At 64.1% G+C, this 57,230-nt stretch carries 52 protein-coding genes (2 of these 52 only partly in view); 23 read left to right on the top strand and 29 right to left on the bottom strand.

The features are described 5' to 3' along the window. Positions 1-112 carry the 3' portion of a hypothetical protein gene (locus tag JLZ96_RS11620; protein ID WP_201010153.1) on the top strand. The gene continues 56 nt to the left of window position 1, outside the view, so the window shows 112 of its 168 coding nt (coding positions 57-168); its start codon lies beyond the left edge, outside the window; its stop codon occupies positions 110-112. A 140-nt stretch (positions 113-252) separates the two neighbouring features. Here JLZ96_RS11620 and JLZ96_RS11615 read toward each other — a convergent pair whose 3' ends face one another. Continuing rightward, complete coding sequence (locus JLZ96_RS11615) at positions 253-1,146, bottom strand: LysR substrate-binding domain-containing protein (RefSeq protein WP_032374774.1); 894 nt, start codon at positions 1,144-1,146, stop codon at positions 253-255. A gap of 173 nt (positions 1,147-1,319) precedes the next feature. Here JLZ96_RS11615 and JLZ96_RS11610 point away from each other — a divergent pair, with 173 nt between their 5' ends. After that, positions 1,320-2,828 carry a SulP family inorganic anion transporter gene (locus JLZ96_RS11610; RefSeq protein ID WP_032367132.1) on the top strand — a complete coding sequence of 503 codons (1,509 nt, stop codon included), beginning with the start codon at positions 1,320-1,322 and terminating at the stop codon, positions 2,826-2,828. A gap of 34 nt (positions 2,829-2,862) precedes the next feature. After that, the gene (locus JLZ96_RS11605; RefSeq protein WP_201010152.1) at positions 2,863-3,267 is read left to right on the top strand and encodes a MerR family transcriptional regulator; all 405 of its coding nucleotides are present in this window, start codon (positions 2,863-2,865) and stop codon (positions 3,265-3,267) included. 26 nt (positions 3,268-3,293) lie between these two features. On the opposite strand, the gene JLZ96_RS11600 is transcribed toward JLZ96_RS11605, so the two are convergent. Then, positions 3,294-5,003 carry a ribonuclease J gene (locus JLZ96_RS11600; RefSeq protein ID WP_045841016.1) on the bottom strand — a complete coding sequence of 570 codons (1,710 nt, stop codon included), beginning with the start codon at positions 5,001-5,003 and terminating at the stop codon, positions 3,294-3,296. A gap of 252 nt (positions 5,004-5,255) precedes the next feature. Here JLZ96_RS11600 and JLZ96_RS11595 point away from each other — a divergent pair, with 252 nt between their 5' ends. Genes JLZ96_RS11595 through JLZ96_RS11580 form a run of 4 tightly spaced genes read left to right on the top strand, consistent with a single transcriptional unit; the run spans position 5,256 to position 9,828 of the window. After that, complete coding sequence (locus tag JLZ96_RS11595) at positions 5,256-6,746, top strand: SulP family inorganic anion transporter (RefSeq protein WP_201010151.1); 1,491 nt, start codon at positions 5,256-5,258, stop codon at positions 6,744-6,746. A 57-nt stretch (positions 6,747-6,803) separates the two neighbouring features. Then, the gene (locus tag JLZ96_RS11590; protein WP_236253904.1) at positions 6,804-8,342 is read left to right on the top strand and encodes an NAD(P)/FAD-dependent oxidoreductase; all 1,539 of its coding nucleotides are present in this window, start codon (positions 6,804-6,806) and stop codon (positions 8,340-8,342) included. Then, the gene (locus JLZ96_RS11585) at positions 8,339-9,184 is read left to right on the top strand and encodes an SDR family NAD(P)-dependent oxidoreductase (protein ID WP_201010150.1); all 846 of its coding nucleotides are present in this window, start codon (positions 8,339-8,341) and stop codon (positions 9,182-9,184) included. The genes JLZ96_RS11590 and JLZ96_RS11585 overlap by 4 nt, the downstream gene beginning before the upstream one ends. Beyond that, positions 9,181-9,828: a TetR/AcrR family transcriptional regulator gene (locus JLZ96_RS11580; protein ID WP_201010149.1), complete on the top strand. Its 648-nt coding sequence runs from the start codon at positions 9,181-9,183 to the stop codon at positions 9,826-9,828. The genes JLZ96_RS11585 and JLZ96_RS11580 overlap by 4 nt, the downstream gene beginning before the upstream one ends. A gap of 7 nt (positions 9,829-9,835) precedes the next feature. On the opposite strand, the gene JLZ96_RS11575 is transcribed toward JLZ96_RS11580, so the two are convergent. From JLZ96_RS11575 to JLZ96_RS11565, 3 genes are read right to left on the bottom strand one after another with little or no spacing between them, the layout of a single operon-like run. After that, positions 9,836-11,104, bottom strand: coding sequence for a glucarate dehydratase family protein (locus JLZ96_RS11575; RefSeq protein ID WP_374758034.1), 1,269 nt, complete (start codon positions 11,102-11,104; stop codon positions 9,836-9,838). After that, complete coding sequence (locus tag JLZ96_RS11570) at positions 11,104-12,030, bottom strand: 5-dehydro-4-deoxyglucarate dehydratase (RefSeq protein ID WP_032374779.1); 927 nt, start codon at positions 12,028-12,030, stop codon at positions 11,104-11,106. Before JLZ96_RS11570 ends, JLZ96_RS11575 begins: the two co-directional genes overlap by 1 nt. A 31-nt stretch (positions 12,031-12,061) precedes the next feature. Then, positions 12,062-13,660 carry an aldehyde dehydrogenase (NADP(+)) gene (locus JLZ96_RS11565; protein WP_201010148.1) on the bottom strand — a complete coding sequence of 533 codons (1,599 nt, stop codon included), beginning with the start codon at positions 13,658-13,660 and terminating at the stop codon, positions 12,062-12,064. A gap of 287 nt (positions 13,661-13,947) precedes the next feature. Between JLZ96_RS11565 and JLZ96_RS11560 the strand changes: the two genes are divergently transcribed. The 3 genes from JLZ96_RS11560 to JLZ96_RS11550 all read left to right on the top strand — a co-directional run bounded on the left by JLZ96_RS11560 (position 13,948) and on the right by JLZ96_RS11550 (position 17,550). Further along, on the top strand, positions 13,948-15,294 hold the full coding sequence (locus JLZ96_RS11560) for an enolase C-terminal domain-like protein (protein ID WP_201010147.1): 1,347 nt from the start codon (positions 13,948-13,950) through the stop codon (positions 15,292-15,294). Positions 15,295-15,323: 29 nt separating this feature from the next. Further along, entirely contained in the window at positions 15,324-16,277 is a 954-nt protein-coding gene (locus tag JLZ96_RS11555) for a 2-hydroxyacid dehydrogenase (protein WP_201010146.1), read from the top strand. 73 nt (positions 16,278-16,350) lie between these two features. Then, positions 16,351-17,550: a mandelate racemase/muconate lactonizing enzyme family protein gene (locus JLZ96_RS11550; protein WP_048317895.1), complete on the top strand. Its 1,200-nt coding sequence runs from the start codon at positions 16,351-16,353 to the stop codon at positions 17,548-17,550. 63 nt (positions 17,551-17,613) lie between these two features. On the opposite strand, the gene JLZ96_RS11545 is transcribed toward JLZ96_RS11550, so the two are convergent. From JLZ96_RS11545 to JLZ96_RS11520, 6 genes are all read right to left on the bottom strand, one after another. After that, the gene (locus JLZ96_RS11545; RefSeq protein ID WP_176456778.1) at positions 17,614-18,411 is read right to left on the bottom strand and encodes an IclR family transcriptional regulator; all 798 of its coding nucleotides are present in this window, start codon (positions 18,409-18,411) and stop codon (positions 17,614-17,616) included. A 62-nt stretch (positions 18,412-18,473) separates the two neighbouring features. After that, entirely contained in the window at positions 18,474-19,634 is a 1,161-nt protein-coding gene (locus JLZ96_RS11540; protein ID WP_048317894.1) for an enolase C-terminal domain-like protein, read from the bottom strand. 13 nt (positions 19,635-19,647) lie between these two features. After that, positions 19,648-20,970 (bottom strand): sugar ABC transporter substrate-binding protein, encoded by a 1,323-nt coding sequence (locus tag JLZ96_RS11535; RefSeq protein ID WP_027495324.1) that lies wholly within the window; start codon positions 20,968-20,970, stop codon positions 19,648-19,650. 26 nt (positions 20,971-20,996) lie between these two features. Further along, on the bottom strand, positions 20,997-21,878 hold the full coding sequence (locus JLZ96_RS11530) for a carbohydrate ABC transporter permease (RefSeq protein ID WP_027495325.1): 882 nt from the start codon (positions 21,876-21,878) through the stop codon (positions 20,997-20,999). 5 nt (positions 21,879-21,883) lie between these two features. Next, positions 21,884-22,834: a carbohydrate ABC transporter permease gene (locus JLZ96_RS11525; RefSeq protein WP_048317892.1), complete on the bottom strand. Its 951-nt coding sequence runs from the start codon at positions 22,832-22,834 to the stop codon at positions 21,884-21,886. Between the two features lie 185 nt (positions 22,835-23,019). Then, positions 23,020-23,940 carry a hypothetical protein gene (locus tag JLZ96_RS11520; RefSeq protein WP_236253901.1) on the bottom strand — a complete coding sequence of 307 codons (921 nt, stop codon included), beginning with the start codon at positions 23,938-23,940 and terminating at the stop codon, positions 23,020-23,022. Positions 23,941-24,089: 149 nt separating this feature from the next. Here JLZ96_RS11520 and JLZ96_RS11515 point away from each other — a divergent pair, with 149 nt between their 5' ends. After that, positions 24,090-25,259 carry a hypothetical protein gene (locus JLZ96_RS11515; RefSeq protein ID WP_230597480.1) on the top strand — a complete coding sequence of 390 codons (1,170 nt, stop codon included), beginning with the start codon at positions 24,090-24,092 and terminating at the stop codon, positions 25,257-25,259. Between the two features lie 81 nt (positions 25,260-25,340). Here JLZ96_RS11515 and JLZ96_RS11510 read toward each other — a convergent pair whose 3' ends face one another. After that, positions 25,341-26,165, bottom strand: coding sequence for an NAD(P)-dependent oxidoreductase (locus tag JLZ96_RS11510; RefSeq protein ID WP_201010145.1), 825 nt, complete (start codon positions 26,163-26,165; stop codon positions 25,341-25,343). 148 nt (positions 26,166-26,313) lie between these two features. Between JLZ96_RS11510 and JLZ96_RS11505 the strand changes: the two genes are divergently transcribed. From JLZ96_RS11505 to JLZ96_RS11495, 3 genes are all read left to right on the top strand, one after another. Beyond that, positions 26,314-27,393 carry an ABC transporter ATP-binding protein gene (locus JLZ96_RS11505; RefSeq protein WP_027495330.1) on the top strand — a complete coding sequence of 360 codons (1,080 nt, stop codon included), beginning with the start codon at positions 26,314-26,316 and terminating at the stop codon, positions 27,391-27,393. 206 nt (positions 27,394-27,599) lie between these two features. Beyond that, positions 27,600-28,913: a TrkH family potassium uptake protein gene (locus tag JLZ96_RS11500; RefSeq protein WP_201010714.1), complete on the top strand. Its 1,314-nt coding sequence runs from the start codon at positions 27,600-27,602 to the stop codon at positions 28,911-28,913. After that, positions 28,906-29,571, top strand: coding sequence for a TrkA family potassium uptake protein (locus tag JLZ96_RS11495; protein WP_201010144.1), 666 nt, complete (start codon positions 28,906-28,908; stop codon positions 29,569-29,571). The genes JLZ96_RS11500 and JLZ96_RS11495 overlap by 8 nt, the downstream gene beginning before the upstream one ends. On the opposite strand, the gene JLZ96_RS11490 is transcribed toward JLZ96_RS11495, so the two are convergent. Continuing rightward, the gene (locus tag JLZ96_RS11490) at positions 29,555-31,030 is read right to left on the bottom strand and encodes a mannitol dehydrogenase family protein (protein ID WP_201010143.1); all 1,476 of its coding nucleotides are present in this window, start codon (positions 31,028-31,030) and stop codon (positions 29,555-29,557) included. The two genes, JLZ96_RS11495 and JLZ96_RS11490, sit on opposite strands and share 17 nt — an antisense overlap. Further along, positions 31,027-32,061, bottom strand: a complete 1,035-nt coding sequence (locus JLZ96_RS11485; protein WP_201010713.1) for an NAD(P)-dependent alcohol dehydrogenase — start codon at positions 32,059-32,061, stop codon at positions 31,027-31,029. The genes JLZ96_RS11490 and JLZ96_RS11485 overlap by 4 nt, the downstream gene beginning before the upstream one ends. A gap of 116 nt (positions 32,062-32,177) precedes the next feature. Between JLZ96_RS11485 and JLZ96_RS11480 the strand changes: the two genes are divergently transcribed. The 5 genes from JLZ96_RS11480 to JLZ96_RS11460 are packed head-to-tail and all read left to right on the top strand — an operon-like array spanning position 32,178 to position 37,483. After that, the gene (locus JLZ96_RS11480) at positions 32,178-33,203 is read left to right on the top strand and encodes a sugar-binding transcriptional regulator (RefSeq protein ID WP_032367122.1); all 1,026 of its coding nucleotides are present in this window, start codon (positions 32,178-32,180) and stop codon (positions 33,201-33,203) included. 14 nt (positions 33,204-33,217) lie between these two features. Next, on the top strand, positions 33,218-34,552 hold the full coding sequence (locus tag JLZ96_RS11475; RefSeq protein ID WP_027495335.1) for a sugar ABC transporter substrate-binding protein: 1,335 nt from the start codon (positions 33,218-33,220) through the stop codon (positions 34,550-34,552). After that, positions 34,549-35,499, top strand: coding sequence for a carbohydrate ABC transporter permease (locus JLZ96_RS11470; protein ID WP_032367121.1), 951 nt, complete (start codon positions 34,549-34,551; stop codon positions 35,497-35,499). The genes JLZ96_RS11475 and JLZ96_RS11470 overlap by 4 nt, the downstream gene beginning before the upstream one ends. After that, on the top strand, positions 35,499-36,365 hold the full coding sequence (locus JLZ96_RS11465) for a carbohydrate ABC transporter permease (RefSeq protein ID WP_201010142.1): 867 nt from the start codon (positions 35,499-35,501) through the stop codon (positions 36,363-36,365). The genes JLZ96_RS11470 and JLZ96_RS11465 overlap by 1 nt, the downstream gene beginning before the upstream one ends. 11 nt (positions 36,366-36,376) lie before the next feature. Further along, complete coding sequence (locus JLZ96_RS11460; RefSeq protein WP_027495338.1) at positions 36,377-37,483, top strand: ABC transporter ATP-binding protein; 1,107 nt, start codon at positions 36,377-36,379, stop codon at positions 37,481-37,483. On the opposite strand, the gene JLZ96_RS11455 is transcribed toward JLZ96_RS11460, so the two are convergent. After that, on the bottom strand, positions 37,480-37,953 hold the full coding sequence (locus JLZ96_RS11455; RefSeq protein WP_201010141.1) for a DUF3995 domain-containing protein: 474 nt from the start codon (positions 37,951-37,953) through the stop codon (positions 37,480-37,482). The genes JLZ96_RS11460 and JLZ96_RS11455 overlap by 4 nt on opposite strands. A gap of 77 nt (positions 37,954-38,030) precedes the next feature. On the opposite strand from JLZ96_RS11455, the gene JLZ96_RS11450 reads away from it, so the two are divergent. Continuing rightward, a complete protein-coding gene (locus JLZ96_RS11450; protein ID WP_374758033.1) occupies positions 38,031-39,746 on the top strand; it encodes an AMP-binding protein in 1,716 nt (571 codons plus the stop codon). Positions 39,747-40,034: 288 nt separating this feature from the next. Here the strand turns inward: JLZ96_RS11450 and JLZ96_RS11445 are convergent, their stop codons facing one another. The 3 genes from JLZ96_RS11445 to JLZ96_RS11435 all read right to left on the bottom strand — a co-directional run bounded on the left by JLZ96_RS11445 (position 40,035) and on the right by JLZ96_RS11435 (position 43,192). Beyond that, positions 40,035-40,820, bottom strand: coding sequence for an alpha/beta fold hydrolase (locus tag JLZ96_RS11445; protein WP_201010140.1), 786 nt, complete (start codon positions 40,818-40,820; stop codon positions 40,035-40,037). A 64-nt stretch (positions 40,821-40,884) separates the two neighbouring features. After that, positions 40,885-42,513 (bottom strand): ABC-F family ATP-binding cassette domain-containing protein, encoded by a 1,629-nt coding sequence (locus JLZ96_RS11440; RefSeq protein ID WP_201010139.1) that lies wholly within the window; start codon positions 42,511-42,513, stop codon positions 40,885-40,887. Positions 42,514-42,646: 133 nt separating this feature from the next. Continuing rightward, positions 42,647-43,192: a hypothetical protein gene (locus JLZ96_RS11435; protein ID WP_032369511.1), complete on the bottom strand. Its 546-nt coding sequence runs from the start codon at positions 43,190-43,192 to the stop codon at positions 42,647-42,649. Between the two features lie 91 nt (positions 43,193-43,283). On the opposite strand from JLZ96_RS11435, the gene JLZ96_RS11430 reads away from it, so the two are divergent. The 3 genes from JLZ96_RS11430 to JLZ96_RS11420 all read left to right on the top strand — a co-directional run bounded on the left by JLZ96_RS11430 (position 43,284) and on the right by JLZ96_RS11420 (position 47,662). Beyond that, positions 43,284-45,113 carry a penicillin-binding transpeptidase domain-containing protein gene (locus JLZ96_RS11430; protein WP_201010138.1) on the top strand — a complete coding sequence of 610 codons (1,830 nt, stop codon included), beginning with the start codon at positions 43,284-43,286 and terminating at the stop codon, positions 45,111-45,113. Positions 45,114-45,220: 107 nt separating this feature from the next. Next, complete coding sequence (locus tag JLZ96_RS11425) at positions 45,221-46,882, top strand: NTF2-like N-terminal transpeptidase domain-containing protein (protein ID WP_201010712.1); 1,662 nt, start codon at positions 45,221-45,223, stop codon at positions 46,880-46,882. Between the two features lie 33 nt (positions 46,883-46,915). Then, positions 46,916-47,662 (top strand): sulfite exporter TauE/SafE family protein, encoded by a 747-nt coding sequence (locus tag JLZ96_RS11420; protein WP_201010137.1) that lies wholly within the window; start codon positions 46,916-46,918, stop codon positions 47,660-47,662. Between the two features lie 3 nt (positions 47,663-47,665). On the opposite strand, the gene JLZ96_RS11415 is transcribed toward JLZ96_RS11420, so the two are convergent. From JLZ96_RS11415 to JLZ96_RS11365, 11 genes are all read right to left on the bottom strand, one after another. Next, entirely contained in the window at positions 47,666-48,985 is a 1,320-nt protein-coding gene (locus JLZ96_RS11415) for an FAD-dependent oxidoreductase (RefSeq protein ID WP_201010136.1), read from the bottom strand. Further along, the gene (locus JLZ96_RS11410; RefSeq protein WP_201010135.1) at positions 48,982-50,037 is read right to left on the bottom strand and encodes an ArsO family NAD(P)H-dependent flavin-containing monooxygenase; all 1,056 of its coding nucleotides are present in this window, start codon (positions 50,035-50,037) and stop codon (positions 48,982-48,984) included. The genes JLZ96_RS11415 and JLZ96_RS11410 overlap by 4 nt, the downstream gene beginning before the upstream one ends. Positions 50,038-50,042: 5 nt before the next feature. Next, entirely contained in the window at positions 50,043-50,459 is a 417-nt protein-coding gene (locus JLZ96_RS11405; protein WP_201010134.1) for a low molecular weight phosphatase family protein, read from the bottom strand. After that, the gene (locus tag JLZ96_RS11400) at positions 50,456-50,878 is read right to left on the bottom strand and encodes an arsenate reductase ArsC (RefSeq protein ID WP_201010133.1); all 423 of its coding nucleotides are present in this window, start codon (positions 50,876-50,878) and stop codon (positions 50,456-50,458) included. Before JLZ96_RS11400 ends, JLZ96_RS11405 begins: the two co-directional genes overlap by 4 nt. Beyond that, entirely contained in the window at positions 50,878-51,966 is a 1,089-nt protein-coding gene (gene arsB / locus JLZ96_RS11395; RefSeq protein WP_201010132.1) for an ACR3 family arsenite efflux transporter, read from the bottom strand. Before arsB ends, JLZ96_RS11400 begins: the two co-directional genes overlap by 1 nt. After that, complete coding sequence (locus tag JLZ96_RS11390; RefSeq protein ID WP_027495352.1) at positions 51,963-52,328, bottom strand: helix-turn-helix transcriptional regulator; 366 nt, start codon at positions 52,326-52,328, stop codon at positions 51,963-51,965. The genes arsB and JLZ96_RS11390 overlap by 4 nt, the downstream gene beginning before the upstream one ends. A gap of 31 nt (positions 52,329-52,359) precedes the next feature. Then, positions 52,360-53,613 (bottom strand): APC family permease, encoded by a 1,254-nt coding sequence (locus tag JLZ96_RS11385; RefSeq protein ID WP_201010131.1) that lies wholly within the window; start codon positions 53,611-53,613, stop codon positions 52,360-52,362. Positions 53,614-53,692: 79 nt separating this feature from the next. Then, positions 53,693-55,009, bottom strand: a complete 1,317-nt coding sequence (nhaA, locus tag JLZ96_RS11380) for a Na+/H+ antiporter NhaA (protein ID WP_374758032.1) — start codon at positions 55,007-55,009, stop codon at positions 53,693-53,695. 134 nt (positions 55,010-55,143) lie between these two features. After that, complete coding sequence (locus tag JLZ96_RS11375; protein ID WP_201010130.1) at positions 55,144-55,518, bottom strand: DUF3054 domain-containing protein; 375 nt, start codon at positions 55,516-55,518, stop codon at positions 55,144-55,146. A gap of 220 nt (positions 55,519-55,738) precedes the next feature. Further along, positions 55,739-56,290: a YceI family protein gene (locus tag JLZ96_RS11370; protein ID WP_027495356.1), complete on the bottom strand. Its 552-nt coding sequence runs from the start codon at positions 56,288-56,290 to the stop codon at positions 55,739-55,741. A gap of 112 nt (positions 56,291-56,402) precedes the next feature. Further along, positions 56,403-57,230 carry the 3' portion of a TIGR00374 family protein gene (locus JLZ96_RS11365; protein WP_057474411.1) on the bottom strand. Its footprint extends 306 nt past the window's final position, so 828 of the gene's 1,134 nt are visible here — the last part of the coding sequence; its start codon lies off the right edge, out of view; it ends in the stop codon at positions 56,403-56,405.

Genomic DNA, 57,230 nt, shown 5'->3' with positions numbered 1-57,230 from the left:
CGCAGCAGCCGCAGGAACGTCCATCAAACTCCGCGAGTACGACAACAAGCCGGTCCCGCAATGGCTCCGCGACGTCGCCGCTGGCAAAGACGCCAATCCGCCCAAAGACTGAGCACCCACGAACCCGACAAGGCCCGCTCCCAACCAGGTGCGGGCCTTCGTCGGCTTTCGAGGCGCGCCGTATTCACACGAGTACTCGACCGAGACCGGCTTCGGGCACTGTCGAACCACGGCTCGATCAGCAGGAAAAAATCACGACCACTCACGCGTCGGCAGCACGTCGGTCATGAAGCGGTGCAGTGCCGGGTTGTCGTTGTCGACGCGCCAGGCAGCGTCGAGTTCGACGGGGCGTTCCTTTACGGTCCGAACCGGCCGGAACACAACGCCTTCCGGCCGCATGGTCGACGCCGACTCGGGTACCAGCGCCAGTCCGATTCCCGAGCGAACGAGCACCAGCATCGTGTGCACCTGGGTCACGTACTGCACGTAGCGCGGCGAGACCCCGACGATGGTGAAGGTGCTGATCAGCAGTTCGTGGAAGTACCGCGCATCGACGGGCGAGTACATGATGATCGGCTGCTCGTCGAAGTCCTCTACCGACAGCTCGTCCTTCGCGGCCAGTGGGTGTTCTTCGGGCATCGCCGCGATCAACGACTCGTGCAGCACCGGCCGGGACGCGATGCCCGGTCGCTTGAGCGGGGGTCTGGCCAACCCGAGATCCAGATCGCCGATGGCCAGAGACTCCATCTGTACCGCCGAGACCATTTCGCGTAGAACGATTTTCACGTCCGGTAGCTTCTCGCGCGCAGCGTCGAGCAGCTGCGGGAGCACCGCATGCGCCGATGCCCCGGTGAATCCCACGATTACGGTCCCCAAGTCTCCGGTGGGAACGCGTCGCACCGTCAGCAGTGCGCCCTCGGCGAGGTCGAGGATGCGTCGGGCCTCGGGTAGGAAGGCCAATCCCGCGGCCGTCAGGGTCACCGACCGGCTCGTGCGGTCGATCAGCTGCACGCCGACTTCGCTCTCGAGTTGTTGGATCTGCCTGCTGAGCGGCGGCTGCGTCATGTGCAGACGTTCGGCGGCGCGGCCGAAGTGCAATTCCTCGGCGACGGCGATGAAGCAGGACAGCCTGTTGAGCGAGAACATCGATTCATTCCTTGCATCGCGCTGGGAGTTCCGGCGTGCCTTTTCGTATAAATCTAGCGCACGTGGTCCACGCTTCGATGATTAGTAACCTTCCCTCCGGTAAGAGTAGAGTTGCTCGCGGAGTGGACGCCCATCCCGGTTGTCGTCCCTCGTAACCATCGAACGGAGTCGTCGTGTCTCGAGCTGCCCAGGTGCCCGGCACCGCCGTCGAAGACGTCTCGGTGCTGGGTGCGTTGCGCTCACCGAGGCGACTGAAGACCGAGGTTCTTGCCGGGCTGGTGGTGGCGCTGGCGTTGATCCCGGAAGCGATTTCGTTCTCGATCATCGCCGGTGTCGATCCCCGCGTCGGCCTGTTCGCGTCGTTCACGATGGCGGTCACCATCTCCATCGTCGGGGGTCGACCGGCGATGATCTCCGCGGCCACCGGAGCCATCGCCCTGGTGGTCGCCCCCCTGGCTCGCGAGTACGGCCTCGACTACCTCATTGCCGCGGTTATCCTCGGCGGAGTCCTGCAGATCGTGTTGAGCGTCCTCGGTGTCGCCAAGTTGATGCGATTCATCCCGCGCAGCGTCATGGTCGGATTCGTCAATGCGCTGGCGATCCTGATCTTCACCTCACAGGTGCCGTACCTGATCGGGGTGCCGTGGTTGGTCTACCCGATGGTCGCCGTCGGACTGCTCATCATGTTCTTCCTGCCGAAGCTCACCACTGTCGTGCCTGCACCTCTGATCGCCATCGTGATCCTCACCGCCGTCACGCTCGTCTTCGCGCTGGCCGTCCCGGACGTGGGCGACGAGGGTGAACTGCCGTCCTCGCTGCCGTCGTTCCTGATCCCGGACGTACCGTTCACGTTCGACACCCTGTCGATCATCGCGCCGTTCGCTCTGGCCATTGCCCTGGTCGGTCTGCTCGAATCACTGATGACGGCCAAGCTCGTCGACGACATCACCGACTCGCACTCCAACAAGACTCGTGAGGGCTGGGGTCAGGGCGTGGCGAATCTGGTCACCGGATTCACCGGCGGTATGGGCGGCTGCGCGATGATCGGCCAGACCATGATCAACGTGAAGGTCTCCGGTGCCCGCACCCGAATCTCCACGTTCCTCGCCGGCACCTTCCTGCTGATCCTGGTGGTCGGTCTCGGCGATATCGTCGCGCTCATTCCGATGGCCGCATTGGTCGCCGTGATGATCATGGTGTCGGTCGGCACCTTCGACTGGCACAGCATTCACCCGAAGACGTTGCGCCGCATGCCCAAGAGCGAAACTCTCGTCATGGTGGCCACCGTCGCTGTCACCGTGGTCACCCACAACCTCGCGTACGGCGTCGTCGTCGGAGTGATCACCGCGATGGTCTTGTTCGCCAGGCGGGTTGCGCACCTGACCGAGGTTGTCGACGTCGCACATCCCGACGACGACACCCGCGTCTACGCCGTCAAGGGCGAGTTGTTCTTCGCGTCGAGTAACGATCTGATCTACCAGTTCGACTACGTCGGAGATCCGAAGAACGTCGTCATCGATATGTCCGAGTCGCACATCTGGGACGCGTCGACCGTTGCGACCCTCGACGCCATCACCACCAAGTACGCCGCCAAGGGCAAGACGGTGGAGATCGTGGGCCTGAACGCGCCGTCGACCGAGCGGCACGATCGTCTCAGTGGAAACCTGGGTGGCGAGCACTGACTAGGGTGGTTGGTCGGGCGAAGAGAGGCGGCACATGACAGACGACGGCGTACACATGCAGATCGGGCAGGTAGCTCAGCGAACCGAGCTGTCGATTCGCACGGTTCGTCACTACGACGATGTCGGTCTGGTCACGCCCTCTGCTCGGACCGTCGGCGGCTTCCGGCTCTACACCGAGTCCGACGTCGAACGCCTGCTCGTGATTCGCCGGATGAAGCCACTCGACTTCACGTTGGCCGAAATGAAACAGCTACTCGAATCCCTCGACATTCTCGGCGACGAGAACGCGACCGACGACGCAAGGTCGTCGGCCGCGGCCTTCGTTCGTGATTGCCACACCAAGGCCGAGGAAAGCTGCCGCACGTTGCGGCGGCAGCTCGCCTACGCCGAGGAGCTGACCGAGGTGCTGTCGACTCGCGGCGCAGCGGCCCAAATCTGACCGGCCCAGATCTGACCGGACCGGCTCTAGCCGTCCACGACCACCGGGACTATGAGGGGCTGGCGGCCCAAGGTCTGCTTGGCCCAGCGGGCCGATTCCTGCACGATGCGCTTCTCGATGTTCTCGCGGGAGGCAACCTTGACGTCGCTCTCGCGTGTGAGGGTCTTGCCGATCGCCTTGGCCAACGAGTCGAAAGCGTTTGCCTCATGGGCGAATCCGCGTCCGATGAAGTCGACGTCGTCGACCAGCAGCCCGGTGTCGGGATCGACGATGGCGATGACGGTCAGCACGCCCTCGTTCGCGAGGAGGCGACGCTCGGCCAGTGAATCCTCCGTCACGCCACCGACGGCGCTGCCGTCGACGTAGATCAGTTCGATGGGGACGGAGCCGGTGATCTGCGCGACGCCGTCGTACAGGTCGATGACGCTTCCGTTCTCGGCGATGATGACGCGATCGCGAGGAACACCGGTCCTGATTGCGAGATCGGCATTGGCACGCAGGTGCCGCGATTCACCGTGTACGGGAAGCACATTGGCGGGTTCGAGGATATTGTAGCAGTAGACGAGCTCGCCGGCGCTGGCGTGACCGGAGACGTGCACCTTTGCATTTCCCTTGTGCACCACGCGTGCACCCTTGTCGACGAGGCCGTTGATGACGCGGTAGATCGCGTTCTCGTTGCCGGGGATCAGGCTGCTCGCCATCAGCACGGTGTCGCCGTCGCCGACCTTGATCTGATGCTCACCCGACGCCATCCGCGACAGCGCCGCGAGGGGCTCGCCCTGGGAGCCGGTGCAGATCAGGGTGATCTTGTTGGCCGGGAGCCGGTTGAGCTTCGGGAGGTCCACGACGAGGCCGTCGGGAACGTCGAGGTAGCTCAGGTCGGTCGCGATCTTCATGTTGCGCACCATCGATCGGCCGACGAACGCCACCTTGCGGCCCTGCGCGTGTGCGGCGTCGAGTACCTGTTGAATGCGGTGCACGTGACTGGCGAAGCTCGACACGATCACGCGTCCCGTTGTTTCGCGGAACACCTTCTCGATGGCCGGGACCAGGTCGCGTTCGGAGACCATGAACCCGGGCACTTCGGCGTTGGTGGAGTCGACGAGGAGGAGATCGAGCCCTTCCTCGCCGAGGCGTGCGAAGCTCCGGAGGTCGGTGATCCGACCGTCCAGCGGGAACTGGTCCATCTTGAAGTCACCGGTGTGCAGCACCAGCCCGGCGTCGGTACGAATGGCGATGGCCAGACCGTCGGGAATCGAGTGGTTGACGGCAATGAACTCGAGCTCGAACGGGCCTTCCTGCCGGGTTTGCCCCGCCTCGACCTCGATCAGCGTCGTCGAGACCTTGAACTCCTCGAACTTGGCAGCCAGGAAATGCAGCGTCAGTCGCGACGAGATGACGGGAATGTCGCCACGCTCGCGCAGCAGATACGGAACGCCGCCGATGTGGTCCTCGTGTCCGTGCGTCAGAACGATGGCGACGACGTCGTCGAGGCGATCCCGGATGCAACTCCAGTCGGGGAGGATGACGTCGACGCCGGGCTGATGCTCCTCGGGAAACAGCACGCCGCAGTCGACGATGAGCAGCTTTCCGTCGAATTCGAAGACGGTCATGTTCCGGCCGATCTCGCCGAGACCGCCCGTCGCGATCACGCGAAGGTGCCCTGCCGACAGCGCTGAGGAGGATCGCTTTCGAGGTGCGGCGGGGGATCTGCGTTGGCGTGGTGATCTAGACATGACCTCAACGCTACGGGGGACTGCCGACCTGGCGTTCACCCCGGTCCGTAGATCGCGGATTTGCGTCAACTCTACTATTGCGTAAGAGTAGAGATCAGTTCCTGTCTGTACTTCCCCGCCGATGTGTGTGGGACGCGCGAGATGCCCATCGGGCTCCGCGAAGTAAGCCTTCGGGCGCCGCGATGCGCCCACCCGTGGATGAGACCGGCCGTTCGTCGGCACGTCCCATCCATCGATCACGAATGGAGAGATATGAGCGACTCCGCCGAGCGGATTCCGACCGTCATGGGTGCCTTGCGGTCCCCCCGAATGCTGAAGACCGAGGTGCTGGCCGGCCTCGTCGTCGCACTGGCGCTGATTCCCGAAGCCATTGCTTTCTCGATCATTGCCGGCGTCGATCCGCGAGTCGGGCTGTTCGCGTCGTTCACGATGGCCGTCTCCATCGCCTTCCTCGGCGGTCGCCCCGCGATGATCTCGGCCGCCACCGGTGCCATTGCGCTGGTCATCGCTCCGGTCGCCAAGCAGTACGGCCTCGACTACTTCATCGCCACCGTCATCCTCGCCGGCCTCGTGCAAGTGGTTTTCGGCGTCCTCGGTGTCGCCAAGTTGATGCGCTTCATTCCGCGCAGCGTCATGGTCGGCTTCGTCAACGCACTGGGAATACTGATCTTCACCTCGCAGTTCCCGTCACTCATCGGGGTGCCGTGGCTGGTCTACCCGCTGGTGGCGGTCGGTCTGCTGATCATGTTCCTGCTGCCCAAGATCACCTCCGTCGTTCCCGCGCCGCTAGTGGCCATCGTCCTGCTGACGGTCGCCACGGTCGTATTCGCGCTCAATGTCCCGAACGTCGGCGACGAAGGTGAGCTGCCGTCGAGCCTTCCCGAACTGCTGATCCCCGACGTGCCGCTGAACTTCGAGACGCTGAGCATCATCGCGCCCTACGCGATCGCGATGGCCATCGTCGGTTTGCTCGAGTCCCTGCTCACCGCCAAGCTCGTCGACGACGTCACCGACACGCACTCGAACAAGACCCGCGAGAGTTGGGGCCAGGGCGCAGCCAACGTCATCACCGGCTTCTTCGGTGGCATGGGTGGTTGCGCGATGGTCGGCCAGACGATGATCAACGTCAAGGCCTCAGGTGCCCGGACGCGCATCTCCACGTTCCTGGCCGGGGTGTTCCTGCTGATTCTGGTGGTCGGTCTCGGCGACATCGTGGCGCTGATCCCGATGGCCGCACTCGCCGCCGTCATGATCATGGTTGCGATCGGCACGATGGATTGGCACAGCATTCACCCGAAGACGTTGCGGCGCATGCCCAAGAGTGAAACAGCAGTCATGCTGGCAACCGTGGTCGTCACCGTCGCCACCCACAATCTTGCGTACGGCGTCATCGTCGGCGTCGTCACTGCGATGGTGCTGTTCGCTCGGCGGGTGGCGCACCTGACCGAGGTCGTCGACGTAGCGCATCCGGACGAGGACACCCGCGTGTACGCGGTGAGGGGCGAGCTGTTCTTCGCGTCCAGCAACGATCTGATCTACCAGTTCGACTACTCGGGCGATCCCGAGAACGTCATCATCGATCTCAGCGATGCCCACATCTGGGACGCGTCCACGGTCGCGACCCTCGATGCCATCACGACGAAGTACGAGGCGAAGGGCAAACGCGCCACGATCATCGGGCTGAACGCGCCCTCGGCCGAACGGCACGGTCGATTGAGCGGACAGCTGTCGAGCGGGCATTGACTCACGAGACTGCAATCGCGGAACCATTGCGGAATCGAGCGTCATCACTTTAATGTGATGACACGCAACATCGGATTGCGTCTTGTGCTGGAGGGGTTCGTCGACATGCGTATTCACACCGTGGTGATCATCGGTAGCGGCTTCGGAGGTCAATGCGCCGCCAAAGCCCTGCTCGACCGCGGTATCGACGACCTCGTCATTCTCGAGCGAAGGCCCTTTCTCGGTGGAACCTGGAAGCAGAATCGCTACCCGGGCGCGGCAGTCGACGTGCAGAGTCCCCTGTACTCCATTGCCTCCGAGCCGTTCGAGTGGTCGCGCATGTTCGCCGAGCGGGAGGAACTGGAGCGCTACACCCAGCACGTGCTCGAGTCCAACGGGCTGCCGCAACGCACACATGCCGACACCGACGTTCGGAAGATCCAGTGGGTCGGCGATCACTGGCTGATCACCACGTCTCGCGGTGACTACGCAGCGAAGTTCGTCGTCAATGCATCCGGCCCGCTCAGCACCCCGGTGATCCCACCGTTCTCGGGTCGAGAGAAGTTCCGCGGCAAGCAGTTCCACACCAACGACTGGGACACTTCCTACGATCACGCCGGAAAACGGGTAGCCATCGTCGGTAGCGGTGCCAGCGCCGCACAGGTGATCCCCGCGATCCAGCCCGACGTCGAAGCGTTGCACGTCTTCCAGCGCACGCCACACTGGGTGATGCCGCGTCACGATCGCGAATTCACGCCGCTGCAACGAAAGTTGCTGCGATTCGAGCCCATTCGTCGGCTGGTGCGAGCCGGCATCTACTGGAGCCTCGAGACCCGCATCATCGGATTCAAGTACTCGCGGCGGATGCTGAAAGCCGTGGCCCAGCGGACTGCCCTGAAGCACATCGAGTCTCAGGTTCCGGACTCCCAGCTTCGGGCGAAAGTCACCCCCGACTACACCATCGGGTGCAAGCGGGTGCTGCTGTCCAACACGCTGTATCCCGCACTGGGAGAAGCGAACGTGACCCTGCACGACAAGAACGACGGCATCGCCGAGATCACCGAAACCGGGATCGTGACCACCTCGGGGGAACACGTCGACGTCGACCTGCTGGTGTGGTCGACCGGATACGACGCCACCGACGGGGTCATCTCGTATCCGGTGATCGGGCGGGACGGCCGGGCGCTGTCCGAGGTCTGGGATCCCTACCCCCGCGCTTACCTCGGCACCACGATTCCCGGTTTCCCCAACCTGTTCGTGGTCACCGGGCCGAACACCGGAATCGGGCACACCTCCGCCATCTTCCTCATCGAGGCGCAGATGGAATACATCGTTCGAGCCGTCGACGCAGTTCAGCGCTCGGGTGCAACCGCCATCGAGGTCACTGCCGCCGCCGAGCAGGAGTACACCGACACGATTCACCGCGAGATGGACGGCACCGTCTGGAAGGACGGCGGCTGCCACAGCTGGTACCAGTCGAAATCCGGGCATGTTGTCGCAATGTTCCCCGGCTTCAGCTTCACGTTCCGACGGTGGGCCAAGCGTTTTCGGCCGGAAGCCCATCACATCCATCGGTCGTCCACCGACGTGACGACGAAGGACGAGGTATCGGCATGAAGAATCATTCGGGCCAGGTAGCGCTGATCACCGGTGCGGCAGGCGGTATCGGCTCTGCTGTGGCGGCAGCACTGCATCGGCGCGGTGCCTCGATCGTCCTGGTCGACATGGCGTCGACCGATCTCGAGTCGGTAGCAGCGAAGCTGGGCAACCAACGCGTGGCAATCGCCCATGCCGACGTCACCGTGCGAGAGCAACTCGACGCGGCGGTCGCCACCGCGATCGACACCTTCGGCTCGCTCGACATCGTGATGGCCAACGCCGGAATCTCCAGCGGTGCACAGGCATCGACGATCCGTTCCGTCGACGATGGTGTTTTCGAGAGAGTCATCGGGGTCAATCTCGTCGGTGTGTGGAACACGGTGCGAGCGGCGCTGCCGCACATCGTCGAGTCCGGGGGCTACGTGCTGCTCACCTCCTCGACGTACGCCTACCTCAACGGGCTGGCGAACGCGCCGTACGCAGCTTCGAAGGCCGCGGTCGAACAACTCGGTCGTGCTCTGCGTACAGAGCTTGCCGGCACGAAAGCGACAGCGGGAGTGCTGTATCCGGGATGGGTCGCGACGCCGATCGCCGACGTTGCGTTCGGCGGCGACACCGTCGCGACGGCGATGACTGCCCGCGCCTTTCCCTCGCCACTGCTCCGCCCGATCACATCGGACAAGCTGGCCCGCGTGGCCGTACGAGGTATCGGACGCCGGGCGGCGCGCATCGCCGTGCCCGGTCGCTGGATTCCGATCTCGATATTGCGCGGCATCGTCAACCCGATCATGGACGCCGCGATGGAGCGGGATGCCGAATTGATCCGTCTGACTGCCGAACTGGATGCCCGGCGGTCATGAGCACCGTGTCCGAAGCGGCCGGCCGCGCCTACGGCGGTGAGAGCGCGGCCGACCGCGACGACCGCAGGCGGCGGCAGCTGCTGGATGCGGGACTGCGGGTGTTCGGCAGCGTCGGGTACCGCGCCGCGACCGTCCGTGGACTGTGCCGTGAGGCCAAGATCGCCGATCGCCACTTGTATCAGTATTTCGACAAGACCGAGGATCTTCTGCTCGCCGTCTATGCCGAATGCATTGCACGCCTGACCGATTCGGTGTCCGACGCAATTGTGCAGGTGAATCGGGACGGTGATCTGAGGGCTGTCACCGAGCAGTTGCTCGACCCGTTCTTCCGGGTCGTCGAGGACCCGCACCTGGCCCGCGTGGTGTGGATGGAGGTGCTCGGCGTCAGCCCTCGCGTGGAGCAGACGTATCTGACGGTGATGCAGCAATTCGGCACCCTGCTGCTCGGCTACCTCCGCACGTTCGCCGGCGAGGTGCCGTCGGGCCCGGAGCTCGACGTGGACCTGCTCGCCACCGCTGCCATCGGCGCAATCAGCCACACCGCCATGACCTGGTACCAGAGCGGCTACGCCGCAGAACGACGCATCGTCGTCGCCACGATCGCGACCATGCTCGCCAATATCGTCGCGCCGCTGCAGACGTAGAGTTCGATCACCAGCGCGGGCAGGTGTTCTCGAAGCTCGGATCGATGCTCTGCATGTATCCGGTGTCGTCGCGGTCACGAATTCCGCAGTCGAGGTACTGCTGATGCAGTGCCGCGAGCGCGTCCTCGTCGATCTCGATGCCCAGACCGGGTCCGGTGGGAACGGCCACTGCGCCGTCGACGAAGTTCAACACCCCCGGCACGACGACATCCTCGTTCTTCCAGGGCCAATGCGTGTCGCAGGCATAGGTCAAGTTCGGTGTCGCCGCTGCGAGATGAACCATGGCGGCCAGACTGATTCCGAGGTGGCTGTTCGAGTGCATCGACAGTCCCATCTCGAACGTCTCGCAGATTCCGGCGAGCAACCTCGATCGCTGGAGTCCGCCCCAGTAATGGTGGTCGGACAACACCACCTGCACCGAATCCTTCGCCACGGCAGGCTTCAGGTGATCGAAGGCAACGACACACATGTTCGTCGCCAGCGGCATCTTGGCTTCGCGCGCAACCTCGGCCATCCCGTCGAGCCCGGGTGTGGGATCTTCGAGATATTCGACGATGCCGTCGAGTTCGGCGGCTACCCGGATGGATGTGTCGACAGTCCAGGCGGCGTTGGGATCCAACCGCAACGGCAGCTCCGGGAACGCCTGCCGGAGCGCCTTGATTCCGGCGATCTCCTCGTCGGGCGCAAAGACGCCGCCCTTGACCTTGATTGCCCCGAAGCCGTACTCGTCGATCATCTTTCGGGCCTGACGAACCAATCCGTCCGGATCGATCGCCTCGCCCCATTCGTCGGGCTCCTGGCCGGGATGAGCTGCCCACTTGTAGAACAGATACGCACTGAACGGAACGGAGTCCCGAACCTTGCCGCCGAGCAGGTCGGACACCGGTCGACCCAGGACCTTGCCCTGCACGTCCAGGCACGCGATCTCGAACGGGGAGAACACCCGATCGGTGGTGCTGGCCGTGGTGATCATGCCTGCGACGCCGTCGCCGCCTGTGATCGACAGGGTTCCCAGGACGGCATCGATGGCATCTCGGATCTCGTTCAGCGCGAACACGTCCAGACCGGAGATGACGGTGGAGGCCGCTTCCAGTCGAGCCAGATGAGCAGTGTCGGCGTACGTTTCACCGAGTCCGACGACACCGGCGTCGGTAACCAGCTGAATTATCGCGCGGAGCGCATACGGCTGATGCACGCCGACGGTGTTGAGCAACGGAGGATCGACGAAGGCGATCGGTGTGATTCGAGCGCCGGTGATCAGGACCGGTTCTTGCATCAGTGCACCGCAAGCTCGTCTGCCAACACGGCCCGGCCGGCGGCAACGATTGCGGTGAGTTCCTCGAGGTGCGGTGCGCTGATGTCCACCAGGGGTGGGCGAACCGGCCCTGCTTCGATGCCCTCCATCGTCACGCCGGCCTTGATGAGAGAGACGGCGTAGCCGGGAACCTTGTCGCGCAAGCGCACGAGCGGGTGGAAGAACTCGCGGAGCAATGCGGCAGTGAGCTTTTCGTTTCCGCTGTCGAGAGAGCGGTAGAACGCCAGTGCCAGTTCGGGTGCGAACGCGAATGTCGCGGAGGAGTACAGCGTGACACCGATCGCTCGGTACGCCTGCTGGGAGACCTCGGCGGTGGGTAGTCCGTTGAAGAACTGGAAGGGCTTGCCCGACGGCTCCAGAGCGTCCAGTACCGCGCGGACGATGCGGCCGACCTGATCGAGATCGCCGGTGCCGTCCTTGAATCCGACGACGGTGGGAAGCTGCGCAACCTCGACGGCGGACTCCTCGGTGAAGCGAGCGTTGCCGCGGTTGTAGACGATCAGCGGCAGATCCGATGCGGCGGCAACGGCCTTGGTGTAGTTGACGAGACCGGCTTGCGGCATCGTCACCAGGTACGGCGGCAGCAACAGGATGCCGTCGGCTCCGTTGGCCTTCGCAGCGTGTGCGAATGCCTTTGCCTGCGCGACGGATCCGCCTGCACCGGCGTAGACAGGAACGCGGCCTGCGACGCTGTCGACTGCGGTACGGACGATCTTGCCGAACTCCTCGAGTTCGAGGGCATGGAATTCGCCGGTGCCGCAGGCAATGAACACTCCACCGGGTCCCGCATCGACACCCTTCGTGATGTGAGCGGCCAGGAGGTCGTAATCGACCTCACCGGATGCGGTGAACGGGGTGACGGGGAAGAACAGAACTCCGTCGAGCATGGGGGTCTCCTCGAGAACTAGGTGGGGTGTGTCAGTCTTGGGTGAGCTGGCCGTCGATGCGGCGGAAGATGCCGTCCGGGTTTCCGTCCGCGATGGCGTTGGGCAACAACGATTTCGGAACGTCCTGGTACGCGACCGGGCGCAGGAAACGTTCGATCGCGAGCGATCCGACCGACGTGGTGCGGGAGTCCGAGGTCGCGGGGAACGGCCCGCCGTGCACCATCGCGTGGCCGACCTCGACTCCGGTGGGCCATCCGTCGAACAGGATCCGGCCGGCCTTGAGTTCGAGCACCGAGAGCAGCTTTCCGGCCTCGGAATGATCGGATTCGTCGGCATGAATGGTGGCGGTGAGCTGACCTTCGAGCTGTGCCGCCACCCGCCGAACCTGCTGAGCATCTGCACAGCGCACGACGAGGCTCGACGCGCCGAACACCTCGGCCTGCGCTGCCTCCGAGGTGAGGAACGTGTCCGCATCGGTGTCGAACAGCGCTGCGCGGCAGGCATTCGGGGCGTCGGTGTCGGATCCCCGCGCTACCACCGTCACCGCGTCGGACAGTGTTCGCACACCCTCGGCGTAGCTCGAGGCGATGTTCGGCGTCAGCATCGTGGAGGGAGCGGATTCTTGCACGGCGGCGGCAGCGGCGTCGATGAACGACTGCAAGCCCGGGCCGTCGACGGCGATGACCAGACCGGGGTTGGTGCAGAACTGACCCGAGCCCATCGTCAGCGATGCGACGAACGCGCGGCCCAATTCGGCTCCACGGGTGGCGAGTGCACCGTCCATGACGAACACCGGATTGATGGAACTCATCTCGGCGTACACCGGGATGGGCTCACGTCGACCCGCCGCAGCAGCAACGAGAGCTGTTCCACCCGAACGCGATCCGGTGAATCCGACGGCCTTGATGCGAGGGTCGGTCACCAGAGCGGTGCCGAGTCCGCGACCGGAGCCGAACAGCAACGAGAATGTGCCGGAGGGCATTCCGGTGGAGACAACCGCGTCGGTGATGGCGCGGGCGACCAGCTCGGACGTTCCTGGATGGGCGTCGTGTGCTTTGACCACTACGGGGCATCCGGCCGCGAGGGCAGAGGCGGTGTCGCCACCGGCGACGGAGAAGGCGAGGGGGAAGTTGCTGGCACCGAACACGGCAACCGGCCCGAGGGGGATCTGGCGCTGACGGATGTCTGCACGCGGCAGCGGGCTGCGCTCGGGCTGAGCCGGGTCGATGCGGGCTCCGTTCCAACTGCCCTCGCGCAGAACCGAAGCGAACAGACGGAGTTGACCGGTGGTGCGGCCGACCTCGCCGGTGATGCGTGCCAGCGGCAGACCGGACTCGGCGACCGTCCGCTCGATGAGTGTGTCGCCCAGGGCCGCGATGTTGTCGGCGATGGTCTCGAGAAACCGTGCGCGAGTGTCCGACGAGGTGGCGCGGTAGTCGGCGAAGGCGTCGGCCGCTGCGGCACAGGCCCGCTCGACATCCGAGTCGTCGCCGTGGCCGTAGGCGGGCTCTAGATTCTCTCCGGTACCGGGATCGATTCCGTGAATCTGCGTCCCGGCACCGAAAACCGGAACGCCGGCGATGATCATCCGACCGGTGAGGTCGGTGGACTGTGTCGTCGACGCTGTCATGGGGTGACTCCTAAGGCTGTGGTGCGGTACGTGCAGTGACGCCGAGGCCGTGACCTGGCTCATAACTCACCACCGTAGGAGCCTGATCGATACATGTCCAAGTCTAAAAATGTTGTGTTTGATGCAGTCTCGGTATCGCCTGGCTGACCGTCTACTCGAGCGTGGATGCCGATCCTCGATACCTCGACTGCATCAGTCGATGCGCAGATGGTGTTGGACGGGAATCAATAGCTGGCCCTACTGTCGTCTGTGAGCCGAACACCAGAGGTATGCGAGAAAGGTCGGGCATGGTCGTCCACACCAGCACCCCCGTCGTCACCGACATGCGTGTCATTCCCATTGCCGGTCACGACGACATGTTGCTGAACCTCAGCGGCGCGCACGCGCCGTATTTCACCCGCAATCTGGTGGTGCTCACCGACTCGGACGGGCGCACCGGCGTCGGCGAAGTGCCGGGCGGGGAGCCGATTCGGCAGACGCTCGAAGACGCGCGCGTGCTGGTCGAGGGGCAGAACATCGGCCGGTACAACGCGGTGCTGGCCGCAATGCGTCGCGCGTTCGCAGATCGTGATGCCGGTGGCCGCGGCGCGCAGACGTTCGATCTGCGGATCGCCATTCATGCGGTGACCGCAGTGGAATCGGCATTGTTGGATCTGCTCGGTCAGCATCTCGGCGTGAGCGTCGCGGCGTTGTTGGGCGAGGGTCAGCAGCGCGAGAAGGTGCAGGCGCTGGGCTACCTGTTCTTCGTCGCCGATCGCAACAAGACCGATCTCGCGTACCGGAGCAGCGCCGACGAGGCGGCCGGAGCCGACGACTGGCTGCGGATAAGGCACGAGGAGGCGATGGATCCGGAGTCGATCGTGCGCCTCGCCGAGGCTGCGCAGGCACGCTACGGGTTCCAGGATTTCAAGCTCAAGGGTGGTGCACTGCCGGCAGCCGAGGAGGCCGCCGCTGTTCGTGCTCTGGCCGAGCGCTTTCCCGAGGCGCGAATCACGTTGGATCCCAACGGCGGTTGGTTGCTGAAGGATGCGATCGAGACCTGCCGAGGGCTGCGTGACGTGCTGGCGTACGCCGAGGATCCCGTCGGCCCCGAGGGTGGTTTCTCGGGCCGCGAGGTGATGACGGAGTTCAAGCGGGCCACCGGGTTACAGACCGCGACCAACATGATCGCGACGGACTGGCGCGAGATGGGCCACACCGTCCGGTCCGGTGCCGTGGACATCCCGCTGGCCGATCCGCACTTCTGGACGATGGCCGGGTCGGTGCGTGTCGCGCAGCTCTGCGACGCGTGGGGCCTGACGTGGGGATCGCACTCCAACAATCACTTCGACGTCTCCCTGGCGATGTTCACGCACGTCGCTGCTGCAGCTCCCGGGAACATCACCGCCATCGACACCCACTGGATCTGGCAGGACGGGCAGCGAGTGACCAAGGAGCCGTTTACGATCGAGGATGGCTACCTCACGGTGCCCGACAAGCCGGGTCTGGGTGTCGAACTCGACTTTGAGCAGATCGATGCGGCGCACGAGCTGTACCAGAAGGAAGGACTGGGGGCCCGAGACGACGCCATCGGCATGCAGTACCTGATCGAGGGCTGGACATTCGACGGCAAGCGCCCGGCCCTCGTTCGATGAGTTCTGGTGCGTCGAGTTCTGGTGCGTCGATGAAGATCGTCGTCGGTGACCGCAACGTCGTGCCGCATCGCAAGCAGTTCGAGGCGGGTCTACCGGCGAACGCCGAGGTGGTGTGGAGCGTTCCCTTCGACGAGCAGGACGTGATCGCGCATCTGCACGACGCCGACGTCTATGTCGGCGGCAAGTTCAGTGCGGCCATGGGCGCGGCTGCCCCGAGGCTGCGGATGGTTCACGTTGCCGGTGCCGGTACCGACAACGTGGATCGATCCAGAATGCGGTCCGATGTGCAGGTGTGCAACACCTTTCACCACGAGAAGTCGATTGCCGAATACGTCGTCGCGGCAACGGTGATGTTGCGACGAAAGTTCCTGCAGCAGGACCGCGCCCTCCGCTCGGGATTGTTTGCCACGTCCGTGTACGACCCGACCATCCCGCAGCCGTTGTCGCTGAGCGGTGCGCGGATCGGGTTCGTCGGGTTCGGACATATCGGCCGGCAGACCTGGCAGCTTTTTCGGGCATACGGGGCAAGCGGTGCTGCCGTCACCGGGAGCGGTCGGGCTTCGGACGAGGCTCTCGAATGGGTCTCGGATGCACAGGATTTGGGAAAGCTTGCCGAGTTCGCCGATGTACTCGTGGTTTCCGCACCGCTGAACGAGCACACCCGCGGCATGATCGGTGCCGAGGAACTGTGCAGGCTGGGAAGCGGAGGGGTCGTTGTCAACGTCGGCCGAGGCCCGCTGATCCAGGAACAACCACTGTTCGACGCCCTCTCTCGCAACGAGATTGCAGCCGCCGCCATCGATGTCTGGTACAGCTACCCGGGGCCGGACGGGCGTGGTGAGCCCAGTTCCCTGCCGTTCCGCGAGCTGGAGAACGTGCTGATGACGCCGCACTCGTCGGGCGTCACGCATCACACGTTCGTCGGCCGGGTCGCCGACATCGCGTCGAACATCAATGCACTTGCCGTATCGATGGCCCGCTGAATTGTGTTGGACGCGTATAGAAACCCGAATTAGGCTGTGAGGCAACACCCTTCGCAATCACAGGAGACGTGAGATGACAACGTACATCGACAAGCCCTCGAGCGGACTCACCGCGCCCGATGCGGCGATTCGGGCCCTCGCATCCGGTGACGCGTCCGTCGACAGCATCTCCGAGGTGACGCTGTCCTCGATCGTGCTGCCGCTGCGCAATCCGATCAGCGACGCCAAGGTTCTCACCGGTCGACAGAAGGCGATGACCGAGGTGGTGTTTCTGTTCGTCGAGATCCGTACCGAACAGGGCCATGAGGGAATCGGTTTCAGCTATTCGAAGCGGGCGGGTGGGCCTGCCCAGTTCGCGCACGCCCAGGAGATCGCGCCGGTGCTCATCGGTGAGGACCCGAACGATATCGGCAAGGTCTGGACCACGTTGGTGTGGGCCGGAGCGTCGGTCGGCCGCAGTGGCGTTGCCACACAGGCCATCGCTGCGATCGATATTGCCCTGTGGGATCTCAAAGCCAAGCGTGCCGGGTTACCGCTGGCGAAGCTGATCGGCGCGTCCCGCGATTCGGTGCAGACGTACAACACCTCCGGTGGATTTCTGCATACTCCGATCGAGGAGGTCATGGACAACGCGGCCCGGTCGCTCGCGAACGGAATCGGCGGTATCAAACTGAAGGTGGGCCAACCTGATTGGCGCACCGACATCGCCCGCGTCACCGCGGTACGCGAGTTCCTCGGTGACGACGTCCCGCTGATGGTCGACGCGAATCAACAGTGGGATCGTCCGACGGCGAACCGCATGTGCCGCATCCTTGAGCAGTTCGACCTCGTCTGGATCGAAGAACCGCTCGATGCCTACGACGCCGAGGGTCATGCGATGCTGGCGAGAAATTTCGACACCTCCATCGCGACGGGGGAGATGCTGGCCAGCGTCGGCGAGCATGTCCGTCTCCTCGAGGCCGGCGCGGTCGACATCCTGCAGCCCGACGCACCCCGCATCGGCGGCATCACCCAGTTCCTGAAATTGGCCGGGCTGGCCGAACATCACAACGTGCAGCTTGCCCCGCACTTTGCGATGGAGATTCATCTGCACCTCGCGGCGGTGTACCCACTGCAGACATGGGTGGAGCACTTCGACTGGTTGGACCCATTGTTCGACGAGCACCTCGAGACGCGCGACGGCCGGATGCACCTGTCCGCTCGCCCGGGGCTGGGATTCACACTGAGCGAGCAGGGCCGGGCCTGGACGGTGGCGAAGGCAGTGGTGCGCTGACGCGCATGTGCGCGGAAACTCGACCCCTGCTACGACGTTCCGCGCACGTGCGGCGAAGCGGCTCTACCGCACTCCCTCGGCTCGCAGTTCTCGGGCCCAGGCCGCAGCATGGTCGGTGAGGACGCCCGCGATGCGTTCGAGTTCGCCCGGGTACGACGCGACTTCGGCAGGCATGGAGACGCTGAGTGCGTCGGTGGCCGGAATTCGGTACGGCACCACGGTCGCGATGCAGACGACGCCGGGGGTGCCCTGCTCCTGCTCCAGTGACCAGCCGCGACGGCGAACCTGCGCGAGTTCGGCGATCAGGGCATCACGGTCGACGATGGTGTTCTCGGTGTACCGCTCGAGTTTCTTCGGCAGCAGCTGTGTCACCTCGTCGGTCGTGAGTTCTGCGAGCAGTGCTTGACCGAGCGCGGTGACGTGGCACGGCAGCTTGCGTCCGACACGGTGCATGCGCCGCACCTCGAGCTTGGAACCGCGGCTGGCGAGGTAGATGACGCAATCCTCGTCGCGCCGGGCGAAGTGGACGGTGTGCCGGACGTCCGAGCGCAACGTCTCCAGTACCGCTGCGGCCCGACCGACGACGGAATCCTTGTCCAGGTAGGACGTGCCCGTGAGTAGCGCGTGGGTGCCGATGCCGTATCGCGAACCGGATTCGTCGGCCTCGATCCAGCGGAGGTCTTTCAGCGTCCTGAGCAGTGCATGCAGACTCGACCGCGGATACCCGCAGGCCTCCTGGAGCTCGCCGAGACTCATGCGGGTGGGAGACGCGGCCAGGGTCTCGAGGATGTGGATCGTGCGTTCGGCGGACTTCACCGGCTGGCTCTCCGGCGCAGCTGTTGCCGTGACATCGTTCACCATGGAGACAGTGTCCCCCATGATGAACGACGGCTCATACGCGGACACGAATTTGTGGACGGACATCAGTACTCGGCGACCAGATTGTTCGAGATGTACTCGAGGTCGATGTTTTCGCCCAGGCCCGGGCGGGTGGGCATCTGGACCATCCCGTTCGCGTCGATCGGATCGACGATGGACTTCAGATGCGGTGGTACCCAGTCGTAGTCCACCAGCGGATGCAGCAGGCCGCGCTCGTACCACTGGATGTTCGGAGCACCGCCGACGAGCGCGAGGTTGGGTGCGCCGTTGCCATGGATCTCGCAGTCGAGTCCGAAGCCGTCGGCCATGTGCACCGTCTTGAGTGCAGGCGTGATGCCGCCGCCGTTCATCGCACCGACGCGCAGGATGTCGCAGGCATCGCTCGCAATCCAGTCCGCTCGCGAACGATGCCGACCGGGTGTGGTTTCGGGACCGATGACGGGTGTGTCGATCTGATCCGCCAGCCACTTGTAGGAGCGCATCGAGAACTCGTCCATGGGCTCCTCGAACCAATCGAACTTCAGCGCATCGAGTTCGCGGCCGAGCTTGAGAGCGTCGGTGCGGGAGTACCAGTGATAGCCGTCGAGCATCAACGAAAACCCGGGCCCGACGGCATCTCGTACCGCGGCGCAGGCCTCGATGTCCCGAGTCAGGTTCGGAGCCCCTTCCAGGGGTGGCATCCAGGTGTGCAGTTTGATTCCCTGATAGCCCTGATTCTTCAGTGCAACAGCAAAATCCGCGTACTCCTGGGGACTCGAAAGGCCGCCCTCGATGGTGTCTCCGCACATGGTGCTCGCGTAGGCCTTGACTTCACTTCGGGCTCCGCCCAGCAGCTTCCACACCGGGGTGTCGAATCGGTTGCCGGCCAGATCCCACAGGGCCTGATCGAGGTAGCTGCAGGTGTGTTCGGGAAGCTCGACGGCCCTGGTGCGTTGTCGAATCGCGAACTTGCGATCCATCTCCTCGCGATGCAGCGGGTCGGTACCGATCAGCACCGGCCGAAAGTGCTGCTCCACTTGATCTTCACGCAGATAGTTGGTCTTGCCCAGCACGTGCCCGCTGACTCCGTCGGAATCGGTGATGCGCAGCAAAGCCTGGGTTGTGGGTATCGACGGTCCGGGGTGTCGATGTCCGTAGGAGTCGACGGCGGTACGGGCCTCGGTCTTGAAGACCTGGACGGCAATCTCGGTGATGACGCTGGACATAGTAGTGAAACCCCTATTTACCCTGTCGGGCATCGTATTTGGCCTTGGAACGGTTGAGCTTCTCGGCGAAGTCGTCGGCGAAATCCTGGGCGCTGAGCTGCCCGATGAGCACCTTCTGCCACTGCCCGAGCATCTGAACCTGCACGATCTTTCCGAAATCGGGTAGATAGTCCGGCGGGGTGACCAGCACGGTCTTCGGATCGTCGAGGGCGGACTGGGCCGCCTGGACCGATGGCATCGTCTGGAAGGACGGTGCGGATCTGGCGGTGGCATTGACCGGGATTTGGCCGACGTTCTCGTTCCAATAGGCCTGCGAATCCGGCGAGGTCATGAACTCGAGGAACTTCCAGGCCGCTGCCTGGTGCTGGCTACTCTTGAACACTGTGTAGGAGGGGAACGGATCGGTCATCACCGTGCGGACGCCGTTGTCCGCGAGTGGAAGCGCAACGGCACCGACTTTGTCGCCGAGTGCCTTGCGGTGGTTGCTCAGTGATCCGAGGTTGTGCTGCATCATCGCCACCGAACCACCGCCGAAGCTGGCGACCATCTGTGGAAAACCGTTGTTGACGTCGGCGGTAGGTGTGTCGACGTCGTAGAGGGCCGCAAAACGTTCGATGGCGTCCACCATCTCGGGCCGGTTGACGGTGGATTCGCTACCGTCGAAGAAGTTGTCGATGCCGGTGGTGGCGAACATGTGCTGCAACAACGGGTAGATCGAGCCGGCACCGCCTCGGATGGTGAACCCGTAACGACCCGCGGACTTGTCGGTCAGTTCGTCTGCGGCTTCGTAGAATTCGTCCCAGGTGTCCGGTGGCTCGATGCCGGCCTCCGCGAACCAGTCGGCTCGGTACCACAGCGTGGCGTTGTTACTGGTGAACGGCAGACCGTACAGGTTCTCGCCGCCTCCGGACTCCATCGCCGACTCGATGATCTTCGGGTCGTACTGGTCCTTCTGCGGAGAGGCTGCCATGAAGTCGTCGAGCGGAATCACGGCACTCTGGGCAACGAGCGGTGCGAGGTACGCGGTGGATACGATGCCCAGATCGGGAGCCGACCCACCGGCGAGGGCTGTCTGATACTTCTGCTGGGCACTGTCGGACGGTAGACCGACGTATTCGATGTCGATGCCTGGGTTGATGTTCTCGAAGCGTCGAATCAGTTCCTCGTACAACGGGGTTCGATCAGGCCCGGCGTTGTTGTCCCAGAACGTGAGGGTTCCGCTGTTCGGATCGCCGAGGGCACCGTCGGGCAGGGAGGTCTCGGAACTGCAGGATGCCAGCACGAGCGTGGCCACCGCACCGACGAGGGTGGTGCGCAGCAGGGTGCGTCGATTCATGTCGATTCTCTTTCCGTACGTCATGATCAGCCCTTCACCGCACCGGCGCTGAGGCCTTGGACGAGGTACTTCTGGATGACGGCGAAGACCGCGACCACGGGCACTGCGGCGATCAGACCGCCGGCCGCGAGGACGCCGAAGTCGACGTTGTAGGAGCCGATCGTGTAGCTCAAACCGACTGGGAGAGTGAACTTGTCCTGGCTACTGATGAACATCAGACCGAACAGGAAGTTGTTCCAGCTGCCGATGAATGCGAAGGAACCGACGGCGATCAACCCGGGCCGCAGAAGCGGGAGCATGATGATTCGGAAGGCTTTCAGACGCGAGCAGCCATCGACCATCGCGGCCTCTTCGAGTTCGACGGGGATCTGAGAGATGAAGCCTGCCATCAGCATTGCTGCAAGTGGTAGTTGGAAGACGGTATCGGCGACGATGAGACCGAAGAGGTTGTTCACCAGGCCCATTTCGCGGAAAACCTGGAACAGCGGAATGAGCAGCATCGCGCCGGGGACGAACTGGCTGCACAGCAGAGCCATCACGAGGGGAATCTTGGCGCGGAATTTGAAGCGTGCCAACGCATAGCCGGTCGCCAGCGCGACGAAGGTGGTGAGCACGAGAGACAGGCCGGCCACGATGAGGCTGTTCTTGAAGAAGAAGCTGAAGCCGAGGGTGTTCCAGACGGTGTCGAAATGGTCGAGCGTGATAGGCCAGGGGAGCATCGAATTGGACCCGGCAGGCCGGAACGCGAAGACGATCATCCAGTAGAACGGGACGAGGGTGAAGAGCAGGTAGACGGCCAACGGAAGGCCGACGCTGAACACGCGGGGCTTTGCGCGATGCACGCGCACCTTCTCGGAGTGGTCCTGCGGCGGAGTGGTCACGACGGGACGGTCTGCGGTAGTGGTCATGTGCGTCAGGCCTTATCGCTGTTGAATTTGCTGAGGCGCAAGTAGAGGATCGAGCAGAAGAGCAGGATCACGAAGGCCACGGTGGTCAGAGCCGATCCGTACCCGAAGTCCTGCGCGGTGGTTGCGAGCTGAGAGACGTAGAGCGGCAACGTGGTTGTCACGTCGGCCGGTCCGCCCGCAGTGAGGGTGTAGAGAAGATCGACGTTGTTGAACTCCCAGACCCCGCGCAGCAGGGTGGACAGAATAATCACGGCTTTGAGGTGTGGCAGCGTCACGAACCGGAAGCGTTGCCAGCGGTTCGCGCCGTCCACGTTCGCGGCCTCGTACAGATCCTTGGGCGCACTCTGCAGTTCGGCCAGGATGAGAATGGCGAAGAACGGAACTCCGCGCCAGAGCTCGGCAACGCTGGTGGCCCAGAACGCGGTGTCCGGATCGGCGATCGGCGCGGCGGTACCGTCGCCGATGCCCATGTTGCCCAGCAGTTTGAACAATCCCGTCGACGGGTTGTAGATGAGCAGCCAGATGCCGGTGGTGAGCACCCCGGAGACGGCCCAGGGAGAGAACACCAGGGCACGGGCCAGGCCGCGTCCGCGGAACACCTCGTTGACCAGCAGGGCCAGTCCGAGGCCGAGGATCAGCTGGAACACGACCTGCACGCCCACCCACTTGGCGGTGACGACGAGGCTGTTCCAGAACAGGTCGTCGGCGAACATCAGCTTGAAGTTCTCCAGGCCCGCAAAGCCGTTGTCCCAAGGCGTCGTCGGGTTGTAGAACTGCAGGCTGTAGTAGAAGACGCTGCCGACCGGGTAGAAGATGAACACTGCCAGCAGGATGACGACGGGCGCGATCAGGATGTACGGGGCCGAGATGCGGCGCTTGCGTTTCGGTCGAACGGGAGGGATGGCCGCGCTGGACGCGCGGGTACCTCCCGACCGGGGTGGTGTGGTGGTGACCATGGGGACGCTCCGAAGCGTTCGGGGCCGGATGGAAAGCCGGCGAGCGGGTCTGGCGGGATGTCTTCCGACCCTGAGTGAGCCGGGTCGTGCAAGTTTTGTCTGTTCACATATCTGAACGAGCGTCTTCTATGTGAATTTCTGGACCAACTATGACGGCAGTCACAAGCGCTGTCAAGCATTCCCGGTCACACGTGCAGGCTCAACCAGCCGGCCGCCGCGTCCTGCATGGTCGTGGTGAATCGATGCGGTTCCGAAAACCATTGTGTGAACAGTGTTTCCGATTCTCCGTAGTCGCGGCGCAATGATGCCTCGGCGTCGCGCATGCCGGGGATGCCGAAATGGGAGTCCAGCTCAGCGAATTGGACCAACAATGGGGTCGGGGCTGCTGCCCCGGCGATCTCCGGCCAGTCGCACACCGCAGGCAGGCCCGGGGTGATCATCAACCAGGTGGTGTCGTCCGCGTGACCGTTCGCGATATCGGCGAACGTGCTCATCGATGCCGTAATCACTCCTGCCCGCAGGCGATCGCTGCACGCCAGTAGATGTGCGACGCGCACTCCGCCACCGGAGAAGCCGGCAGTGGCGATGCGGTGTGCGTCCACCTCGGGGCACTCCGTCATTACCTGCAGCGCGATCAGGTCCTCGCTCAGCACCTGCCCGGCCAATGAACTGCCCCGTAGCGCTGCCATTTTTGCGAGTCCGTGCTCGTGCTCGCGTGCGGCGGCCTCGTATCTCGGCAGCCCTTCCAGTTGGGCACCGGCACGTCGAGCCCGCTCGGGGAGGTCCTCCCACGGCACCCGGCGACTGCCCCACGGGAACACGTCGTGGACCAGGACTGCGAAACCCGCTGCAACCAGACGGGCGGCGGGCGCGCTGCCGCCGTATCCGCGCCTGCGCAACTCCTCGAGGTCGGGTGCCATGCCGTCAGGGCCCTCTGCCACCTTCTCCTTGCCGTAGAACTTCATCCCGTCGTGACCGTGCATGAGCAGGATCGCGGGCAGTGGAGTCTTTGCGTCCGGGGGCGTCAGCAGCCATGCGGACGTGTCATCCCAGTTCAGCTCCACGCCGGAGATGCCATCGCGTGTCCAGGTCCGACCGCGGGTCACGTGCGGACGCGAAGGATCGTCGAATGCCCCCAGGGCTCGCCGGATCTCTGCTCGTCGCGTGAATCGTGGACAGTTGGGCTCGAATTGTGTTCCCATGTGTGAACTCAGTTCTCTCTATCGAACAAATCAGCCATCGAAGGATGATCTTCATGACCGTCGACCGCATCGTCGCGCACGCCTACCCCTGGGACGTCCTGGGCGATCCGCATTTCGTCGAACGCGCCAACACACTCGGGGTGCACGAGATCTCGCTTGCCGCGACGTACCACTCCACCAGAGCGGCAACCCCGCTGCATCCGCAGCACAAAGTGGTCGACGCCCACCACGCAGCGCTGTATCGACCGGTTCGTCCCGACGCTTGGGCCGGGCACACGATCACTGCGCGGACGGCCGCCTGGGGCGGTGCCGAGGACGCGTTCGGCGAGGCAGCGGGTGTGCTGCGGGAGGCCGGATTCCTGGTGAACGCGTGGATCGTGCTGACACACAGCACAATTCTCGGCCACGCCCATCCCGAGGCGACCGTCGTCAACTGTTTCGGAGATGCCTATCGCTATGCCCTCGCACCAGGGCATCCCGACATCGTGCGTTACAGCGCCACGCTCGCGGCCGAAGCGATCCGCGGCGTCGAAGTACACGGGGTGTCCGTCGAGGCCTGCGGGCAGCTGGGCTTCGCTCATGTCGGACCACACGAGAAGACGGACGGCGCGTTCCCTGGCATCGGCGACACGCTGATGTCGATCAGCTGCACACAGCGGGAGCTCGACGCCTGGAGCGAACGAGGCGTCGACTCGGGGAAGGTGACGCACAAGCTGCGCGACGGTGTCGACGCCCTGTCGGCCGGAACCTTGCCTGCCGGTGCGGCGATCACGGACGTGTTGGCCGCCGACGAGATCGACGCGGTGCTCGCCGTCCGACACGCCGACGCCGATCACCTTCGCGCGGAAGTGCTTGCCGCCGTGCGTGAACAGGCGCCGTCGGCACGCGTGACGCTGCACGGTCACCCGGATCCATGGAAGACCGGGCCTTCGCCTGCGTTGACCGCCTCCGCGCCCGCCGATGTCGATGCGGTGCTCGTGTCGGCCTGGCCGGGAACGGCCGAGACGGTGTCGGTGGTGCAGGCAACCCGCGCGGCCGTCGGCGACGGGGTGGACGTCGGTGCCTACGTATCGGTACTGCCGCCGAAGAAGCTGGACGAGGTCGCTGCGCATGTGGCCGCGACCCTCGACGCGGGGGCGAACGAGCTGCACCTCTATCACCTCGGTCTCGTCAATCGACCCCAGCTCGATGCGCTGGGGTCGATCGTCACAACGTATTCGTAGGGGTCGACAACGGGTGCTCCACTCGACCGGCCTCGGCGCGGAATCCCGCAGTCCGGGTGGTCGAGTGGAGCAGAGGGTGCATCACCGCATCCGTTGGCCGAGCGGGTGATCACAGAACGCGCCGCCGACTCGCTGCAGGATCGGATCGCTGAACGTCCACTCGTGTTCGGCCAGGAATTGCTCGGCGAACTGTTCCGCGTCGTCGCGAGGCAGGTATCCGATCTCCGTACCCTCGTTGCCCGACCACCATGCGCGCGAGTTCTTCGAGATTCCCCACACGGTGTGAAAACCTTTGGCGCTGTCCGACAGTGAGGCCTCGATCAGTCGCGCAGTGTCGGCGGGCGACATCCAGGTGGCCAGGCCGCGGTAGTTGGGCGGCGCGGCGAAGCTCGAACCGATACGCAGATTGACGACGTCGATACCGAAGCGGTCGTGGTACATCCGGCCGAGGGCTTCGACCGCTGCCTTGCTCCACCCGTAGAATCCGTCGGGTCGCGGAACGGCGTCGCCCGGAAGTGGCGAGTCGCCTGCCTCGTCGTGCGTCCAGAATCCGACTGCGTGATTGCTCGACGCCACCACTATCCGAGAAACCCCCTGCGCCACAGCGGCTTCGAAGACTGCCTGAGTGCCGTCGACGTTCACCGACAGAATGTTGGCCCACGAGTCCTCGGTGCTCAATCCCCCAAGGTGCAGGATTGCATCGACACCGTCCACCGCGGCGGCCACGGCAGCGCGATCGGTGACCGAACCCTGTACGAATTCCTCTGTGGCCGAATCGATGTCGGTGATCTCGGCGATATCGAACAGGCGCAGCGTGCGGCCGGGAGTCGCCAGTAGAGGCCTGAGCATCGCCCCCATGTTGCCTGCGGCCCCGGTGATGAGCACTCGTGAAACGGTGTCGGTCATTCTTCTCGAACTCCTTCGATGGAAACCTTGTAATGGGCATCACAGTAATACATACTTCTAAACGAAGTCAGCATTCTGGCATCCATTCACATACATGAATCTCACTCGGATCGTCCGGCACGTTCCTGCCGGTGAAGGGACCACCATCATGGCCACCGTTGCATTTCAGGGCGTCACCAAATTGTTTCCCGGCGGCGACAAAGCTGCAGTCGACCAGCTCGATCTCGACATCCAGGACGGTGAATTCCTCGTCCTCGTGGGCCCGTCCGGCTGCGGAAAGTCGACGTCGCTGCGCATGCTCGCCGGTCTCGAAGAAGTCGACAGGGGAGCCATCACCATCGGCGGCAAGGACGTCACCGACCATCAGCCCAAGGATCGAGACATTGCGATGGTCTTCCAGAACTACGCCCTGTATCCGCACATGACGGTCGGCGAGAACATGGGATTCGGACTTCGCATCGCCGGCGAGGACAAGGCCGAGATCAAGCGCCGCGTCGAGGACGCTGCCAAGATCCTCGATCTCACCAAATTCCTCGACCGCAAACCCAAAGCGCTCTCCGGCGGCCAGCGTCAGCGAGTCGCCATGGGCCGCGCCATCGTTCGCAAACCCCAGGTGTTCCTCATGGATGAGCCGCTGTCCAACCTCGACGCCAAACTTCGAGTGCAGACCCGCGCGCAGATCTCTGCACTGCAACGCAGGCTCGCCACGACGACCGTGTACGTCACCCACGATCAGGTCGAGGCCATGACGATGGGCGATCGCGTGGCCGTCCTCAAAGACGGTGTGCTGCAGCAGTGTGACTCGCCGAGGCGCATGTACGAACACCCGAACAACGTGTTCGTCGCCGGCTTCATCGGATCGCCTGCAATGAATCTGCTCGAGCTACCGCTCGTCGACGGCGGCGTCCGCTTCGGCGGTGAAGTGGTTCCGGTTCCCCGCTCCGCCATCGCCGGAATCGGCGAGAACACAGTGACGCTCGGTGTGCGGCCCGAGGACCTGCAGATCACCACCGGGGCAGGCCTCGAAGTGACCATCGACGTCGTCGAAGAACTCGGAGCCGACGCCTACGTCTACGGCCAGGCCGATATCAACGGCACGCGTCAGCCCATCGTCGTCCGCGCCGACGGCCGCATCCCACCGGAACGCGGATCGACGATCACGCTCTCCTACGCCGCCGAGCGCACCCACCTGTTCTCCACTGTGACCGGGGAGCGCTTGGTCGACTGATGCCGTAGGCGGTGGAGCGCTGACGCGCATGTGCGCGGGAGTGGAGCCTGCGGAATGACCCAGGTGCGCGGAAACTCGACCCCTGCTACGAAGTTCCGCGCACGTGCCGCGAAGCGGCTCGTCCCACCGGTACTGTCTGCCGGGTGACAGACGCTCACCAGGCATCACGACGGTTCGCGCTCTTCAGGCCGACGCCGGTCAGAGTGATGGCAACGGGTTTCGCGGTGGCCATACTCCTCGGTGCGGGCATCCTGATGGTTCCGGCGGCCACCGTGCCTGGAAACGACACCGGGATTCTGCAGGCGCTGTTCACGTCCACCTCGGCGGTGAGCCTGACGGGTCTGATCGTGGTGGACACCCCGGTGTACTGGTCGGGTCTTGGCCAGGGCGTCATTCTCGGCCTGATTCAGATCGGCGGGTTCGGGATCATGACGATCGCGTCCTTGGTCGGTCTGCTCCTGGCGGATCGGATCGGTCTTCGGGGCAGGTTGAATGCGGCAGCCGAGGTACGCACATCCGGGCTGGGCGACGTTCGTAGCGTCGTCGTGGGTGTGTTCCGTACCAGTCTGATCATCGAGGGTGTTGTCGCGCTCTGTCTGGCGGCGCGCTTCTTCTTCGGATACGACGAGCCCCTCGGGCGTGCGCTCTGGCTGGGGATCTTCCATTCCGTGTCGGCGTTCAACAACGCCGGATTCGCGCTCTTCAGCGACAACATGATCGGGTTTGCCACCGACCCGTGGATCTGTGTGCCGTTGTTGATCGCGGTCGTGCTGGGCGGCATCGGGTTTCCGGTTCTGTTCGAGATCGCCCGTCGTATCCGATCACGTGCTCGCGGCGTTCGTTCTCGCAAGCGCTGGACCTTGCACACCCGGATGACGTTGTCCGTCACCGCCGTTCTGTTGGTTCTCGGTCCGACGGTGGTGTTGCTTTTCGAGTGGTCGAGAACCCTGGGCGGATTCGGGTTCTGGGACAAGATGCTCGTCGCGACGTTCCAGGGCGTCATGCCCCGCACCGCAGGCTTCAACAGTGTCGATTACGCGGATGTGGACAACGCGACCCTCTTGATCACCGATGTCCTGATGTTCATCGGTGGTGGCAGCGGCGGTACGGCAGGCGGCATCAAGGTCACCACATTTGCCTTGCTGCTGTTCGTCATCGTGGCCGAAATCCGCGGTGACCGCGAGGTGACGGTGTTCGACCGTCGAATAGATCCTCGGGTGCAACGTCAGGCATTGACCGTCGCGTTGATCGGTGTTGCGTTGGTGTTGGTTCCGGTGGTGGCGCTGCTGGCGGGCACGAACTTCGACCTCGACGTGCTTCTCTTCGAGGTCGTCTCGGCATTCGCGACGGTGGGCCTGTCCACCGGAATCACCGCACAGTTGCCCGGCTGGGGCCAGATGATTCTGATCGTCCTGATGTATCTGGGCCGCATCGGTTCCATCACTCTGGTCAGTGCTCTCGCCGCCCGCGACCGCGGTCGGCGCTACACGCTTCCCACGGAAAGGCCGTTCATTGGCTAGGAAACCGTCCTCCGACGTCGTCGTCGTTCTCGGTCTCGGCCGCTTCGGTAAGTCGCTGGCGCTGGAACTGATGAGCCAGGGAGTCGAGGTGCTCGGCGTCGACAGCGACGAGGCCGTAGTGCAACGCGTGGCAGACCGTTTGACGCATGCTGTGGTGGCCGATACCACCGACGAGGAGTCGTTGCGACAACTTTCGGTACACGAGTACGACCGCGCCGTCGTGGGCATCGGTTCCAATCTCGAAGCGAGCCTGCTCACCGCATCGGCTCTGGTGAATCTGTCGATGTCGACCATCTGGGCCAAGGCTCTGAGCAACGCGCACGCCAAGATTCTCAGCCAGATCGGCGTCCACCACGTCGTCAGGCCCGAGCACGACATGGGCAAGCGAGTAGCTCACCTGGTACGTGGTCGGATGATGGACTACATCGAGTTCGACGACGGCTTTGCCATGGCGAAGACGTCGCCCCCGGCCTCGCTGCTAGGAAAAACTTTGGGCGAGACCGGAATTCGCACCAAGCACCGTGTCACCGTCGTTGCAGTCAAGCGTCCGGGTGAAGGGTTCACCTACGCCACGGCGGACACGGTGATCGGCGCAGGCGATACCGTCATCGTCTCCGGCCAGGTTCGAGACACCGAAAAATTCAGCGAGTCGACATGAGCGCCTCCAGGGTCGCGCGCGCACCGTTCTTCTGAAGTGACGCCAACTGTGTCGTGTACTCGGCGACGAAACGGTCGTTGTCGATCAGATCGCCGAACACTGCGCGATTGGCGATGAAGGCCGTCGGATGCTCTCGCTGACTCTGCGCGATCGGAACGAGTGAATCCTTCAGTTGATCGACGATGTCGATGGGCTCACCGGCCTCGTCGACTGCCTCGGCGTAGCGTGCCCAACTGGCAACGACTGCGGTGGAGCGAGTGATCTCACCGCCGCTCTCGAGATTCTTGCGGATTACGGGCAACAGCCACTTGGGAATTCGATCCGAGGACTCGGCGCACAGGCGGGCGACGGTGTCGCGGATTTCCGGGTTGGAGAACCGTTCGATGAGCGTGTGCTTGTATTCGGCGAGGTCGATGCCGGGAACGGGTTGCAACGTGGGCGTTGCTTCCTCGTCCATGTATGCGAGTAGGAACGCGGCGAACTGCGGGTCCTGACAGACTTCGTGCACCAGTCGAAAACCGCTGAGGTAGCCGAAATACGCGAGCGCCTGATGGCTGGCGTTGAGTAGGCGCAGCTTCATCAGCTCGTACGGCGTGACGTCGTCGACAACCTGAACTCCGACGTCCTCGAGAGGCGGTCGCCCCAGCGTGAAGTTGTCCTCGAGCACCCACTGTGTGAACGGCTCACCGGCTACGGGCCACTGATCGTCGATGGCGTAGCGGGCCGAGAGTTCCTCGATCACTTCCGGTGTCGTGACCGGAGTGATGCGGTCGACCATGGAGTTGGGGAACGCCCCTTCTACGGCGATCCACTCTGCGAGAGCCGGATCCTTTAGGCGGGCGAAGGTGGTGAATGTCGATTGTGCGATGTGGCCGTTGCCTTCGATGTTGTCGCACGACATGATCGTGAACGGCTTCAGTCCGCGTTCCTTGCGCCGTGACAATGCCTCCACGACGAGCCCGAACGTGGTTGCCGGAACGGCCCCGTCCATGAGATCGGCGACGATGGCGGGGTTCTCGACGTCGAACTCACCCGTCGTCGCGGAGAAGTTGTAGCCCCCCTCGGTGATCGTGAGGGAGACGATCCTCGTGGTCTCCGCGGCCATCTTCTCGATGACGGCCTCTGTGTCGTCGGGCGCGAAGAGATATTCGACGATGGATCCGATGACGCGGGTGTCCCACGTGCCGTCGGAATGCTTGAGCGCCAACGTGTACAGGCAGTTCTGCGCCTCCATCACGTCCTTCATCCGGCGGTCTCCGGGAAGTACGCCCACTCCACAGATGCCCCACTCGGACCCTTGCCCCTGTTGCAACAACCGGTCGATGTACATCGCCTGATGTGCTCGATGGAAGCCGCCGACACCGAAATGCACGATGCCCACGGTGACGTCGGAACGGTCGTAGGTGGGAACGGCCACGTCCTCGATGAAGTCGTCGAGATTGCGCGAGTTCAACTTCATACGTTCGTCTCCTTCGATGGGCTCTGGGAAAGACCGGGAATCACAACGGCTTTGATGCTGCCGGGTTGCTTGTCTGCATTCAAGGCATCCTCGACGCGATCGAGGCCGAAACGCGCGGTGACCATAGCATCGAGGTCGACGCGACCGGCCAGGACGAGCTCGCGCGCGATCGGCCACGTGTTGGCGTACCGAAAGACGCCGGTGAGAACCAGTTCTCGGTTCTGAATCAGCGAGATGGGAAGCGGGTAATCCGAACCGCCCATGCCCACCAGTACGACGGTACCCGCCGGCCGCACAGCATGAATGCCGTCGACGACGGCCCGAGCAGCACCCGATGCGTCGATGAACGCGTCCACTTCCAGCGCACGTACGTCGTCCACTGCTGGATCGAGCACCCGCGTCGCACCGAGCTTCGCGGCATTGTCACGTCGCGGTGCGTCGATGTCACTGACGATCACCTCGGTGGCACCGAAAGCGCGGGCCACCTGGGCGGTGACGATGCCGACCGGACCTGCGCCAGCGATGAGCACGCTGGATCCGGCGGTGATTCCGGCCTTCTGCGCCGAGGCGATACCGACCGACAGCGGCTCGAACAGTGCTGCGGCCTCGTCGGAGATCGAGTCGGGGACGTCGTGGGCGAACACCGACTGGATCAGTACGTACTCTGCCAGCGCGCCGTCGATCGGAGGCGTGGCGAAAAATTCCATGGCCGGGCACAGGTTGTAACGGCCGGCGCGCGACTGGGCGCTGGTGGGATCGGGACGCTGCGGTTCGATGGACACCCGCTGCCCGACGCGGGCGTCGGACACATCGGAGCCGACCGCGACGATCACACCGGCCGCCTCGTGACCGAGGACCAGCGGGCCGTCGACCAAGTACTCGCCGATGCGTCCCTCCCGGTAGTAATGCGCATCGGACCCGCACACGCCGACGGCGGTGACCTGGACCAGTACCTCGTCGTGGGCTGGGGTCGGCACCGGCCGGTCTTCCATTCGTATCTCGTGCACGCCGGTGAGCACGCTGGCCTGCATGGACTGTGGCACGGGCCGCTGGATGCGGGGGGGTGTTGTGTAGATCACACCTTAATGTTAGCTTAGTGAGCAGATGAACACGAGCTGAGCATTTGCTCACTGGTCAGGGAGGCGTCATGGACGGATCGGAGCCCGGTGGGGCGAAGTCCGCGCGGTCGGGAGAAGATCTCCGGCTGGCTCTGCGCGCCGCCACCATGTACCACCTCGAAGGTGCGACGCAGGCCGAGATCGCCGTGAAGCTGGGCGTCTCGCGCCCGACTGCAGGACGGTTGGTCGCGCGGGCTCGTTCCCAGGGGCTCGTGACGATCGAGATCAACGTCCCCGACGATCTGCAGGGCACCGTGCATGCGGACGTCGAGCGTGAGCTCGAAGCGAAGTTCGGACTCACCGAGGTGTTGGTCGTCTCGGACGTCATCGACGGCACGGACACCGGCTACGGATCCCTCGGCCGAGCGGCAGCAACGTTGCTCTCGCGTCGACTCAAGGATCGCGACGTCCTGGGGTTCACCTGGGGCCCCGAAACGGTGGCGGTGGCGAGCTCGCTGAAGACCCGATCCACCAAATGTGCTGCGGTGGTACAACTCGACGGCTCCATCACCTCGGCCGACTATCAGACCGGTGTCGAGTACACACTCGGACGGTGCGCTGCGTACCTGCAAGCGACACCCATCAGGCTCAACGCGCCGCTGTACGCCGATCAGGCGACAGTCGTTGCGTTGGAGCAGGATTCCGTGATCTCTCGCGCCCTCAAAGCCGGGACCGATGCCGATGTGATGATGTACGGCATCGGTCCCGTTTCCACGTCCACCACCTTGTTCGAGGGCAGCTTCATCGACCTCGACGTGCTCGAAGAATTGCGCCGCCTCGGTGCAGTCGGCGAGATCGGCGGACGGTTCTACGACGCCGACGGCATCGATACCGGAGGATCACTCCCCGGCCGAACCGTGTCGGTGGGGCTCGACGCCATCAGGGCGTGTGATCGGGCTGTGCTCGTCACCGGTGGGCAACGTAAACACGAGGCGCTCCTCGGTGCTCTGCGCGGCGGACTGGCCTCGATCCTGGTGACCGACATCGAAAGTGCACGCTGGCTCGTTGCGCAAGCTCCTGCAACGGCGACCTCCAATGGAAAGGTATTTCAGTGAGGGTTTTACCGAAAGTGGCTGTCGCGGCATCGCTTGCGACAACCTTGGTGCTGTCCGGCTGCGCCGGAGCCGGCTCGTTCGGTGGTGACGGTGACGGCAAGACGATCACCGTCGCGATCGTCTCCAATTCACAGATGTCCGACGCCATTTCGCTCGCTCCGGAGTTCGAGGCGGAGAACCCCGGCATCAATCTGAAGTTCGTGTCGCTGTCGGAGAACGAGGCGCGGGCCAAGATCACCGCCTCGGTCGCCACCGGCGGCGGCGAGTTCGACGTGGTGATGATCAGCAACTTCGAGACCCCGCAGTGGGCCGAGAACGGCTGGCTGACCAACCTGTCCGAGTATGCCGACGCAACACCGGGCTACGACGAGGACGACTTCATTCCCACCCTGAAGGAGTCGCTGTCGTACGAGGGGAGCATGTACTCGGTGCCGTTCTACGGCGAATCCTCTTTCCTGATGTACCGGAAGGACCTGATGGAGGCTGCCGGCATCACCATGCCGGAGGAGCCCACCTGGCAGGAAGTCGCCGACGCCGCCGCGAAGCTCGACAGCCCGGACGTATCGGGAATCTGTTTGCGCGGCAAACCCGGTTGGGGTGAAGTACTCGCCCCGTTGGATACCGTCATCAACGCATTCGGTGGTCGGTGGTTCGACGAGAACTGGAACGCACAGCTCAACAGCCCAGAGGTGGAACAGGCCGTTCAGTTCTACGTCGACCTGGTACGTGAGCACGGTCAGGCAGGCGCAGCGACAAGCGGTTTCAGCGAATGCGGAACGCAACTGTCGCAGGGAAATACGGCAATGTGGTACGACGCCACATCTGCAGTGTCGGTCCTCGAAGACCCGACGTCGTCGAACGTGGTCGGCAAGATCGGATACGCCAAGGCACCGTCGGCCGCCAAGGGCGACAACGGGTGGCTGTACTCCTGGGCCCTCGGAATCCCGAAGACGTCCGAGAATCCCGACGACGCCTGGAAGTTCGTCTCGTGGATGACCAGCAAGGAATACCTGAACAAGGTCGGCAATGAATTGGGTTGGGAGCGAGTGCCTCCCGGCAGTCGTCTGTCGACCTACCAGATTCCCGAATACGAGGAGGCGTCCGCTGCGTACGGTCAGGTCACCCTCGATTCGATCAACGGCGCGGATCCGAACAATCCCACTGTGGATCCGGTTCCGTACACCGGAGTGCAGTTCCTGACCATCCCCGAGTTCCAGGACCTCGGAACCCGTGTCAGTCAACAGATCAGCGCCGCAGTAGCAGGACGAATCAGCGTCCACGACGCGCTCGAACAAGCGCAGCAATACGCCGAAGTGGTCGGTAAGACGTACCAGGAGGACCAGGGATGACCACCACCGCAACACGATCGGCGCAGGCCGATTCCGAGGAGTTCGTACCGAGACCGAGGACGATCTCCAAGGCCGAAGGGTGGCGTCGCCGCGGCCCGCTGCTGCCGGCCATGGTGTTCGCCATTCTCGTCACCCAGGTTCCGTTCCTGTTCACGCTGTACTACTCGACGCAGTCGTGGAACCTGGTTCGACCGGGTTCGCAGAAGTTCAACTGGCTCAACAACTATGTCGCTGTCTTCCAGGACAGTCAGTTCCGCGAGGTCGCCCTCAACACGGTGATCATGATCGTCGGAACCGTCATCATCTCGGTGGTTCTCGGGTTGTTCCTGGCTCTGCTGTTGGACCGGAAGTTCATCGGCCGCAGCCTGATTCGCACCCTACTGATCACCCCGTTCCTCATCACCCCGGTCGCCGGCGCGTTGATCTGGAAGACCACGATGTTCGATCCCGTCTTCGGCCTGATCAACTTCGCGCTGAGCCCGTTCGGTGTCGATCAGATCGACTGGGTCTCGCGCTACCCATTGCCCGCCGTCATGGCGAACCTGATCTGGCAGTGGACCCCGTTCATGATGCTGCTGATCCTGGCCGGCCTGCAGTCGATGCCGAAGGACATCGCCGAGGCGGCACGGGTCGACGGGGCAGGGCCGGTCAAGCTCTTCCGTGAGCTGACCCTCCCGCATTTGCGCCGATTCATCGAGCTCGGCGCGGTGCTCGGGGCCATCTATCTGGTCAACACCTTCGACGCGGTCTACATGATGACCTCCGGCGGACCGGGTGTGGCGAGTGCGAACCTGCCGTTCTACATCTACCAGCGAGCGTTCCTCGGCTTCGACATCGGCCAGGCCGCGGCCATGGGCGTCGTCACCGTCGTGGCCACCATCATCGTCAGCACCCTGGCGCTGAGACTGATCTTCAAGAGCTTCAGCGGAACCGAGGAGGCTGCGTGATGAGTACCGCAACTGTAGACAAGACAACTACTTCCGCGCCGATCAAGCGCAAGAGCAAGTGGGGCCTGGGGTCCATCTGGTCCTTCGTCGCCTGGGTCGCAGGCATCGCGTTCTTCTTCCCGGTGCTGTGGATGGTCCTCACCGGTTTCAAGCAGGAGGCCGACGCCTACTCCGATCCGCCCAAGCTATTCTTCACACCGACCCTCGATCAGTATCGAGGGGTCCTGGAGAGCGGCATCGGCACGACGTTGCTGAACTCGGCGTTCGCGACCGTCGTCTCGACGATCTTCGTTCTGCTGCTGGGTGTTCCGGCTGCCTTCGCGCTGTCGCTGCGTCCGGTCAAGAAGACGAAAGACGTGCTGTTCTTCTTCATCTCCACCAAGATGCTGCCCGTCGTCGCCGCGATCGTCCCGCTGTACGTCATCGTCGGTGACATCGGAATGCTCGACAACATCTGGACTTTGGTCGTGCTGTACACCGCGATGAATCTTCCGATCGCCGTGTGGATGATGCGATCGTTCTTCCTCGAAGTGCCGAGCGAACTGCTCGAAGCCGCGAGTATGGACGGCGCGTCACTGTGGACCTCGGTACGTGAGGTGATCCTGCCGCTGGTTTCGCCCGGCATCGCGGCCACGTCGTTGATCTGCGTCATCTTCTCGTGGAACGAATTCTTCTTCGCAGTCAACCTCACTGCCGTTCAGGCCCAGACGATTCCGGTGTACCTCGTCGGATTCATCACCGGTCAGGGCCTGTACTGGGCCCAGCTTTCCGCAGCTGCGACGTTCGCAGCACTTCCCGTCGTCCTTGCCGGATGGTTCGCGCAGAACAAGCTCGTGCGCGGCCTGTCCTTCGGCGCAATCAAGTAGGAGAAAGTCTCATGGCTGCAATCACGTACAAGAAGGCATCCTGCGTCTACGAAGGTGCCGACAAGCTCGCCGTCGATTCACTCGACCTCGACATCCAGGACGGCGAATTCGTCGTGCTGGTCGGGCCTTCCGGCTCCGGCAAGTCCACTGCTCTGCGGATGCTCGCCGGTCTCGAGGAGATCGACGGTGGTGCCATCGAGATCGGTGGCAAGAACATGGTGGGTGTGCCGTCGAAGGACCGCGACATCGCGATGGTGTTCCAGAACTACGCCCTGTACCCCAACAAGACCGTCGGGGAGAACATGGGTTTCGCCCTGAAGATGCGTGGGGTGTCCCTCGAGGAGCGCACGAAGAAGGTGGCCGAGGCCGCAAAGATCCTCGACCTCACCGAGTACCTGGATCGCAAGCCCGGCAAGCTCTCGGGTGGTCAGCGTCAGCGAGTTGCCATGGGGCGTGCCATCGTTCGTGAGCCGCAGGTGTTCTGTATGGACGAGCCCCTGTCCAACCTCGACGCGAAACTGCGAGTCCAGACGCGAACGCAGATCGCGGCGTTGCAGCGTCGACTCGGCACCACGACGGTCTACGTCACCCACGACCAGGTCGAGGCCATGACGATGGGTGATCGCGTTGCCGTGTTGCGCGGTGGCAAACTGCAGCAGTTCGCCTCTCCCACAGATCTGTACGACAACCCCGTCAACGCATTTGTCGCCGGCTTCATCGGTTCGCCTGCAATGAACCTGATGACGGTTCCCATCGGCTCGGGTGGCGTTCAGATCGGCTCGTTCCTGCTTCCGCTCGAACGCGACGAGCTGACCAAGCTCGCGAGCCTCGGCCTCGACAACGTCACCGTCGGGCTACGCCCGGAGCAGCTCGGCATCGTGCAGGGCGGCGGCGAAGGCTTCGAGGGCAAGGTGGATCTGATCGAGGAACTCGGCAGCGAGTCCTACCTCTACGCACACCTCGACGACCCGAAGGTCAAGGGGCTCGACGGCGGGCCGGTCTCACTCGTCGCCCGCTCGGCCGTCCGAGCTCCGGCCAAGATCGGCGAAAGCATCGGTCTGACGCGACTCGACGGTGCGATCCACCTCTTCCACCCTGAGACGGGGGAGCGCATCTAACGCGGTTGGTACGGGGCTTTTCTCGACAGGATCAGTGCCGTCAGAAGCGCTGCGCCCCAAAGCAGGAAGATGCCGTCGAAGAACAGGTGACCGTACTTGACCGATCGGTTCTCGTCCGAGACGACCAACCCGATCACCGCTCCGATGAACGACGCACCGCCCCAGACAATTAGCAGTACAGAGCCGGGCCAGGATATGCCGAAGATCAACGACGGCACCCTCGTCCGGTTCTGTGCTGCCAGGCGCGGCCGGTTCAGATAGGCGAGGGCCGGAAGAATTGCTGCGGCGAGTTTGACGAGGGCAAGCACCAGCAGTGCCGTTCGTGCCGTTGCCGGTTCGGAGTCGGCCCACTCCGTGGCGAAGGCACCGACGGTGTCGAGCAGCCATCGACCGCCTGCAGCCCAATAGGCGGAGAACGCGGCGTGAATGATCCCCAGTACGCACGCGATCGCAAAGAATCGGATGGCCACGGAGATCGAGGCTAGCCGAGTTGCCACCCCCGTTCAGGGGTAGCGAGGAATTGTTCATCTCCCCTACCGTGGCGGTGATGGGCATCACAGGCGCAGGAGGAAACATGGTCGACTCGGCATATACGGCATTCAGAAACGCACGCGATCTTCTGCTCGACACCTACGGCGACTACGACCGTGCGGTAGCGACTTTCGAATGGCCGTCGTTCGGCGAAACGTTCAACTGGGCCATCGACTGGTTCGACGCGATTGCCCGTGGCAACGACGGCATCGCGTTGTGGATCGTCGAAGAGGACGGCAGCGAGGCCAAATACAGTTTCGACGACATGGCGCGTCGCTCCGATCAGGTGGCTCGTTGGCTCGAATTGCAGGGAATCGGCCGCGGCGACTCGGTGATCCTGATGCTGGGCAACCAGGTGGAACTCTGGGAGTCGATGCTCGCGGTGATGAAGCTCGGAGCGGTGCTGATGCCGACGACCACGGCGATCGGGCCCGCCGACCTGACCGACCGAGTAGTGCGCGGCAATGCTCGCGCCGTGATCGTGAACCCCTCGGACACCGGCAAATTCGACGACGTGCCCGGAGACTATCTGCGAATCGCCACTACCGCCCACGACGGTTGGGTCGACTATTCGGATGCCCGCTCCGTCGAGGCCAGGCCGTTCGAGTCCGTCACCGCACCCACCGACCGCCTGCTGATGTACTTCACCTCCGGTACCACCAGCAAGCCGAAACTCGTCGAGCACACTCAGATCTCCTATCCCGCTGGGCATCTGAGCACGATGTACTTCCTCGGACTACGCCCGGGCGACGTGCACCTGAACATCAGCTCGCCGGGCTGGGCCAAGCATGCGTGGAGCTGCTTCTTCGCACCGTGGATCGCCGAGGCGACCATCTTCATCTACAACTACGGCAAGTTCGACGCGAAGGCATTGCTCGAGCAGATCCGCCGGGCCGAGGTGACGACGTTCTGCGCGCCACCGACCGTGTGGCGCATGCTGATTCAGGCAGACCTTGCCGGCGGAGGTGGTTCACTGCGTGAGGCAATCGGTGCCGGTGAGCCGCTCAACCCAGAGGTGATCTCGCGGGTGCAGCAGGACTGGGGCCTGAACATCAGGGACGGCTTCGGCCAGACCGAAACCACTGCGCTAGTTGCCAATACGCCGGGTGCGGTGCTGAAGTCCGGATCGATGGGCCGGCCACTGCCCGGCGTCCCCGTGGTCATCGTCGACCCCACCACCGGCGAACTGGCCGACGAGGGCGAAATCTGCCTCGACCTGGCGCAGCAGCCGTTCAACCTGATGACCGGCTATCTCGGCGACCCCGAACGCAACGCTGCCGTCATGGCCGACGGTTACTACCACACCGGTGACGTCGCATCGCGGGATTCCGAGGGCTACATCACCTACGTCGGCCGCACCGACGACGTATTCAAGGCCTCGGACTACAAGATCTCCCCGTTCGAGCTCGAAAGCGTGCTGATCGAACACCCCGCGGTGGCCGAGGCGGCCGTCGTTCCGGCTCCCGACGAGACGCGGTTGGCCGTCCCCAAGGCGTACGTTGCGCTCGCAGCTGGCTGGGAACCCAACGAAGACACGGCATTCGAGATCCTGAAGTACGCCCGCGAGCACCTGGCCCCGTTCCTGCGAGTTCGGCGTATCGAGTTCTTCGAGCTACCCAAAACTATTTCGGGCAAGATCCGCCGCGTGGAGTTGCGCGCCCGCGAGGACGCGGCCGTCGGACCACTGGACAGCGAGTGGCGTGACGACCAGTTCCCTGCGCTGAAGAGGTGACGTGAGCGTCCACTATTCGCTGCTGGAGGCGGGATCCCGATTCTGGAGGCGAATTGTGGGCGCTCAGACCAGTTGTGGGTGGGGCTGGCAGGGGCGGTTGTCGTAGGTGATGTGAGCGCCCATTATTGGCTGCTCGCGGCGGGATCCCGATCCTTGACGCGAATTGTGGGCGCTCAGATCAGTTGTGGGTGGGGCCGGCAGGGTCGGTTGTCGTAGGTGACGTGAGCGCCCATTATTGGCTGCTGGAGGCGGGATCCCGATTCTCGACGCGAATTGTGGACACTGAGCTCAGTTGCTCCAGAACCGCTCGAGGAAATCGAGCACCTCGGCCGATGCGGCCATCGTCGTCGCATGGTCGAACCCGCGAACGATGTGCAGTTCGGAGTCGGGCACCAGGGCGGCAGCGGCACGGGTGTCGCCCAGCCGGGTTCGATCCTCGCTACCGACGTAGAACAGCGACGGTGGGGTGAAGTGCTGCAGGACGTCGTCGGGTAGGCCGGGATCGGCGTCGCATGCGCGGATGTACGCGGCCATGGCCTGAGCATCGTTGGCGGAGAACACCGCTCGTGTTCCCGGGTCGATCGGGAACATGCGGTGCGCGTTCCACGCCTCGAGGAACCCGTCCATGCCGCTGCGTTCCAACACGTCCGCGCAGCCCGGGAAGAAGAGCCTGTCGAACGCTCCCGCCTGAGCGCCGTGACTACCGCCGCCCACCGCGAGTGAACGCACGCGTTCGGGCCTCGCCGCCGTCAACGCGAGACCGGCCCGCGCACCGAACGAATAGCCGAGATAGTCGACGGTCGGAGCGCCGACCGCGTCGAGAACCGCCGTCAGATCTCCGACGATATTGGCCATGGCATAGGCGTCGGGAGTATGGGGCTTCTCGCTGCGGCCATGACCGCGACTGTCGACCAGTATGAGCTGCCGAGTCCCGCGCAACGCCTTCACATATCCGAACGTCCGCCAAATCGTGTGCGTCAGGAAACTGCCGTGCACCATCAACAACGGTGGCCCGGACCCCACCACCGTGTATGCGATTTGCGTCCCATCATCTGCATTCGAGGCGTATTCCACCTTCCGATTCTGACCCTGGACGTCCACTCAACGTGACATTGACCCCCGAAAAGGCCACCGAACGTCACATTGACTCCTCCCGGGTGGGTGTTTCCGCGGCCGACTCGGCCGACTCGGCCGACTCGGTGGGCTGGGCGATCGGCGTCAGGTCGATGGTGCGGGTAGGGGCGATCGCGTCGAGGAACGGGCGATCGTGGCTGGCGATGATCAGCGCACCCTCGAATGTGTTCAGTGCGTCGATGAGGTGTTGGCGGCTGGTGATGTCGAGGTTGTTGGTGGGCTCGTCGAGCATCAGTAGTTTCGGTGCAGGCTCGGCCAGCAGGATTCGTGCCAGTGCGGCTCGCAGTCGCTCGCCTCCGGAGAGGGTGGCGACGACGGCATCGGCGTCGGATCCGCGGAAGAGGAATCGGGCCAGTTGTCCACGGATCTGTTCGGCGGTGGCGTGCGGTGCCACGTCGGCGATGTTCTCGGCAACGGTGCGTGATTCGTCGAAGATGTCGAGGCGTTGCGGAAGGTATTTCCACGGCACTTCGGCGTCGGCGGCGTCGAGACTGCGCAGCAGGGTGGTTTTGCCGCTTCCGTTCGGCCCGACGAGCGCGATGCGTTCGGGACCGACGATGTGAACGTCGTCATGAGTCAGAACTACCTGTCCCGGATGGACTTTCGTTGCGGGTAGGTCGACGCGTATCTCGCGGTCGTCGCGCAGGAGATCCTCGGCTGCAGACAGTGACGTTCGGGCATCGTCGACGCGGTCGCTGTGGGTACCGCGTAGTTTGCCGGCCGATTCCTGTGCGGCCCGCTTGCGTCGGCCCGCAAGGACCGGTGGTACGCGCTTCTGCTCCGCCATCTTCTTGCCGTAGCGCAACCTGCGATCCAGTTTGATTTGTGTGTCGACCAATTCGCGTTCCTGCTTGCGCACGTCGTTCTTGGCGTCTCGGATGCTCGCCCGCGCGGCTTCCTGCTCGGCGTCGATCACCGATCGGTAGTGCGTGTAGTTTCCACCGAACAGGCGTACTCGGGAGGTGCCGCTGCGTTCGGCGCGGACCTCGGCGACGGTATCGACACGCTCGAGCAATTCGAGGTCATGGCTGCAGACGACGAGCACCCCGGAGTATCCGTCCACGGCCGCATACAGTCGTTCTCGTGCAACGAGATCCAGGTTGTTCGTCGGCTCGTCCAACAGCAGTACGTCTGGTTCGGCGAGCAACTGCGCGGTGAGAGCCAGCAGCATCGCTTCGCCACCGGACAGCGTGCCGACCGGTCGATCCAGGTCGTCGAGGGAGCCGACGATGCCGCCCAGCCCGAGCTTGTTCAGCAACGCCAGCGCGCGCTCCTCGACGTCCCAGGCCGATCCGACGATGGCGAAATCGTCCTCGGAAGATGTACCGGATTCGATGCGATGCAATGCCTTTCGGACCGAATCGATGGCCAGCACGCGATCCACCGGGAGCTCGGGGTCGAGTGCGATGTCCTGACGGAGATAACCCAGGACGCCGGGCATCGAGATCGAACCGCGCTGCGGTGTCAGTTCTCCGGCGAGCAATCTCAGGAGGGTCGACTTTCCGGCACCGTTCGATCCGACGAGACCTGTTGTGCCGCTGGGGAAGATGGCCGACAACGCGTCGAACACGGGGTCGCCGTCGGGCCAGGAGAACGTCAGATCGGAGACAGAGAGGGAAGATGAATGAGGCATGGATGCTCCAAAGGTGTGCGTGCGGTCGAACTGCAGGCGTCTAGAACCTTTGGAAGAGCAATGGCCTCTCCGAATCTGTGGGCAACAAGGCGATCTCCACGCTAATGCCGAACGTGGGCAATCCGCAAGCGATTTAGACCGAGGGCCCCTTCTTGCGTAGTTCGTCCACTGTCGACATGGCTCCGCGCAGTTCGTCCAACCAGTCCTGCGTGTGCTCGCCGACCAACTTCACGGCCCACGACAGAGCGTCTGCACGAGACCGCGCGACTCCGGCATCGACGAGGGTGTCGAGGACGCGTCGTTCGGGCTGACGCAGGCGGGTCATGACCGGGACGGCCAGGTGGGTGAACAGGACTACCTCGGAATCGGTCCGAACGCCCCAGGCGACCTTGCGGCCGTAGCGCTTCTCGGCCTCGTCGGCAATCTGCATGCGCTCGGCCCGTGTGCCTTCTCGGAATCGGGCGATGCGGCCTTCGGTGGCGGCAGGTGAACTGCCCTCCTCGGTGGGCAACGTCCCGACCACAACGATCTCTTCGCGATCCACCTCGACCGACGCGGTGCCCTCGAACCAGCTGTCGGGCAATCTGCCGCCGAACCAGTCGCCGGCATCGGTGGCGTCGGGAACATCTGCGTGCTGCCAGCCACCGGGGCGACCGAACGAGCGTCCACTGGGTTTCATGGTGACTCCTCTGTAGGTTCAGTAATACTGATTACATGATTACACCCCACCTCGGGTTCGCGCCACCGCCGATTCGTCGGAGGCCTGGGGCATGATCGACTCCGTGCGCACAACGAGAAGACCGACGACTCTGGCCGCAATCGTGTCCGTGCTGGCCCTGGTGGTCGCTGCCTGCGGAAACAGTGGGCCCGATCAGCCGCAGACGGTCGCCGAGCAGTTCGCGGCCGCCGTCAGCAGCTCGAACATCGATCAGGCAGCCGCGCTGACGACCGATCCCGCGGGCGCGGGCGCCGCGCTCACCCAGCTGTACGACGGGCTGTCCGGCGGCGGAACGGTGACGGCCACTCCCGATTTCGAGGCTGTCGACGCGAACGAGGATGCGGGCACGTTCACGCTGAACGCCGGCTGGCGCTTCTCGACCACCACCGACGGCACGGCGGAACCGGACGGCCAGCCGAAAGAGTGGAACTACACGACGTCTGCGACCGCAGCAGAGACTCCGCAAGGGTGGAAGATCACCTGGGACCCGGCCATCTTGGTCCCCGGACTGACGGCCGATTCCTCGGTCCGATTCACCCCGACCGACGCGCTGGTCGCGCCCAGGGTTTTCGATGCCAACGGCGGCGAGCTCATGTCGCAGCAGGTCGTCACCCTCGTCAACGTCGATGCGACGGCCGATCCGGTGGCCGTCGCCGCTCTCGTCGGATCCGTCGTTCCGGGGATCACCGCCCAGTCTGTTGCGTCGTCTGTTGCTGCTGCACAGGGTAATTCGGCGACCATAGTCTCGCTCCGTCAGGCGGACATCGATCCCATCGGAGCGCAGCTCGCGGCCGTTCCGGGAGTCACTCTGGCGCCACAGACTCGGCTGCTGGCCACCGATCGCAATCTTGTCTCGCCGGTTCTCAGCGACCTGACGTCGCTGTGGGAACAGGAGCAGGCGGCCAATCGAGGCTGGGCGATCCAATCGGTCGCTGCCGACAACACCGTCACCCAGCTTGCCGGTCGCGATGCCTCCACCGGTGACGACATCGCGACCACCGTCGACTCGGCGTTGCAGATCAAGGCCGAGAACGCCCTGGCGTCGGTGCCGCAGCAGGCTGCGATCGTCGCGCTTCGGCCGTCCACCGGAGAGGTTCTCGCCGTCGCGCAGAACGCCGCGGCGGATGCGGAGGGCCCGATTGCTCTGACCGGTCTCTACCCGCCCGGGTCGACCTTCAAGACGGTCACCACCTCGGCTGCTCTGCAATCCGGTGCCGTCACCCCCGACACCGTGTTGCCGTGCCCGGCGACGGAGAACATCGAGGGACGTCAGATTCCCAACGACGACAACTTCGCGCTCGGCGACGTTCCACTGCACACTGCCTTCGCGAAATCGTGCAACACGACGATGGGCCGACTCGGCGTCGCCCTGCCGCCGAACGGTCTGACCGACGCGGCCGCGCAGTACGGCCTCGGCGTCGACTACGTGACCCCGGGCCTGACGACCGTCACCGGTTCGGTGCCGTCGGCCGACACCCCGGCGCAGCGCGTCGAATCCGCCATCGGCCAAGGGCAGGTGACTGCGTCACCGTTCGGCATGGCGCTGGTCGCGTCGTCGATCGCGAACAACGGATTGCTCCCGCCGACGGTCGTCTCAGGTAAGCCCGGCGTAGGAAACATGCAGCCGGCAGCGGTGAACCCACAGGTCACCGAGCAGATCAAGGCCATGATGCGCGAGACCATCACCGGTGGTACGGCCACGGCACTGAACGACATTCCGGGGCTGCTCGGCAAGACCGGAACCGCCGAATTCGGGCCGAACAACGAAGGAGCGCACGGCTGGTTCGTCGGAATCTCCGGTGATCTCGCGTTCGCGGTCTTCGTGAACAACGCAGGAAGTTCGGCACCCGCTATCGAGGCTGCAGGACGCTTTCTGAGGTAACAGCGCGAGGTAAACGGACCACTCCGTATCTCAATCGTGACCGGCTCGTATGAATCCCGTGCTTGTTACTCGTGTGACTACAGTGAATATTGTGACTCATGAGTTCTATGAGTCGTGTCCGTCGTGGCCCGCGCAAGGTCCGCGGTCGCTACCTCGTCGCAGTTGCAGCATCGGCGACGCTGTCGGTCTCGGCCGTGTTCTGGATGGTCGACCGCCCACCGAGCGAGGCCGAGGTACTGGTCTCCAAATTCGTCGACGCGCTGGACAACCGCGATGTCGCGGCGGCGGCCGCACTGACGACGTACCCGAACGCCGCGACGGCAGCTCTGAATCAGATGTTCGACGGTTTGTCGGCCGACGGCAGATCGACGGGCGACTTCGACCTGACGCAGTACATGGATCTCTCCGACGAGAGCGGATTCTTCACGCTCGCGTCCGCCTGGAACTTCGGCGAAGGCAAGGACTGGAAGTACAGCGCCCAAGGCGCAACCAAGAAGCTCAGTGTCGGCTGGCGTATCGCGTGGGATCCGGCAACGCTCGTTCCGGATCTGACCTCGGGCGGGTCGGTTCGCTACACCCGCACCGACGCCGCTCCGCCGTTGATCTTCGATTCCGCGAACAACGTGCTGATGAGCGAGCGGACCATCAACGCCATCTCTCTCGACCCCGCCCAGATGAGTGATCCGGCGGCGTCGACTCAGCAACTCGCCGATGTCATCGACGTCGTCGCGCCGCTGATCACCTCCGAATCGCTACTGAAGGAACTCGATTCGGCCCACGGAGCTCCGATCACCGCAGTGACACTGCGCGACGACGACTTCGCCGTTCTCGAGGACGATCTGCGAGCGGTGCCGGGAGTGGTGGTCGCCCCGCAGCCGAAGCTCATCGTCGACGACCGTCGAATCACCTCCCCGGTGCTCGACTCCCTCCGCGACGCATGGCAATCCGGCCGCGACGCCACCGCAGGCTGGGCCGTCGACACCTACACCGTCGACGGAACCGGTGAACGACGCGTGGGATTCCAGGGACCGGGCGGACCGGACCTGCACGCAACGCTCGATCCGCGCGTCCAACTCGCGGCCGAGAACGCTGTGGTGATGGCGGGTACGTCCGCGTCGATCGTGGCGGTGTCCACGTCGACCGGGGCGATTCTCGGTGCGGCACAGAACAGTTACGCCAACGAGCAGGGCGACGTGGTGTTCGCCGGCTCCTATCCGGCCGGCACCGCGTCGGAATTGATCAAAGCCGTACAGGCCGACCGGGGCGACGACAGTGCCGAAGACGCGGCAGCACGCCTGGGTCTGGGAATTCACTATGCGATGCCCGGTCTCGACGCCTACACCGGCACCCCCGCCGACAGCCGGAGCGCGATCGACGGTATTCGGAACGTCTCCACCGCATCCGGAGCCGAGGCGACGGTGACACCGTTCGGACTTGCTCAGATGGCAGCAGCGATCTCCCGCGGCAGCGCGCCCACGCCGGCCATCGTTGCCGGGCAGACTGCAGTAGCAAACCGCGCAGCCGAGCCCATGGGCCCTGACGCTGCAGCCCGCTTGCGTGAGATCGTGGCCGCATCGTCGAACAGCAGTGGTCTCGATACGTTCGACGGCGTGCAGGGATTTGCCGGCGAGAGCGCAGACGATCGTTTCGTGCTCGCCACCAGTGGCGATGTTGCCTTCGCGGTGTATATCGAGGACGCCGACGGTGGAGATCAGGCAGTGCGCATGACGAGCCGCTTGCTGCAGGAGATGGCGAACCCCGTCGAATAGGGGCTCGATCGTTAGGCACGGTAGTTTTGTTCGGTGACTGTGCTCGATTTCGGACTGCTGGTGGTGGCCGGGTTCTTCGCCGGCCTCATCGGGTTCGTCACCGGGCTCGCATCCCTCGTGTCCTATCCGGCGCTGTTGGCGGTAGGGCTCCCCGCAGTCTCGGCGAACGTGACCAACACCGTCGCGCTGGTCGCTGCCGGAGTAGGTGCCACGGCGAGTTCGTCGGCCGAACTCGCCAAGGACGGCAAGCAGCTGATCCGATACGCCATCTACTCGGCGCTCGGCGGGACGGCCGGAGCCATCCTGTTGCTCGTCACCCCGGAGGGGTCGTTCGAAGTGATCGTGCCCTTCCTGGTCGCGATGGCTGCGATTGCACTGCTGCTGCAGCCGAAAATCCGAACGTTGTCCGGCGGCAGGCAATTTCCGACGCTGTACCCGCTGGCGCTGTTCGCCGTCGCCATCTACGGGGGCTACTTCGGAGCCGGAGCCGGGGTTATCTTCCTGGCTCTGGCGCTGATCTGTACGTCCGATACGTTTTGGCGCGCAAGCATTCTGAAGAGCTTCTTCCTCGGCATCGCCAATCTCATTGCGGCGATCATCTTCTCGTTCTCCGGCCACGTGAACTGGTGGGCCGCTCTGGCTCTCGCAATCGGCTGCTTCGTCGGCGGTGCCTGCGGGCCACCGACCGTCAAGGTGATCTCGCCGATCGTGCTCCGCGTCGGCGTCGGCATTCTGGGACTCGGCCTCGCCGGCTGGTTGGGGTACCAGGCATTCGGCTGACAGTCAGGTCAGTGCGATCAATTCCGGAGCCGCCGGGGCACCGCAGCATCCACCGGTCGTGGGGGCGTCGGGCTCGTCGAACAGGCCGGCCCCACCGCAGACGCCCGTGTCGGGCAACGTCAGCTCCACCTTTCGCGCGCCCTCGTGGTCGCCTGCCAGTTCGGCGGCGATGCTGCGAACCTGTTCGTATCCGGTCATCGCCAGGAATGTCGGCGCGCGGCCGTAGCTCTTCATGCCAACCAGGTACAGGCCGGGCTCGGGCTGAGTGAGCTCCTCGACTCCGTGTGGTGACACCGAGCCGCAGGAGTGGATGTTCGGATCCACCAGTTCGGCGACGAACTTCGGTGCCTGCAGAGTGGGATCGAGATCGAGGCGCACTTCGGACAACCACGAAAGATCCGGACGGAACCCGGTCAGTGCGACGACGCGGTCGACGTTCTCGATACGGGTGCCGCCGTCACCCACGAGGACGAGCCGATCACCCTGCACAGCAACGGCTTCGGTGCGAAATCCGGAGACCACGGTGAGGTAGCCGTCGTCGACGGCCTTCTTCGCGCGCTGGCCGAGTGCGCCTCGCGCCGCGAGTTCGTCGGCCGCACCGCCGCCGAAGACCTCCGCGGTGACGCCTCGACGCACGGCCCAAGTGAGCGTCGTGCCGGGCTCGTCGGCGGCGAGCTCTGCGAAGGTGATGATGGCGGTCAGCGCGGAGTGGCCGCTACCGGCGATGACGGTGTGTTTGCCCGCGAACTGGGAGCGAATCGCCGGATCGGCCAGATCGGGTACTCGGTAGTCGATGCGGTCGGCGGCGGCCTTCTCGCCGATGGCCGGAAGTCCCTCGCTCCCCAGTGGATTCGGCGATCCCCAGGTGCCCGACGCGTCGACCACGGCGCGAGCGAGGATGCGTTCCTCGCTGCCGTCGGAGTGGTGAACATGCACCGACAGTGGTTCGGTGTCGCGTCCGGCATCGACGACGCGGTCGCGTCCACGGCGGGCGACGCCGACCACTTCGCAGTCGACTCGTACGGTATCGCCGAGCACAGCAGCGAGGGGCGCGAGATAGTGCTCCACCCATTCGCGTCCGGTGGCGTAGGTGTCGCCGTCCGGTGGAGTCCAACCGGTGGGTTCGAGCAGTCGGGCGGCAGCCGGGTCGACGACCTCGGACCACGGAGAGAACAGCCGCACGTGATTCCATTCGGACACCGTCGACCCGGCCGACGGTCCACGTTCGAGAACGATGACGGCAGAACCGGTTTCGGTCAGGTGCGCCGCGGCAGCGAGACCGATGGGGCCTGCGCCGACCACCACTACGGGGTATTCGTTCATGACTGATCTACCTTTCCTCGTCGAACGAGAGTGTCCACTGCTACGCGTGCGGTCCGGCCGACGCCGATGAGCGTCGCCGAGGCCGGGCCGGTCCAGTCGCCGTAGCCCAGGAACACCAGCGGCGGTTCGCCGCGGACGTGATTGCCGTCCAGCATGATTCGTGATCCTTCGGTGTGCACATGCAGCGGCTGCAGATGCCGCAGTGCGGGTCGGAATCCTGTGCACCAGAGGATTACATCCAGTTTCTCCGTCGTTTGTCCGTCGGTGACACCGTCGGTGGTGATCGCGGTGAACATCGGCCGGGCGTGCAGCACTCCGCGATCCCTGGCCTCCCGCACCGGCGGGACCATGACGATGTCGCCCAGATCGGCGACCCCGCCGGTATCGGGACCGCCTGCCGCCAGAGTGCGGGACCGATCGCTGGCGACATCGAACAGCACCCGACCATCGACGTCGTCGGGGAGAAACTTGGGCTCGCGGTTGGTGAACCACAGGGTCTGCGCGACCGTGGATATCTCGGCAAGTATCTGAGCAGCCGAGTTTCCGCCGCCGACGATTCCTACTCGCTTGCCCACGAACTGACCCGGCGTTCGGTAGTCAGCGGCATGCAGCTGGGTTCCACCGAACTCGCGCATACCCGGGTAGCTCGGCCAGAACGGCCGAGACCACGTTCCCGTCGCATTGATGATTGCTGCGGCACCGTACGACTCGCCGTCGGTGTGGACTCGATAGCCCTCGGTCGTACGATGCACGGACTTCACGTCGACGGGCCTGTGCACCGGCAAGTCGTACTTCTTCTCGTACGCCCGCAGGTAGTCCACCACATGCGATGCCGGCGGAAAACCGCTGTGCCACGCCGGCATCGGCCAACCGGGTAGTCGCGAGTACTCGGCCGGCGAGAACAGATGCAGTGACGGCCAGTAGTCCTGCCAGGACCCACCGGCGTGCGTCTGGTTGTCGAGGATGACGAAGTCCAGACCGGCTCGTCGCAGGTAGTAGCCGGCGGCCAGTCCTGCCTGACCGCCGCCGATCACCACCACCTCGGTGTTCATTCGAATCAGGTTTCCGCGCTGCGCAATCGGGATACCAGTTCTCCGACGCGACCCGCGATGTCGTCACGCACCAGACGCATCCGCTCGATGCCGTCGATACTGCGTTCGGACGGTTCGTCGGTGTCCCAGTTCTCGAATCTGGGGCCGTCGACCACGTCTACCTTCGCCTCACCGCCGAGGATGACGACGTAGTCCATAAGGGCGAGCAGAGCGGGGTCGATCGGTTTCGGTACTTCACCCGACAGATCGACGCCGACTTCGAGGAGCGCCTCGGCCGAGAGTGCATTGACCGTTCCGCCCGGCTTCGTTCCGGCAGAGTGGACTTCGACCGAATCGCCGACGGCCTGGCGCATCAGGCCGGCCGCCATCTGTGACTTGCCGCCGTTCTTGACGCAGACGAACAGCACGCTGGGTGTCGTCATGACGCCGAACTCTGCTTCGCTGGAACCAGTTCGGCGATCAATTCTTCGATTCGACGCTTGATCTCATCGCGAATCGGACGGACTGCCTCGACGCCTTTTCCTGCCGGATCGGCCAGTGCCCAGTCGCGGTAGCTCACGCCGGGGAACACCGGGCACGCGTCGCCACAGCCCATGGTGATGACGACGTCGGACGTCTCGACGGCCTCGGTGGTCAGGATCTTCGGCGACTGCGACGAGATGTCGATACCGACCTCGGCCATGGCCTCCATCGCTGCCGAGTTGATGGTGTCCGCGGGAGCACTACCGGCAGAACGTACCTCGACGGTATCGCCGGCGAGATGGGTCAGAAATCCGGCGGCCATCTGAGATCGACCGGCGTTGTGGACGCAGACGAAGAGAACACTGGGTGTGTCGGACATCAGGAATCCTTCGATGACGTGGTCGTGGAAAGGCTGGGGGAGAACCGCTTCCGTAGGGCGAGGGAGACATAGACGAGGCCGACCAGGACCGGCACCTCGATTAGCGGACCGACGACCCCGGCGAGTGCCTGCCCGGACGTTGCGCCGTAGGTGGCGACGGCGACGGCGATGGCGAGCTCGAAGTTGTTGCCCGCAGCGGTGAATGCGAGGGTGGTAGTGCGTTCGTAGCCCAGGCCCATGGCGGCACCGAGTGCGTAACCGCCGCCCCACATCACCGCGAAATAAACCAGCAGAGGCAGCGCGATGCGCACCACGTCCCAGGGCTGTGAGGTGATCCGATCACCCTGTAGCGCAAAGAGAACGACGATGGTGAACAACAGCCCGTAGAGTGCCCACGGGGCGATCCTGGGGATGAACTTCTCCTCGTACCACGCACGGCCCTTGGCGCGTTCACCGAAGAAGCGCGATGCAAATCCGGCTATCAGCGGGATTCCGAGGAAGATCAGCACCGATTTCGCGATCTGCCACGGCGACGCTTCGATCGTGGTCTGCTCCAGACCGAGCCAGCCGGGCAGTACCGAGAGGTAGAACCATCCGAGGACGGCGAACATGAAGACCTGGAACACGGAGTTGATCGCCACCAGCACGGCCGCGGCCTCACGGTCTCCGCAGGCGAGGTCGTTCCAGATGATGACCATCGCGATGCATCGAGCGAGGCCGACGATGATCAGGCCGGTCCGGTACTCGGGCAGGTCGGGCAGGAAAAGCCATGCGAGAGCGAACATCAGCGCCGGTCCGAGGACCCAGTTGAGAACGAGCGATCCGATCAGCAGTCGCCTGTCGCCGGTGACGGTGTCGAGGCGGTCGTAGCGGACCTTGGCCAGTACCGGATACATCATGACGAGCAGGCCGACGGCGATCGGCAGCGACACCCCGTCGACGGAGATGGACGACAACGCGTCGTTCAGCCCGGGGATCATGCGTCCCAGGATCAGGCCGACGACCATGGCGACACCGATCCACACCGGGAGGAACCGATCGAGCGTGGAGAGTTTGCCGACGACGGCGGTGTCCGTGGTGGTGCTCATACCGTGACCACCGTGGGGTCCGCGGCGGTGAGTACCGACGACAGTTGTTGCAAGGCAGCTGGAACGACCCAGTAGTAGACCCAGGTTCCGCGTCGCTCACAGTCGAGCAGCCCGGCTTCGCGGAGCACCTTGAGGTGGTGGGAGATCGTCGGTTGCGACAGGTCGAAAGCGGGGGAGATGTCACACACGCACGCTTCGCCGCCGGCATGGCTGGCGACGAGGCTGAGCAACCGCAGGCGCACAGGATCGCCCAACGCCTTGAACATGCGGGCCAGATCCCCGGCCCAGTCCACGGTCAGCGGTTCGTGGACGAGCGGCGAACAGCATGCGCCGGCCGAGGAGGTCAGGTCTTGATTCGACATTGGTCTATATTGACCCTTGTCGAATCAGCCGTCAAGTGAACAGTCGCTGAACCCGGACCAGACGGTAGAGGACGCCGAGCAGTGTCACAACGGTGCCGATCGCGATCGACGACAAGGGCAGCGTGGCAACGAGAACCAGGCACCCGAGCGCTCCGAGCGCCTGCAGGGGGCGCGGATAGCGTCGGTGTTCGGTGCCCTGGGTGTACGCGCTGACGTTGGCGACGAGGTAATACAGCAGCACCCCGAAGGACGAGAAGCCGATGGCGTCACGAAGATCCACGACGAGAATTGCGGCACTGACGATCGCCGCCAGAGTGATCTCGGCCCGGTGCGGCACCGAGTAGCGAGGGTGGACCGCAGTCAGATACGACGGCAGATCATGGTGGCGGGCCATCGCCAACGACGTGCGTCCGATACCGGCGATCAAGGCCAGCAACGCTCCGAGCGCGGCCAGTCCGGCACCGATGCGCATGACGGGTGATGCCCACGAATGTCCGGACGACACAACGAGATCGACCAGCGGAGCCGACGACGAGGCCAGCAGGTCCGGGCCCAATACCGTCAACAATGTCACGGCAACCGCTGCATAGATCAGCAACGCGATGCCTAGTGCAGAGACGATGGCCCGTGGAATGGTGCGCTCGGGCCGCACCACTTCCTCGCCGAGGGTGGCGATGCGCGCGTAGCCGGCGAAGGCGAAGAAGAGCAATCCCGCGGACTGCAGAATTCCGTACCAGCCGTCCCCGGTGAGGGATCCCGAAGTGCCCATGCCGTCGCCGGGCGAGCCGGCAATGCCCAGAACCACCCCGATGACGAGGATGGCGAGCACCGCGGTGACGAGGATCTTCGTCAGCAGCGCCGTACGGGTGATGCCGAAGTAGTTCACCACCGTCAATGCGACAATGGCAAGGATCGCAACGACTTTCGTATGGCCGGTAGGGGCGACGTAGGCCGCGAACACCATCGCCATGGCCGCCGAGCTTGCGGTCTTGCCGATGACGAAGGTCCAGCCGGCGAGGAAGCCGGGCCACTCACCGAGTTGTTCACGACCGTAGATGTACGTCCCGCCCGACGTCGGATACTGGGCGGCGAGTTGAGCGGAGGACGTTGCGTTGCAGAACGCGACGACTGCCGCGATGGCGAGGCCGATCAGCAAGCCGGCACCCGCTGCGGCCGACGCGGGAGCGAACGACGCGAACACTCCCGCCCCGACCATCGAGCCGACACCGATGACGATTGCATCGACAAGGCCCAGTCGACGGGCCAGCGGCTGTGGGTCGGTCATGACTGGACCCGGATGTCGATCACGGCGACAACTGTAGAGGCCCCTCAACAGTGGCAACGGACCAGATGTCGGCCGCGGTCTACTTCTTCTGCTGATACACGTCCGGAATTCCGTCGTGGTCGTCGTCGCGCGTCTCTTCGATGTAGAAGTCTCGGTACGCCTTGTTGCGGGTACGCAGAATGATCGACGCGATGGACGCTGCGATGATTGAACCGGCGAGCACACCGACCTTCACGTGATCGTCGCGCTGGGTGCCTTCACCGAATGCCAGATCGCCGATCAGCAGCGACACCGTGAAACCGATACCGGCGAGCATCGCGACGCCGAAGACGTCGAGCCATTTCAAGCCGGCATCGAGGGTGGCCCGGGTGAAGCGCGAGACCAGGTAGGTGGTGCCGAAGATGCCGATGGCCTTGCCGATGACGAGGCCGGCGATGATGCCGATGGCAATCGGGTCGGTCAGGGCGCTGGCCAGGCCGGAGAAGCCGCCGACAGTCACACCGGCTGCACAGAAGGCGAACAGCGGCACAGCGATACCCGCGGAGATCGGCCGGATCTTGTGCTCGAAATGCTCGGCGAGACCGGGGCCCGCATCGGGGCCGCCGTTCGCCTTGCTCCGGATCACCGGGACGGCGAAGCCGAGCAGAACGCCTGCGACGGTGGCGTGGACACCCGACTCGTGCATGAGCACCCACGTCACCACGGCCAGCGGGATGAGCACCCACCACGAGCGGACGCGCATCTGCACGGCGACCGCGAACAGCGCGAGCGGGATCAGCGTCAGGCCGAGCGCAATGAAGTTGATGTCGTCGGTGTAGAAGATCGCGATGACGCTGACGGCCAAAAGGTCGTCGACCACGGCCAGAGTCAGCAGGAAGGTTCGCAGCGCTGTCGGCAGATGCGTGCTGATCACAGCGAGAACGGCCACGGCGAACGCGATATCGGTCGCGGTGGGAATGGCCCAGCCGAGCAGAGCGCCATCCCCGGTGCCGAGGTTGAACAGCACGAAAATGACTGCGGGAACGACCATTCCGCCGACGGCAGCGGCCACCGGCAATGCGGCGCGTGCCGGATCGCGCAGATCACCGGCAACGAACTCGCGTTTGAGTTCGAGTCCGACGACGAAGAAGAAGATGGCCAACAGCCCGTCGGCGGCCCACGTCGACAGAGTCAGATCGAGATGCAGAGCCGACGGCCCGACGCGAGTGCTCATCAATGTGTCGTAGGCGGCGGACCACGGTGAGTTGGCCCACACGAGCGCGACCACGGTGGCAACGAGAAGCAATGCGCCGCCGACGGTCTCCTTGCGTAAGACCTGTGCGATGCGGTCGGCCTCGGACCAGGAACCGCGAGAGAACAGCGGCAATCTCTCTTTGGGAATCGGTGAATCAGACACGGGAACAACGCCTTTCGGTAGCAACGTCGTGCTGAGCGCGTCCGCCGAGTCGACGGACATGTGCGCAGCACAGAACTATTGCCGACCAGACTTCCCGGCGCACCGTGAATGATCCTATCGCGAAAAGGTCCCTGTCACCGAACCGAGGGAATGAATCTGGCGATCGCGCGCCAGCCGAGCAGCAGAACCGCGGTGGAGATCGTCGCAACGACGATGAACGCGGTTGCGGTTCCCTGACCTGTCGCCGTGCGCAGGATCATGCCTCCGACGACCGTGGTGACCCACACCAGAATGCCCGTCGGAAGAACGAGGAACGCGTCGAACTTGTTGCGGTACAGAGCGAACGTCGCGATCCAGCCGACAGCGGCACCGACGACGAACGGCCACGCGGTGTGGAACAGGCCGGACAGCGCGGTGGCTTCGTCGTGACTGCGACGGCCGATCGCGGCGAACAGCACGATCATGACGAGATCGAGGACGGCAGCGACGGCCGGGGAACGAAACTTCACGGGCCCACTGTAGGACACCGACGCGAACGGCCCGCGCCTACGAGTGCAGGTGCGGGCCGTTCGGTGCCACTGGATCCCGCCCCCCAGGTCCGGATCAATGTGGGTTTCAGTCGGTTGGACTGCAACAAAGGCGCATTGATCCGGAAGGAGAGGGGTGAATCCGGAAGGCGGGGGGTGAATCCGGAAGGAGAGGGGTGAATCCGGAAGGCGGGGGTGAAACTTACGCCTGGAGGCCGGCCTCGATGTCGAGGTTCAGTGCGATCTTGTCGCCGACGACTGCGCCGCCGCCTTCGAGGGGCATGTCGATGCTGATGCCGAAGTCCTTGCGGTTGATGGTGGTGCTGGCTTCGAAGCCTGCGACCGGTCCGTTGCCCATGCCGGCGTTGACGCCGTTGAACTCGAGCTTGAGGTCGATGGACTTGGTGACGCCGTGGAGGGTGAAGTCTCCGGTGACGACGAAGTCTCCGCCGTCGGCCTTGACCGAGGTGGACTTGAACGTCGCGGTCGGGAACTTCTCGACCTCGAAGAAGTCGGCGGTCTTGAGGTGGCCGTCGCGCTGCTCGTTGTCGGTGGTGATCGAGGTGACGTCGATCTCGGCGTCGACGGACGGGGTGCCGTCGGCGGCGACGGTGACGGTGCCGCTGAAGTTCTGGAAGCGGCCGCGGACCTTGCTGACCACCAGGTGGCGGACGGTGAATCCGACGGTGGAGTGGGTGGGATCGATGGCCCAGGTGCCTGCGGTGAGCTCGGGAAGCGCGATGGCGGTGGTCATGAGGACTCCTTGTTGGGTTGAAGTTTCAAACTCATAGTACACAAGCGGACCGGGGTCCGTATATATTCCGGGTGAACGACCAGTGACGGATGCCATACCGAACAGCACGGGGCTAGGCGGTCTCCGGATCGCCTTTGGAGTCGCGATCGTGCTCGGCGGCTCGGCCGAGATCGGAGGTCTCCTGCCGCTCGAGGGCGATGTCGAATTCGAGATCGGCGTGCTGGTGCTTACGGAACAGGACGAGGAACACGATCCACCCCACGATGGCGACCAAGATGAAGCTGACCCCGCGATAGACCAGGGCCGACGCCACTGCCTGAGATGCGGTGATGGACGCGGCGCTGGTCAGGAACGCGATGAGGGTGGCGTCGACGACCACCAGGCCACCGGGTGCGAGAGGGACGGATCCGACGGCCTTGCCCGCCGCGAATGCGATGAACAGCCCGGACAGTCGTGGATCTGCGCCGACGGCGAAGCACGCGAACGCCAGGCACGCCACGTCCGCGAGCCGGTGCACGGCCGACCAGGACAGTGTGAGCGCGCCGTCCCGCTTGCCGAGCTGTACGGATTGGATCTGGCCGATGACCTTGTCGATGGCCTCGGCTCCGGCGTCGAGATCGTGGTTGCGGAACGCGTTGTACTTGCGCAGACCCCAGCGGGCGAACTGTTTGATGGACTCCGGGTGGTTCGAGATGTATCGGACAGCGGCCACGATCGCGATGACGCCGATGATCGGGAGCACCACGGTGAAGGTATTGAACGAACTACCGACCACCAGTCCGCCGGCAACGCCGAGCACTGCCAACCCGGCTGCGGCGATGACGCCGGAGATGGCGAGCTGCCAGGAGGCGACAACCGGACTCGCACCCCAGCGTCGGGTCTCGCGGTAGGTGAAGGCCGTCGAGAACACCTGGCCGGCGGGCAGAGTGAGCGACATTGC

Origin of the sequence: Rhodococcus sp. NKCM2511 (assembly GCF_014905595.1) — a bacterium.
GTDB lineage: Bacteria > Actinomycetota > Actinomycetes > Mycobacteriales > Mycobacteriaceae > Rhodococcoides > Rhodococcoides fascians.
Note: the sequence above shows the minus strand (reverse complement) of the source record. Positions and strands in the feature narration are given on the sequence as shown.

Coding starts and splice junctions, on each gene's coding strand:
- JLZ96_RS11540 (WP_048317894.1), bottom strand. CDS start 19,634: ATGTCCAGCGTCATCACCGAGATTGCCGTCCAGGTCTTCAAGACCGAG.
- JLZ96_RS11580 (WP_201010149.1), top strand. CDS start 9,181: ATGAGCACCGTGTCCGAAGCGGCCGGCCGCGCCTACGGCGGTGAGAGC.
- JLZ96_RS11600 (WP_045841016.1), bottom strand. CDS start 5,003: ATGTCTAGATCACCACGCCAACGCAGATCCCCCGCCGCACCTCGAAAG.
- JLZ96_RS11490 (WP_201010143.1), bottom strand. CDS start 31,030: ATGAAGTTGAACTCGCGCAATCTCGACGACTTCATCGAGGACGTGGCC.
- JLZ96_RS11555 (WP_201010146.1), top strand. CDS start 15,324: ATGAAGATCGTCGTCGGTGACCGCAACGTCGTGCCGCATCGCAAGCAG.
- arsB (WP_201010132.1), bottom strand. CDS start 51,966: ATGAGCACCACCACGGACACCGCCGTCGTCGGCAAACTCTCCACGCTC.
- JLZ96_RS11470 (WP_032367121.1), top strand. CDS start 34,549: ATGACCACCACCGCAACACGATCGGCGCAGGCCGATTCCGAGGAGTTC.
- JLZ96_RS11370 (WP_027495356.1), bottom strand. CDS start 56,290: ATGACCACCGCCATCGCGCTTCCCGAGCTCACCGCAGGCACCTGGGCC.
- JLZ96_RS11545 (WP_176456778.1), bottom strand. CDS start 18,411: ATGGTGAACGATGTCACGGCAACAGCTGCGCCGGAGAGCCAGCCGGTG.
- JLZ96_RS11440 (WP_201010139.1), bottom strand. CDS start 42,513: ATGCCTCATTCATCTTCCCTCTCTGTCTCCGATCTGACGTTCTCCTGG.
- JLZ96_RS11595 (WP_201010151.1), top strand. CDS start 5,256: ATGAGCGACTCCGCCGAGCGGATTCCGACCGTCATGGGTGCCTTGCGG.
- JLZ96_RS11400 (WP_201010133.1), bottom strand. CDS start 50,878: ATGTCCGACACACCCAGTGTTCTCTTCGTCTGCGTCCACAACGCCGGT.
- JLZ96_RS11390 (WP_027495352.1), bottom strand. CDS start 52,328: ATGTCGAATCAAGACCTGACCTCCTCGGCCGGCGCATGCTGTTCGCCG.
- JLZ96_RS11415 (WP_201010136.1), bottom strand. CDS start 48,985: ATGAACGAATACCCCGTAGTGGTGGTCGGCGCAGGCCCCATCGGTCTC.
- JLZ96_RS11560 (WP_201010147.1), top strand. CDS start 13,948: ATGGTCGTCCACACCAGCACCCCCGTCGTCACCGACATGCGTGTCATT.
- JLZ96_RS11525 (WP_048317892.1), bottom strand. CDS start 22,834: ATGGTCACCACCACACCACCCCGGTCGGGAGGTACCCGCGCGTCCAGC.
- JLZ96_RS11430 (WP_201010138.1), top strand. CDS start 43,284: ATGATCGACTCCGTGCGCACAACGAGAAGACCGACGACTCTGGCCGCA.
- JLZ96_RS11425 (WP_201010712.1), top strand. CDS start 45,221: ATGAGTCGTGTCCGTCGTGGCCCGCGCAAGGTCCGCGGTCGCTACCTC.
- JLZ96_RS11575 (WP_374758034.1), bottom strand. CDS start 11,104: ATGCAAGAACCGGTCCTGATCACCGGCGCTCGAATCACACCGATCGCC.
- JLZ96_RS11410 (WP_201010135.1), bottom strand. CDS start 50,037: ATGAACACCGAGGTGGTGGTGATCGGCGGCGGTCAGGCAGGACTGGCC.
- JLZ96_RS11405 (WP_201010134.1), bottom strand. CDS start 50,459: ATGACGACACCCAGCGTGCTGTTCGTCTGCGTCAAGAACGGCGGCAAG.
- JLZ96_RS11480 (WP_032367122.1), top strand. CDS start 32,178: ATGGACGGATCGGAGCCCGGTGGGGCGAAGTCCGCGCGGTCGGGAGAA.
- JLZ96_RS11505 (WP_027495330.1), top strand. CDS start 26,314: ATGGCCACCGTTGCATTTCAGGGCGTCACCAAATTGTTTCCCGGCGGC.
- JLZ96_RS11535 (WP_027495324.1), bottom strand. CDS start 20,970: ATGAATCGACGCACCCTGCTGCGCACCACCCTCGTCGGTGCGGTGGCC.
- JLZ96_RS11590 (WP_236253904.1), top strand. CDS start 6,804: ATGACACGCAACATCGGATTGCGTCTTGTGCTGGAGGGGTTCGTCGAC.
- JLZ96_RS11435 (WP_032369511.1), bottom strand. CDS start 43,192: ATGAAACCCAGTGGACGCTCGTTCGGTCGCCCCGGTGGCTGGCAGCAC.
- JLZ96_RS11510 (WP_201010145.1), bottom strand. CDS start 26,165: ATGACCGACACCGTTTCACGAGTGCTCATCACCGGGGCCGCAGGCAAC.
- JLZ96_RS11485 (WP_201010713.1), bottom strand. CDS start 32,061: ATGCAGGCCAGCGTGCTCACCGGCGTGCACGAGATACGAATGGAAGAC.
- JLZ96_RS11550 (WP_048317895.1), top strand. CDS start 16,351: ATGACAACGTACATCGACAAGCCCTCGAGCGGACTCACCGCGCCCGAT.
- JLZ96_RS11615 (WP_032374774.1), bottom strand. CDS start 1,146: ATGTTCTCGCTCAACAGGCTGTCCTGCTTCATCGCCGTCGCCGAGGAA.
- JLZ96_RS11515 (WP_230597480.1), top strand. CDS start 24,090: ATGACCGTCGACCGCATCGTCGCGCACGCCTACCCCTGGGACGTCCTG.
- JLZ96_RS11605 (WP_201010152.1), top strand. CDS start 2,863: ATGACAGACGACGGCGTACACATGCAGATCGGGCAGGTAGCTCAGCGA.
- JLZ96_RS11570 (WP_032374779.1), bottom strand. CDS start 12,030: ATGCTCGACGGAGTTCTGTTCTTCCCCGTCACCCCGTTCACCGCATCC.
- JLZ96_RS11465 (WP_201010142.1), top strand. CDS start 35,499: ATGAGTACCGCAACTGTAGACAAGACAACTACTTCCGCGCCGATCAAG.
- JLZ96_RS11530 (WP_027495325.1), bottom strand. CDS start 21,878: ATGACCACTACCGCAGACCGTCCCGTCGTGACCACTCCGCCGCAGGAC.
- JLZ96_RS11385 (WP_201010131.1), bottom strand. CDS start 53,613: ATGACCGACCCACAGCCGCTGGCCCGTCGACTGGGCCTTGTCGATGCA.
- JLZ96_RS11500 (WP_201010714.1), top strand. CDS start 27,600: ATGGCAACGGGTTTCGCGGTGGCCATACTCCTCGGTGCGGGCATCCTG.
- JLZ96_RS11450 (WP_374758033.1), top strand. CDS start 38,031: ATGGGCATCACAGGCGCAGGAGGAAACATGGTCGACTCGGCATATACG.
- JLZ96_RS11460 (WP_027495338.1), top strand. CDS start 36,377: ATGGCTGCAATCACGTACAAGAAGGCATCCTGCGTCTACGAAGGTGCC.
- JLZ96_RS11565 (WP_201010148.1), bottom strand. CDS start 13,660: ATGACAGCGTCGACGACACAGTCCACCGACCTCACCGGTCGGATGATC.
- JLZ96_RS11585 (WP_201010150.1), top strand. CDS start 8,339: ATGAAGAATCATTCGGGCCAGGTAGCGCTGATCACCGGTGCGGCAGGC.